Here is a 57,671-nt window from a genome sequence, read left to right on the forward strand (position 1 = left end):
TCCAGCAGTGCCTGCGGTGTGCCCGATTCACCGAACGTGTCCCGGACTCCCAGCCGTTCCATCGGCACCGGATAGTTTTCCCCCAGTACTTCCGCCACAGCGCTGCCCAGACCGCCGATCACGCTGTGTTCCTCGCAGGTCACAACGGCGCCCGTATCCTTTGCCGCTTGAATCACGGCCTCTTTGTCAACCGGTTTGATCGTATGGATGTTAAGCACTCTGGCGCTAAAACCGGCAGCAATCAGTTCCTCCGCCGCACTTCTGGCCGCCGGCACCATAACCCCGGTAGCTATCAGAGTCACATCCCTGCCGTCCGCCAATTGGACGGCTTTACCATGGTGAAACACATAATCGTCGCCAAAAACATCCGCCACTGCCATCCGCCCAAGCCGGAGGTAGACCGGACCGTCATAACCGGCGGCAAATTCTACCGCTTTTCTGGCTTCCGCCGCGTCAGCCGGCACAATTACAGTCATATTGGGAATGGAACGCATCAGCGAAATATCTTCAATCGACTGGTGCGACGCGCCGTCTTCGCCAACGGTCAAACCTGCATGGGTGGCAGCAATCTTGACATTCAGCCGGGGATAACAAATGGAATTACGGACCTGCTCAAAAGCCCGGCCGGCGGCAAACATGGCAAACGTAGACACAAAGGGAATTTTGCCGGTTGTCGACAGCCCGGCGGCAATGCCCATCAAATTTTGTTCCGCAATGCCGACGTTAATAAACCGGTCCGGAAACGCCTTGCCAAATACATTGGTCTTGGTCGATTTCGACAAGTCCGCATCCAGCACGACTATATTTTTATTTTTTTCGCCCAAATCTTTGAGCGCTGCCCCGTACGCCTCACGGGTTGCAAGCGGTTTTCCCATAAACCGACACCTCCGGAATTATTTTTTCAGTTAATCTTCCAGGTCTGCCAGGAACAGTTCGCATTCTTCCCGGCTCGGTGCTTTGCCGTGCCATTCGGCCACATTCTCCATTTTGCCCACCCCTTTACCTTTTACGGTATGGGCTACAATCATCGTCGGTTTCCCTTGCACCGTTTTGGCCGTCTGAACGGCGTCATAAATTGCGTTGTAATCATGGCCGTCGATTTCCAGCACATGCCAATTGAAAGCCCGCCATTTTTCCGGAATCGGCAGGGGTGACATGACTTCGCTGACGGGACCGTCAATTTGCAATCCGTTAAAATCCACAAAAGCCGTTAAATTGTCCAGTTTGTAATGCGCCGCAAACATAGCCGATTCCCAAATCATACCCTCTTCCAGTTCCCCGTCGCCTAACACTGCGTATACCCGGTAATCGGCCCGGGACAACTTTCCGCCCAGCGCCATACCGCAAGCGGCGCTTAAGCCTTGTCCCAGCGAGCCGGTGGACATTTCCACCCCGGGAATGTTCTTCATTTCCGGATGCCCCTGCAGACGGCTGTTAATTTGGCGCAGGGTCAGCAATTCTTCTTTCGGGAAGAATCCCTTCTCCGCCAAGGTCGCATATAATACCGGCGCCGCATGGCCTTTTGACAGGACGAAACGGTCCCGGCCGGGGTCCCTGGCCGTCTCCGGACTGATGTTCATAACCGCAAAATACAACGTTGTCAATATATCGGCTGCCGATAAAGAGCCTCCCGGATGACCGGACTTCGCCTCCGTAACCATGGCTACAATGCTGCGGCGGACGGCCTTGGCGCGAGCCGCTAATTCCGCCGTTTGCTGCGCAGTAAGATGTTCTGCCATTTTAATAAAACCTCCTTAGTATGCGATTCTGTCAAGCGTTGTTTTGGGTAAATCCCTCGCCCAAAACCTCATGCGCGTCCGTCAGAATGACAAAAGCCCGCGTATCAATCTTGTATACCAGTTCTTTAAGCCGGGTTACTTCGCTGGTATTTACCACACAAAATACCACATCCCGCTCTTCATCGGTATAGGCTCCCCTGCCATGCAAAAAAGTCACCCCCCGGCCCATTTGTTCAATCACAGCCTCCGCCACCTGCTGAGGCCGGCAAGTCATTATGAAGAACGCTTTGGCCGAACTGGGGCCTTCCTGCACCAAATCGATAATTTGGGTGGTAACGAATAATGAGATCAGGGCATATAATGACAATTCAGCGCTTTTAAACGCAATGCCGGCAAAGGTAATCACAAAAAAGTCGACCGCCAGCAAGGCCTGTCCCACGCTTACGCCAAACAGCTTATTCATTATGGCGGCTGCCAGATCGGTTCCGGCCGTTGTGCCTTTAAACCGGAATACGAGTCCCATCCCGATACCGGACAGTACACCGCCATAAAGAGAACTGAGCAATAAATCCCGGGTTAGTACCGGTGTGAAGGGCGCCGTAAAATCAATGGCCACCGACAGTATCGCCGCACCAAACAACGTGTTGACGCCAAACCGGGTTCCTAATACTCTAACGCTGAGAAAAAACAAAGGAATATTCAGAGCCAGCATCGTCATCCCGACGGGCAGGTTCAAAAGGTAATGCAGTACCGTGGCCAGCCCGCTCACACCGCCGGCCGCCACTTTATTGGGAATCAAAAACATATTCAGGCTGACTGCCGTAATTACGGCCCCCAACGTAATACCCACATATTCCCGCAGCCAGGTACCCATGCGCTCACCTCAAAATTTAGCGGCGAATTAATTCCAGCGCCAGTTCAGCATTCTTAAAGGCCTTGTCCCGTAAGGCATGAATCCGTTCTTCCTGCATTCTGTCCTGCTCCCGCCGCTGCGGCCATAATTGCCGCATTTTCTCCAGCAATCCCTCTACCATCACGTCTTGCAGCGTTCCGATATGGGTTTGACCCAACGACTCCAAAAAGCGTTCTATCTTGGGATCATAGGAAATACCGATCAGCGGTGTATGCATCACTGCCGCAAACACTAAAGCATGCAGCCGGATAGCAATTAATAAGTCCAAATTTCCTACCAGCGACAAAAGCTCGTTCGTTGTGCATTCTTCCTGCAGAATCGTAGCCGGCTCTTTCATCCGGCCGGCAATTTTCCGGGCCGCTTCCATATCTTCCGGCCATTGCATGGGTAAAAATAAAATCCGGGCGCCAAACTCCGCCGCGATGGCATCGGCGCTCTGGGCAAGTACCTGTTTATAATGAGGCCAGTCTTTCCACTCCCGGACGGAAATACCAATGAGCGGCGTTGCCCCTTCCAGAGCGTAGCGCCGCAAAATCGTTCTGCCAACTTGCTTATCCACGGGATGCAGGGCCAGCACCGGGTCCGCCGTAACATAAACGGGCGGTTTGGTTACGCCCAGACGCTTTAATTCTTCTTTCGACCCTTCATCCCGCACCGTAATAATATCTACCATATTTCCAATATAACGCATAGCCCCCCTGGCCAGGGAGCCCCGTACCGGACCGATTCCCTGGGCATACAGCATCACCGGTTTACCCATTTTTTTGGCCAGCATCATAATACTCAGATAATAATAGAGACTGCGGTCACTTGTCACATCCTGCAACAAGCTGCCGCCACCGCTGATTAACAGCCGGCTTTTAGCCAATACCCGGACAATTTCCGGATAATTCAGCCGGTAAACAGCATCTACGCCGTGTCGCCGGCGGGTATCCTCCGGATTACCGGAAAGAACGGTCAGCTTAATATTCGGTTCCAAATCGGTCAGCGCCTCAACCATCGCCGCCAGCATGGCCTCATCACCGGCATTGGCAAAACCGTAATATCCGGAAATCACAATATCACTCATCAACTGCAGGTCTCCTTCCCCATTTCAACCACACATACCGGAGAAGCTGCACGCCGGCCACTGCCAGTATCCCAAGAACGGCTCCCGTCACAAGCCCGTCCACCCCGCGGACAAAGGACATCCAGACCGGAGTCCGCAAATGGGCAAAGGTTTCCACCAGGGACCCCAGGCCAATCACGGCGCCGACGACCAGGGCGAAATGAACCAGACGGGGCCAGGAACGCCGGTAAGCCAGTACGGCCAGCAAGAAGGCCGGATGACCAATCATAAATTCTTTTTCCCGCGGCCGGGCATACAGGACATTCTCCAGGAAGGTCCGCATTTTTATCTCAATCGCCGGTACCGGCACACCGGCCGTATGGCCCGAACGTCCAATATAGACCCAGGCCACGAAAGCCAGAACACCGAATAAAACCACTGTCTTAATCCGGATCGGCAAGTCGAGAATCCGCCGGATCTGGCGCCAAACACCGCTGATCCCCGGCATTGCCCCTTCCTTATCAAATAAATCGAAGCGGATCAGATAAGCCAGCGCTGCCAGCAGAAGCGGCATAATAAACGTAAGTTTTACACCCCGGTAAATATTAATTTCCAGCAAAAAGCGGACATCGGCCAGGATGGCCGCCACATATAAACCGCCGGTCATGGCGATGGCAAACGCCGCCGTCAGGCCGCGCAGACCGCCCAGGAGCGTAGCAACCAGAGAACTCCCGCTGTTTGGCGGCGAAGCCCGCCATGCATCCATTTGCCAGATTATGGCGAGAACCGGAAACTCAATGGCACAAGCCAATGCCACGGCCTGACGGATCAAATTGCCGCCGCCCTTTAAGACCGGAATACTTAACACAGCCGCAATAACAAGCAACAGGCAATACTGGTAGCGCACCGCAAACGGGCGCAGCAGACTTAAAAGCAAAACTCCCGCCGCCGTAGCTCCGAAAATCAGAACAACCCACAGCCACCGGCTCGGATAAAAAGGCGGAAATGTACCGGCCCGGCCCGTTTCAAACCCGGCTTCCAGCAACGCCTTTTTAACGCCTGCCACATATTCAAGATTCGTCTCAATCAGGCTCTTGCCCAATTCGGCCTTGTCATATGTTCGCAGCAAGTCGATCCGGATATTCCGTTCCCTGTCGCTTAACACCCAGCGGTGAATGGCGTCAGACACCTTTAGTTTGGGCTGCTCCGCCTTGGGAATCACGTAAACCCGGGCGGCCCGGTAATTGAGCAGGGAGGCCAGATCCAGCAAACCGTCCTGTTTCAAAAACTGCAGTTGCAGCGGATGTTCGATCATTGCCAGCGTAAGGTTTTGTTCTTTCATTCGTTCCGCCGTCATTTTTAATAAATCAGGGTACCCCAGCACTTCGTCCCCGACAAACATGATCCCGGACACATTATTAAATTTCGCCAGCCGGTGAAACAGGGCCCGGATGTCGTCCGGCTGCACTTTGGTGTAATTGGTGGGACGCGGCATAACAAGAAAACCCTGGCCGGCCGCTTCCCGCATTTCATCGGAAGGTAATCCCAGATTCCACTTGAGTACTTTTTCATAATTGGCTTTCGCCACAATGACACGGCTGCTGCCGTCGGTAATTACGGAAACCCTTTCCGGACTAAGACGGCGGGTCAGGTCGCTTTGAACCTCATCCAAAACGGTCCTATCCGGGCCGGTTATGTAGACATCTTCCGGCTGCAGACGATTGGTCTCGACCATGGTGCGCCATAATGGATCCGACAGGGAGCCTGTCCGGTACCTTTGCAAAATCTGAGCCCCGGAAACAGCCGATACTTTGCCGCTCTCGGTCAGTTTTTTCAGGGTTGTCTCATAAACAGCCAGCGTCGTAATCCCGGCCTCTCTAAACTTCACCATTAAATCCCGTACCGGAACGCCCTCGGTCTGAGCCAGACCCACAATATCTTCATAATCCATGACCAGTTCCACCTGGTTGTTCTGCGCCTCCAGCGTGTGGCGCTGCCAGTCCACGCCCAGAGCTGCCAATAAACCGACGACGATCAAAAGGACCAACAGTTTGTTATATTTAAAATTCGCCAATATTCTCTCCACCTTACCCTAAAATGCAATGTCAACTGGTTCTGCTATATTTTTCCTGTTTTGCCGCCAAATTATACTTTCGCTTAAATAGTATGGTTTTAAGCAAATATAGTTGCTCCACAGTAAATTTATGTTATTCTGGCAAGTTTAGCCATTATCCTGCCGCTGCCGGAAAATTTTAGAGGATACAAAAAAACAAACCCTGGCAGGAGGGTTTATAGCCTTTGCCGCTACCGGGACAAATTATCCGCAAAAATCGTAATCTTTCCCTGGTCCATAACAACGTCCCGCACACTTACACCAAAGGGCAGCTTTTTTAAATCCACAAGCGATATGTTCGTCAACAGCCCGCCGCCAATATTGCCGACTAAAACATTGTTCAGTAAAAACCGGTCCGTAACAAACTCAAGTTTTTGGCCTTTGGCGGCAATTTTTCCTTCCAGCGTGATGGCCACACTGGCTATCCCCACCAGTGAATAGGTGGTGCTGACTTTTACCTTGCCATCGGCAACCGTTACGACCGCATTGCGGATTCCTTTGACGTTCTGATTCAAATAACGGGCCAGTTCATCCGCTGTTACGGTCGCTTTCAAGTCCGCATTTTGTACGGACACAAACTGTACCTTCCGCTGCATCAGCAGCGTATTCATGTCCAATTGCGCTTTCTGCAGTACCGCTTCCAACTCGCTGAAAGTCATTTTATCCACTTTGGCCTGGTTGGCTTTCACAACGATCTTGTCAAAACGGCCGGCCAGCATAGCTGCAGCCGGTACTGTTTTGACGTCCACCGCTACTTGTTCACTGCCGACGGCCTGAGTCATGCCGTGCGCCACCATTTTAGCAACAACACTCGGCAGGATTAGTTGACTGACAACCGCAAGGACTGCCAAAAATCCGGCCACAATTAAAATCGGCCGCTTCCACATTCCGATACGCCTCCCCCGGACTTGCTAATCCATTTTATAGATATGTCCGGCCCCTTTACTTTATGCCGCTTTTCAAATAGGCTTCAATAAACGGATCGATTTCACCGTCCATGACGGCCTGAACATTGCCGACTTCCACATTGGTGCGATGGTCCTTTACCATGCTGTAGGGATTAAACACATAAGAACGGATTTGGCTGCCCCATTCAATGGCGTGGTATTCGCCGCCCAGTTCATTCTTCTTGGCCGCCTGCTTTTCCTGTTCCAGTTCAAACAGCTTAGCCCGCAGCATTTGCAGGCAGCGTTCCCGGTTCTGAATCTGAGAGCGCTCATTCTGGCATTGTGCGACAAGCCCCGTCGGCAGATGAGTCATCCGCACGGCGGAGTCGGTTTTATTAATATGCTGGCCGCCGGCGCCGCCGGCCCGGAATGTATCCACCTTCAAATCGTCCGGATTAATGTTAATTTCTACGGTATCATCAATTTCCGGCATAACATCAAGGGCTGCAAAAGAAGTATGACGCCTGGCGTTGGCATCGAAGGGCGAAATCCGGACCAAACGGTGGACACCCTTTTCCGACTTCAGGTAACCGTAGGCATTACGGCCGGAAACGGCAAGGGTTGCACTTTTGATGCCGGCTTCGTCACCGGGCAGCAAGTCCAGCGTTTCGACCTTATAATTGTTCTTCTCCGCCCACCGGACATACATACGCAGCAGCATCTGGGCCCAGTCCTGGGCTTCCGTGCCGCCGGCGCCGGCATGCAGGGTCAAAATTGCGTTATTGCCGTCATATTCACCGGACAGCATCAGTGACAACTGCATGTGCTCAAGATCCTTCGCTAATTGCTGCAGCAGTTCCTCAACTTCGGGCAACACGCTTTCATCCTTTTCATCCATCCCCAGTTGCCACAGCGTGGCAGCATCGTTATAAATCCGCCGCAGGCTGTCATATTGCGCCACACTGTCTTTCAGCCGGGTCAGTTCCTGCATAATCTTCTGGGCCTCTTCCGGCTGATCCCAAAAGCCGGGAGCGCCGATTTTATTCTCCAGCAGCGCGATTTGCTCCCCTCTGCCGGCAATGTCAAAGAGAAGCCCTCATTTCATTGACCTTAATTCCTAAATTCTCGATTTCAACCCGTAAATCTTCCAACAATTCTACCAACTCCTACACTAATATGGTGGCACAGGGCCTTTTTTTATTTTAGGCCGCAGCATTTCTTATATTTCTTGCCCGAACCACACGGACAAGGATCATTCCGGCCGACTTGTTCCTTATTGACAATCGGCTGCCGCGGAGCAGCGTCTTCTTCGCCATGGGTGGCTTGGGCCTGCTGCAAATGATCTTCCGGGCGCGTCTGGGTAACCAGATTCACCCGGTAAATATATTTCACAATATCTTCCTGAATGTGCTCAATCATCTGCTGGAACATGTCATAGGCTTCAATTTTGTACTCAATCAAAGGATTCTTCTGACCATAGGCCCTGAGCCCAATCCCTTCCCGCAGCATATCCATGGCGTCAAGATGATCCATCCATTTACTGTCTACCACCTTGAGCATAACCACTTTTTCCAATTCCCGCATACTCTCCGCACCGAATAAAGCTTCCCGGGCATCATAAGCCTCAACGGCCACTTTACTCAGTTCTTCCCGCAATTCGGTCCGGCTGAGTTTAGCCAGTTCATCCTTTTTCAGTACCTTTTCCGGGGCAAAAAAGCCCTCACAATATTCAATCAAGCCGTCATAATCCCACTCTTCCGGATAGACCTTCTCGTTGGCATACAACTCCATACCCTGATCGGTCAGTTTTTCCGCCATGTTGAAAATGTTTTCCCGCATGTTTTCATCCATAAGAATTTTACGGCGCTGCTCATAAATAACTTCCCGCTGCTGGTTCATAACGTCATCATATTCCAGCACATGTTTCCGGATGTCAAAATTGCGGGCTTCCACCTTCTTCTGGGCCTGTTCGATGGATCGGCTTACCAGTTTGTGTTCAATCGGCTCATCTTCCTCCATGCCCAGTTTATCCATGACCGTCGCAATGTTATCGGAACCAAAAAGGCGCATTAAATCGTCTTCCAGGGACAAATAAAAGCGCGACGACCCGCGGTCGCCCTGACGGCCGCAGCGGCCGCGCAACTGATTGTCGATCCGGCGGCTTTCATGCCGCTCGGTGCCGATAATATGAAGTCCGCCCAGTTCGGCGACATCCTCTCCGAGCACAATATCCGTACCCCGTCCGGCCATATTGGTAGCAATGGTAACGGCTCCCTTCTGACCGGCCTGGGCGATAATCTGCGCTTCTAATTCATGATACTTGGCATTCAAAACATTATGGGGAACGCCGCGCTTTTTTAAGAGAGCGCTCAGGTCTTCCGACTGAGCGATGGAAGTCGTCCCCACCAGCATGGGCTGGCCTTGGGCATGGCGTTCGGCAATTTCATTGACGGCCGCCCTGTATTTAGCCCGCTTGGTCTTATAAATGACGTCCGGATAGTCCTCGCGGATTACCGGCTTGTTCGTAGGCATGACGATGACATCAAGGCCGTAAATTTTGCGGAATTCCTGTTCTTCCGTTTTGGCCGTGCCGGTCATGCCGGCCAGCTTTTTATACATGCGGAAATAGTTCTGGAACGTGATCGAAGCCAGGGTCTGGCTTTCGCGTTCGATTTTCACGCCTTCCTTCGCTTCAATGGCCTGATGCAAGCCGTCGGAATAACGGCGGCCGAACATAAGCCGGCCCGTGAATTCGTCAACAATAATCACTTCGCCGTCTTTTACCACGTAATCCTTATCGCGGTGCATTAAAGCGTGAGCGCGCAAGGCCTGGTTAAAGTGATGCGACATTTCTATATTTTCGCTTTCATACAGGTTTTTTACGTTCAGCATCTTTTCGGCTTTAGCAATGCCGCTTTCCGTCGGTGCTACGGTATTTGCCTTTTCGTCAATCGTATAATCTTCTTCCGCCACGAGCCGTGGCACGACTTTAGCCAATACATAGTAAAGGTCGGTCGATTTTTCGCCGGGACCGGAAATAATGAGCGGCGTCCTGGCTTCATCAACCAGAATGCTGTCCACTTCGTCCACGATGGCGTAATTCAGCGGCCGCTGGACCATCTGTTCAGGATAAACAACCATGTTGTCCCGTAAATAATCAAAGCCGAATTCATTGTTAGTGCCGTATGTAATGTCCGCACCGTAGGCCGCTTTCCGTTCGGCAAAATCCAGTCCGTGTACAATCAGGCCGATGGACAAACCCAAAAACCGGTATAACTTGCCCATCCATTCGCTGTCCCGGTGGGCCAGGTAATCATTCACGGTAACAACATGGACCCCTTTGCCGGTCAACGCGTTTAAATATACCGGCAGGGTAGCTACCAGCGTCTTGCCTTCACCGGTACGCATTTCGGCAATATTGCCGGCATGCAGGGTAATGCCTCCCAGGAGCTGCACGTCAAAATGCCGCATGCCCAAAACCCGGCGGGAGGCTTCCCGGACCACGGCAAACGTTTCCGGCATGATTTCCTCCAGTGTCTGGCCCTGTTCAAGGCGAGACTTAAATTCGCCGGTTTTGCCTACCAGGGACGCATCACTCATTTTTTGTATATCCGGTTCCAGAGCGTTGATTTGTTCAACGTACTTCATAATCCGTTTAATTTCCCGTTCGTTATCATCGCCCACTAACTTCTTTAAAAAAGTAAACAACAGGCATCATCTCCTTGCAAAGTACCCGGAAGACCCTTCCGGTGTTATGCACCGGTTCCATGGTTAGAATGATTTGCAATATGGAACCTATTATAAAATTTTACCAAAATGTCGGGTATAAGTCAAAATTCTTTAATAGCGCCTCTATAGTATTTGCCGCTGCCCGTCCAATCATAATGCAATTGCCGCAAAAAGAATTGCAAGATCAGACTAAAGCAGTCATATATTGGGAATAATAGTGAAAACTTGGTGAGGAGGACAAAGAATGTCGTTAAATACTATAGATATTATCGGGCAACTTGCCGATTTAAAAGATACGGATTACAAAAATACGCTGGCAATCAGCGTTTTAATCGAACTATTGGTGGAAAAGGGATTTTTCACCCGCCAGGATTTCGCTCTCAAAGCGCGGGAACTCGAACAATCTACGCTGTCAGAAATATTGCTTGCCCGCCGGATGACGCGGTAAATAAGGGCACATGGCTCAGGGCGCAGGGTCCTTGGAAGCACCTAAGAAAAACCGTTTGCGTGATTTCACGCTCAGGGCGCGGAGCGCAATGCCCGTCTCGGTTGAAAGACCATCCTCAATATAGATGCTTTTTAAGCAGGCTTAGACAGTAAAAACCGGGGGAACCTCCCCCGGTTTTTAATCTATTCGTATAATGTTTTTTGAGCCCTGCGCCTTGCGCTTTGCGCCAAAACGCGCCGGCATTTTTTAGAATTCCGGCTCCATCAGGCCGTAGTTACCGTCCTTGCGGCGGTACAATACATTGACTTCCTCGGACTCGGCATTGATGAAAACATAGAAGTCATGATTGATCAGGTTCATTTGCATGATTGCCTCTTCCACATTTATCGGCTTAACGGCAAAGCGTTTGGTTTTTACTACCTTGAAATTGTCGCTGTCGGTCTCGGCCGTTTGATTGGGAAGCAGTTCGCCCTTGAATGTGCCGGCGCGCAATTTGCGAGCTAGTTTCGTCTTATATTTATCAATCTGTTTTTCCAGCTTTTCAATGACCAGGTCGATCGAAGTATACATGTCGGCCGTCTCTTCCTCGCCGCGAAGCAGCATGCCGTTGACCGGCACCGTCACTTCCACGATATGACGTCCTTTTTCCACATTGAGGATTACAGTAATCTCGCCCAGGTTGCTGAAATATTTGGTGATCTTGCCAACCCGTTTTTCAACATAGTCTTTAAGAGCTGGTGTGATTTCGATGTTTTTTCCGCGTACAGTAATACCCATTTACCCCATCCCCTTTCCAGAGTCTTATATAGTATTATTCCCCATTCAACAAAAAATTCCTTCAATTCAGAAAGACCGCGAATGCGGGTACTGGATGTTAGATGTTGGGTATTGGGTGTTGGGTTGGCCCAGAGACGGGGTGCGAAAATTTCGCCATAAAAAACGAAAAACCCGGTTCTACAACCGGGTATTGGTTAACAAGGTTTATGCTTTTACAACGTTGGCTGCTTGCGGTCCGCGAGCGCCTTCCACAATATCAAATTCCACTTGCTGACCTTCAGCTAAACTTTTGAAACCCTGTTCCTGAATAGCAGAGAAATGAACGAAAACATCACCGCCGTCTTCTCTTTCAATAAAGCCATAACCTTTCTCCGCGCTAAACCATTTTACTTTACCTATCATTCTGAGATTCCTCCTACGATTGTACTGCCGGCCATCCAAATGACCACAAATCAAACTATAGCACATCTGGATATATGTGTCAACGTCATAATATTTTGGATAAGAACAGCTTGGTACGCTCTTCCTGTGGATTGGCAAAAATGTCGTCGGGCTGACCCTCTTCCACAATCCGGCCTTCATCCATAAAAATCACCCGGTCGCCCACTTCCCGGGCAAAACCCATCTCATGGGTGACAACCACCATGGTCATGCCTTCATTGGCCAGTGCCTTCATAACATCCAGCACTTCTTTGATCATTTCCGGGTCCAAAGCCGATGTAGGTTCGTCAAACAGCATGACCTTAGGCCGCATGGCCAGTGCTCTGGCAATAGCTACCCGCTGCTGCTGCCCGCCGGACAATTGCTCGGGGTACGCCCGGGCCTTATCCGACAAACCGACTTTATTCAAAAGATCAAGGGCAATCCTTTCCGTTTCAGCTTTCGACTGTTTACGCACCTTACGCGGCGCCAGCATAATATTCTGCAGCACCGTCATATGGGGAAACAGATTAAACCGCTGAAATACCATGCCGACTTCTTCGCGCACCTTATTAATATTAGCCTGGCTGGTCAGGGGAATGCCATCAACGATAATCTCACCATCCGTAGGCTCTTCAAGATAATTAATGCAGCGCAAAAGAGTGCTTTTGCCCGAGCCGCTCGGCCCGATCACAACCACTACTTCCTGCTCCTTAATATGCGCATCAATGCCTTTTAAAACATGCAGATTGCCAAATTTCTTATGTATATTCTTAATGCTTATCATCGATTTTGTACCTCCGCTCCAGATAATCCACCAAGCGGGAAATGGTCAGCGTCATGACCAAATAAATAAACGCCACGGTCAGCCATATTTCAAACGAAGCGTATGTGCGGGCGATAATGAGCTGCCCGCGGCGGGTCAACTCTTCGAATCCGATTACGGATACCAGGGAAGAATCTTTCAACATGGCAATAAATTCATTGCCCAAAGGAGGGATAATCCGCTTGAACGCCTGTGGCAGAATTACATACTGCATCGTCTGGCCCCAAGTCATACCCAGCGAACGGCCGGCTTCCATTTGCCCATTGTCGATAGACTGAATTCCGGCCCGGAAGATTTCGGCGATATAGGCGCCACTGTTAATGCTGCAGGCCGTAATCGCGGCAATAAACGGATCAATCTGCCGCCCAACCACCATCGGCAGCGCAAAATAAATAATAAAAATCTGGACCAACAGCGGCGTCCCTCTGATAAAATCCACATAAACAGAAGCTGCCACCCTGACCATCCAGATTTTCGATAACCGTGCCATGCCGGCAAACATGCCGATCAGAAGTCCGAACCCTACACTGAGCACGGTAATCTTCACGGTCACTCCCGCTCCCATTAAGAGCAGTGGAATGGATTGTAGAACCAAATTAAAATCAAAATTCATAATTCCCCTCACCCTTGGCAAATAATAAACGGCTGCATGATAATGCACAATACGATTATAGTAGCCTGTCCCCTACGTGTCAACACATTTTTCGGCAATGTCTACGGTAAGAAAAACCGCATAGCGCGGGCAGTACCTACTTTAAATATAATAAGAAAGACCCAAAGGGTCTTTAAATGGAAGGAAAGTATTTTACTTTTCGGTATTCTAAGCAAAACGAGCGTTTGGAGGAGATAGCCCGAAAAGTTATACTTTCTGATCCCACAAAAAAAGCATACCGGCGGTATGCTTTTTTGTGTTTTTCCAATTATTTCTGCTCCGGTTTTTTGCCGAACCATTTCATGTAAATCTTGTCATATTCGCCGTTTTTCTTTAATTCAGCCAGCGCCTTGTTGATTTGGTCGTTCAAAGCCGTATTCTTTTTGGCAGTGGCAATACCGTATTCCTCGGCATTCAGCACGTCACCCACCAATTTGGCGTCTTTGTCGCCGCCCTTGGCCAAATAATACTGGTTTACGGGCAAATCATTGACAACGGCGTCGGCGCCGCCGGCCTTCAATTCCATATAAGCATCGGAGGCACTGTTAAATTCCCGCACTTTGGCATCTTTAATCTTCTTGGCCTCATCGGCGCCGGTCGTGCCGATTTGGACGGCAATCCGCTTGCCTTCCAGGTCTTTAAAGCTGTGAATTGCCGCATTGTCTTTCTTTACGACAATAGACAACCCGGCCTTATAATAAGGTTGAGAAAAATTCACCTTCTGCGCCCGTTCACTGGTAATCGTCATAGCCGATGCAATTGCGTCGATCTGGCCGGCGTTCAAAGCCGGAATCAATCCGTCAAAACCCATGCTGACGACTTCTACCTGGTAACCTAGCTGCTTGCCGACGGCTTTCATAAGATCCACATCAAAACCAGCATATTCATTGGTCTTTCCATCCTGGAATTCAAACGGCGGGAAGGTCGTTTCCGCCCCCATTTTAAGCACCTTGGCTTTCGCAGCCGGTTGCTGTCCGCCACAGCCGGTTAAAGCGGCGGTAACGCCTAAAACAAGCACTACCACAAAAACAATCCATTTTTTTGACACGTTAAAGCCCCCTAGTGATATTATGTACAAGAGATATTATACATCTCTCTGTATACCTATGCAAGTACATGTCTGTTTTATTCCACGATACGGGGACGGCATTAGGAATTGGGAATTGGATTTTGGGGCCGGAGGTTGGAGGTACCTGCAGCAAAAGAGGTACGGCTGGGCCGCACCTCTTTTGCATTAAAATATTTTATCTTATTGATTATTCTTTCGGCGGTTTGACGCCGAACCATTTCACGTAGATTTTTTCATATTCGCCGTTTTTCTTTAACGTATCCAGGGCCTTATTAACATCTTCTACCAGCTGGGTATTTTTCTGGGAAATAGCAATCCCGTAATCTTCCGCCGTCAACGGTTCGCCAACCTGTTTCGCGTCTTTACCGCCGGCTTCTTTAATAAAGTAATCATTAACCGGTTTATCGTTAATAGCGGCGTCGACACCACCGTTCTTCAACTCCAGGAACGCTTCCGGCATTGTGTTAAACTCGCGGATTTTAGCGTCTTTAACTTTTTTGGCTTCATCAGCACCGGTTGTGCCGATCTGCACGGCAATCCGCTTGCCTTCCAGGTCTTTAAAACTATGAATGGTGTTATTATCGCTTTTTACCACAATCGTCAAACCCGATTTATAATAGGGTTTGGAAAAGTTAACCTTTTTTGCTCTGTCCGGCGTAATTGTCATCGCCGAAACCGCCATATCAATGTTGCCGGCTTCCAGAGCCGGAATCAGACCGTCAAAGTTCATGCTCTGCACCTGAACTTCAGCGCCCATTTGCTTACCGATAGCTTGAATTAAATCCATGTCAAAGCCCACATATTGTTTACTCTTCTCATCCTGAAACTCAAATGGAGCATAAGCGGTATCAGAACCCACTTTCAGCACTTTCGCTTTCGCCGGAGCCGCCGGTTGCCCGCCACAGCCCGCCAGGGCGAGGGAAACGGCAAAGAAACTCAAGACCAGCAACACGATCATTTTCTTAGACACAGTATGTACCCCCCTATTTTTGAACCAAATTTATGTTTATAATTCTACCTATGTTTTGCATAAATAGTCAAGCACTTTTTTAACACTTTACCAAATAAAAGAATTAACGGATTCTACTTAATATTGCTCCCGCCATTTGTTTCAAATGCCTAATTTACTGAGAAGAAGGTGATTTTGCAAAAAACGGAAAAATCAAAGGATTGTTAAAAATAAAAAAGCCCGGAATCAAATTCCGGGCGTTGTTCGACGTATAAATATAAATTTATTTTCTAGCGTTAAAACAGTCACGGCAATAAATAGGACGATCATTGCGCGGTTTGAATGGAACCTGAGTAGTCACGCCACACTGTGCACAAACAGCTTCGTGCATTTCCCGTGGCGCACGGCCTTCGCCGCCATCCCGTTCGCGCCTTCTGGCTCCACGGCAATCACGGCAGCGGGCAGGCTCATTTTCAAAGCCTTTCTCTGCATAAAATTCTTGTTCTCCCGCAGTAAAAATGAAGTCCCCCCCGCAATCTTTGCACTTAAGAGTTTTGTCCTGAAAAGCCATTAAAGAAATCCCCTCACCTTATGATATTAAGGACCATTGCTTAGCCGACCTGGTCTTTGCCCCCACACTCGCCTGCGGGAGGTTTCGCTACTAGAAAGCTAATCCCCTCACTACCGCCCCTCTCGGATTCAGGGCAATACTAGACGCCGGCTGTTATCCCGGCCACTACCATTGCGCCTCATATCTCCATCCGGCAGGTCTTACCTCTAAGCCGCACCATGCTCAAAGCCGCTTTGGACTCCTTACGTGGATCGTTTCGCCTGCGACTGGCATCGATTTTCAACCACAGACCTAAGCAAAAGGTTCTTAAATAAATTATAGAATCGACGGCAAAAAAATGCAAGAAAATTTCGTCTCATTTAAGCTGGAATCCATATCCGCTCGCAAAAAAGGATTTATCCCTCCGGTCAACGAAAAAATAATTGTCGATTTTTATATTAATTTATACTTAAGGAGTAACCCATGACTGCCGAAATGCATTTACAGCGCGGCATCGAATTGGCCCACAAAAAAGCGTATCAGGAAGCGGTCGATTCCCTGCGCCTCGCCATCGGGCTGAAGCCGGACGATGCGGAAGCGTATAACAGCCTCGGTGAAGTATTAAACGATATGCGCCGTCCTGCCGACGCAGAACCGTATCTGCGCCGTGCCATTGAACTGGACCCGGATTATGCGGCGGCTCATAACAACCTGGGTATGGCGTTAACGAAATTAACCCGGCCCGATGAGGCTGCGGCCTGTTTTCACCGGGTTACTGAGCTGCTTCCCGACGAGCCGGTTGCTTATTACAATTTAGGAGTCGTCTTAAAAGAGGCCCGGCGTCTGGCCGAAGCGGAAGGCTGCCTGCACCGGGCCCTGAAACTCAACCCGGACTATCCGGCGGCCGAATTCGCCCTGGGGACATTATATCTGCTGCTAGGCCAATTTGATAAAGGCTGGAAAACTTATGAATCCCGGCATAAACTGCTCGGGTTTAACCCGGATATCCATCTTTGGCAGGGAGAAGACCTCAGAGGGCGTAAAATTCTCCTGTTTCAGGAACAAGGCTTCGGCGACACCCTGCAGTTCTTCCGTTTTGCGCCAAGGATCGCCGCCCTGGCCGACTCAACGACCCTGTGGGTGCAAAAACCTTTATACCGTTTATTGGCGGCTTCGGAGCACAATGTCAAAATTCACGCCGGCGATGATATAAAGGAAGAATTTGACTTCGTCGCCACCTTGCTTAGCCTGCCGCGCATCTTCAACATTTCGACGGCGGCCATTCCCGGAACCGTTCCTTATTTACAACCGGACCGCGAAATTGCCGCCCGTTGGCAGAAAACATTGCAGAAAACCGCGGACAATAAACGGGTCAGGGCCGGAGTCGTCTGGGCTGGAAATCCCCATCACAACAACGATCATAACCGGTCGATTCCTTTTCAGTTATTCCAACAATTACTTTCCATCAATACCATAAGCTGGATCAGCCTGCAAACAGGCCCACAGGCCGGCGATCTGGCGTCCTGTTCCGGCCAGGTAACGGATTGCGGCTGTACTCTTAGCGATTTTGCCGAGACGGCCGGACTTATCGCAAATCTTGACCTGGTCATCACCGTGGATACCTCCGTCGCCCATCTGGCCGGGGCGCTGGGCAAAAAGACCTGGCTGCTCCTGCCGTTTATGCCCGACTGGCGCTGGCAACTGGACCGGGAGGACTGCCCCTGGTATCCAACCATGCGTCTGTTCCGGCAAAGCCGGCCCGGCAACTGGCAGGAAGTCTTGGACAGGGTGAAACAGGCATTAAATGATTTGTAACAGGGAGCATAAAAAATGGATGCAAACACCTATTTAAACCGTGGCCTTGAAATGGCCGGTCAGGGCAATCTGCCGCAGGCGATCAGCGCCTTCCGGCAAGCGATCCGCCTGCGGCCGGATTATCCGGAGGCGTATAATAATTTAGGCGCCTTACTGGCAAGAACAAACCATCTTCAAGAAGCTGTTGCCTGTTTGAAACGGGCTGTAGAACTAAAGCCGGATTATCCGGAAGCCTTCAATAATCTCGGTTCTTTATTTACCATGTCTGCCCGTTTCGAGGAAGCGGAGAATTGCCTGCAGCAAGCCATAAATCTAAAACCCGACTATGCCGAGGCCTGTCACAATCTGGCTCTGGTGTTAAAAAACACGGCTCCGGACAGTGAAAAAGCCGAAACCTTATTGCAGCAAGCCATAAAATTAAAACCCGATTACTATGAAGCCTATAACAGCCTCGGCGCTCTTTTAAAAGAAAAAAACTGTTTGAACGAGGCGGCAAACTACCTGCATCAAGCCATAGTAATCAAGCCGGATTCTCCGGAAGCCTGCTTCCATCTCGGCATGGTTCTAAAAGAACAAAACCGGCTAGATGAAGCCGCAGTGCATCTCGTTCAAGCGCTGCAGTTAAAACCGGATTTTGCCGAGGCCCATTGCGGCCTGGGGCTGGTATACAAGGAACTAAACCGCCTCGGCGAAGCGGAAACCCATCTTGGCCGCGCCCTCGAACTGTGCCCGGACTTCAAGGAAGCCGCTTTTGTCCTGGGAGTTTTATACTTGCTGCAAGGGCAATATACTAAAGGCTGGGAAAAATATGAACTGCGCCGCCAGATATTGCAAACTCCCGAACCGCCGGTCACTCCCTGGCAGGGCCAGGACCTGACGGGCCGCAGCATCCTGCTGTTCCATGAACGGGGTTTCGGCGATACCATTCACTTCGTGCGCTATGTAAAAAAAATAGCAGCCCTGGCGGCCGCAACAACGCTGCTGGTTCCTAAATCCTTAGCAAGCTTATTCTCCTTTTCTTTCGCTAACATTACGGTCCTGTCCGGTAAAAGCCTGCCGCGCAGCTACGATTTTGCCTGCCCTCTGCCAAGCTTGCCGTATCATTTCCATACTACGTTGGCGACGATCCCCCAAACTATCCCCTACCTGAAAGCCAATCCGGCGATTACGGCCAAATGGCAGGCCCTGTTACAGCAGCATGGCTGCAATACCGCCTATAAAGCCGGCGTGGTCTGGGCCGGCAGCCCGCAGCATAAAAACGACCGGAACCGATCCATTCCTTTTCGTCTGTTTAAGCCGCTTTTTACCGTCGACACCGTACGCTGGATCAGCCTACAGGCCGGCCCCCGCGCCAACGACCTGACAGTTTCCGATAAGGTACTCGATTTCAGCCCGGCTCTCACGGACTTTGCCAAAACAGCCGGGCTCATTGAAAATCTCGACCTGGTAATCACCGTGGATACCGCAGTAGCCCACCTGGCCGGCGCGCTGGGAAAAGAGACCTGGCTGCTGCTGCCCCTTGACCCGGACTGGCGCTGGCACCTGGCCCGCGAAGACAGTCCCTGGTACCCGTCGCTGCGCCTGTTCCGGCAGCGAGAACCGGACGGCTGGCAGGAAGTCTTAACCAAAATAAAACTGGCTTTAGAGGCTAAATTAAATAACAATCACTATGTACCAATAAGGCAAGGGTAGCTCAAGCTCCCTTGCCTTATTGGTTATCCCGCCAACGCTTATATTGCTCCACAATAGTTTGCGCGCGGTTTAGCCAAGTATGCTCTTTCACTACTTTGTCATGTCCTTCCCGCGCCAGGGTTGTCTGAAGCTCAGGAGTTTCAAGCAGCAGGGAAACCTTCTCAGCTAACTCGTCTGCATTCGTATAGGAAAATAATAATAAATGTTTTCCCTCTTCAAAGCAATCTTCATAAAAACCGGCCCGCTGGACCACCACCGGCGTATAATTCAGCATGGAAGTTAAGGACCTTTCATGTCCGCCATAAGTGTAGCTTACGCCGACGTCGACACAAACTTTCGCCTGCCGGGTTAATTGAATTAGTTCCAAAACCGGTTGTTCCGGATAAATATCAAGGTGTTCGGCATACTTTGCCCTTTTCCAACCATGACTGCAAACCGTTACCTTTACATTCTGCTGGATCAGCCTTATCATGGCGGTTTCCCGCCGACAGGCCCGGATAAACCGGTCAGCGATACCAAACAACGGCAACAGCTGCTTTAAAAGTTCAAAACTATAGATCTGGTTTGAACGCAATACAGATTCGGCTGCCGCAGTGATGGATAGTCCCGCCTCACTTAGTACCTGATCAATGATAGCATCCAAAAGATTGCGGGCATCCTCGGAAGGTATGGCCTTGATTTCAGCGTATACATCGTTAACGCTGTAGTAGGTGCCGGGCATAAAAACCTGAATTTTCCTCTCAGCCGGTTTTAGGATCCGCACTGGGTCCGGCGAAACAATCGCTCCTTGAGGCAAAAAGTATAGATTTTTAATTTCCGGTACAAAGGTATTGATAAATTCGATTCCGCCCTTGTCTACAGCGCCAAGCAGCATACTTTGCAGGCCGCAGTGCAGACGTTCCCAATGATGTACCGGATGATCCACGAGAACGGAAACGAAGGGGACTTTCATAATATTAAAAAATAACTCCTGCTGAATCATTAAGGCAGCCCCAACCAGGTTAAAACTAAAAACAAAGTCAACTTCACGGCTGAACTTTTTTACAAGATTACGGATCCCTTCCGCATCCTCCGCAAGGTCGACGATTGAGGCCTCGATCCCCAGTTCACCAAGGGCATCAGCAATTTGATCAATGAAAGCCCTTAATACGCCATACTGTGATTGACCTTTTAGTAAAATAACCCGCAACTGACTCTCTCCCTTTTTCCTCTAGGGCGCTCTATCTATTTCATAATATATTAGCGGCAAATTTTCCAATAAGTCTTCCGAGGAAGATTTTTCAAAGGATTTCCCAGCTTACGGGGGTACCGCGCCGCACATCTTTGCGAGCCTGACGCCCGATGATTAACTCCAGATATTTCGGCGGCAATCCCAGCCCCGGCCGGATCGCCCTAACATTCTGGTCCGTAAAAAGTTCGCCGGCCCGGATATCCTCCACTACATACAAAGAACGCCGGTGACGCAAGGATGCCCGTTCCGCCTCCGTTGGGCCATAACTGACTTCTCCCAGCGCCTGATAAGCCCTTTCGCATTCCGTAACCAGCGCCTTCATTTCGTCCGGTTCCAGCGAAAAGGCGGCATCCACCCCGCCGTCGGCCCGGGAGAGAGTAAAGTGCTTTTCGATCACGGCAGACCCCAGGGCGATACCGGCGATGGCCGCGCCAATTCCCATAGTATGGTCGGATAAGCCCACCGGACAGGCAAACAAGTCTCGCATATGCGGAATAGTCAGCAAATTGGTATTGGCCGGTGTCGCCGGATAGGTGCTCGTACATTTGAGCAGGACGAGGTCCCGGCATCCCGCCTGCCGGGCAGTCCGGACAGTTTCATCAATTTCGGCGACCGTCGCCATGCCCGTAGAGATAATCATCGGCTTGCCGGTCGCAGCAATCTTGCGGATCAGCGGCAAGTCCGTCATTTCAAAGGAAGCGATTTTATAACACGGCACCGCCAGGGATTCCAAAAAGTCAACGGCACTTTCGTCAAAGGGTGTACTAAAACCAAGGATGCCATGCTCCCGGCAACGGTCAAAAATCGGCTTATGCCATTCCCAGGGCGTATAGGCCTGCTGATACAATTTATACAGCGAATTTCCCCGCCAAAGCGAATTGGGATCATCAATAAAAAATTCCCCTTCATCGAGATCAATCGTCATGGTGTCCGCCGTATAGGTCTGCAGCTTTAACGCCTGAACCCCGGCCGCAGCGGCGGCATCCACAATAGCCAGCGCCCGTTCCAAGGAATGGTTGTGGTTGCCGGACATCTCGGCAATGATAAACGGGCGATGCTTTGCTCCAACTGTTAAAGAACCAATTTTAATGTCTTCCACGTAAAAACCTCTCTTCTACGGCTCATTTTCCAAGACCTGCTGCAAAAATTCCGGCGTCAATCCGGTTAAGGACTGAATCCGCCAGCGGGCCTCAAAACGCTCTTCCAGCACCAGATCTTTATACTGTCCCTGCAAGATACGGACGGTTTTAAACCCCAGCGGCTTAATGCCGACAAAATCTTTGCGCGGATTGTCCGCCACATAAATCACCTGGCCGGGGTCAACCTGTTCCCGCTCACAAATTTTCCAGAAGCAGTACGGCGACGGTTTGGCATTTTTTATCCCATAGCGGTGGGTAATATAACAATGCCTGACCCGTTCTTTCAGCCCTAGCGCAATAATTTTATTATGCTGAACCAATTTATTGCCGTCCGTCACGATATACAAAGGAAATGGCGCCAGCCACCGCAGACAGTCCTCCGCCGCCGGGAATAAACAAATCTCCGGCTGATGCCGCCGGTATACCGACAGACACTGGCGGACATTCTTGCGGGAATATACGCCGAATTCTTGCAGTACATCATCAAAAATGCTGCCCCGGCCGCCGGCAAGCCGCATAACCAGCCGCTGATAGCATGGTTCCGCCGGCAGATTCCAGCTCCGCTGCAGGAATTGGGCAACCGCGCGAAAGCCGCTTCGGACATAGGTCAGTTCATCATATAAGGTGTCATCCAAATCAAATACGACAACGGCCATCATCCGTCCCCATCCAGAATCAGATCGGCCGGATAGCGGACCTGCCGGAGAATGTGGTCTGTCTTTATAAACGGGTATGAACTAATCTCTACGCCAGTAGCCTCCAGTAAGAACCAGAAGAAACTATCCAGTCCGGCGGCTAGCGATAAGGTAGATGCGCCGCCGAACCGGGAATTGCACTCAATAATATGAATATCCTGCCGTTCATCCACGATCAACTGCAAAACAACATGTCCGTAGAGCTGCAGCTTGCTAATATATCCGGCACAAAGCCGTTCCAGGCGTTCATCCTGCACCAGCGTCGTCACCTGGGACTCGCCATTAACCGTCCAGTCCCGGGAACGGCATACCACGCCTTTGACTCTGCCGGCCCGGTCTATGTAGGCATCCACGCTGTATTCCCGTCCTTCAATATAGGGCTGAAAAATGGGACTTGCCAGTTTAGCCGCGTGTTTTTCGGCCTCCAGCCGTGAAAGCTTTAGGCCGATATTTTGTGAGCCTGCTCCATAGCGGTCTTTTACTACCAAGAGCGGCGCACGAATATCCTCCAAATCTTCCGAGGCGGCAACTGCGGGAATCCCTAGCTCTTTGCAGACTTGAGAAAATAGCAGTTTATCCAGACATTGATGAATCGATTTTTCCCCGGCAACCATAACTTCAATGCCTTGCTCGCGCAGCCACTGTTTACGCTGGCTCCAAAACAAAAGTTCCCCGTCACGGGTTGGGATCACACACTTCACTTGGCGGGAAATGAGTTCTGCTAACAGCGCTTTATTGGTTATACTGTCAATGGGCGGCAAACGCCAAAAAACATCGGTAAAATACCTGGCAATACATTGTTCCTTGCTATCGGCCCCGATTAAAGCCCCATGATTACCCAACTTGTTCATAGCTGCTTTGACCGCTTGTACCAGAGGGACTTTACGGGAAATGCTGGTCACCAGGACATTGGCTCCCGTATCAGTCTTAAGCTTGTCCTGCCTATCCGCATCATATTCCGGCAAATGCCCATGGACTAGCGAATCCACATAAGTGCCGTTATGATAAATATGCCGTTTCATCCGGCCTTCCAGCCGGAACCCCGCCTCTTCCAAAATGGATACATGGAACGGCCGGAGATCAAACGTTTCCCCGGTTAGGCGGTTAAATTGCAAATCCTGGTAAGCAACCTCTTTTAACAAATGCAAATACGCCAGAAAGTCTTCCCGGTAGACTCTCCGGTTCTTCACCCGTTCGGGATTCAACAAAAACGATACTTCTCCCCGCTTGTCCTCCCAGTTGATATGCACAATACCGCCATAACCGATGCAGGTATTGTCCTTTAAGAAGCTGAACAGAACCTGCGGCGGCCATTCCTCCGCCAAAGACGGCCAGACGACTTTGGCGAAATACTGCCGCTGCGCCTCTTCCGTAAGCGGTTCCTTTTGCCGCAGCACGGCAATCTGGGCATTGCGCCAGTCCTTGATCAGCATGATATCTTCATCCCGGATGGGAAGAAGTTGGTAGTTCTGGTATGTATAATGATTTTGTTTTAGGCATTTATAAGTGCGCATCATATTTTTTCCTTCAGTAGAATTCTTTAATGCTGGAATAGAAAGACTAGTCTGCTTTCTAAACTTAATGTTATAAAAGCATTAAATTTATCTGTGCATTCTCTTTTTATACAATTCCAACATTGCACTTTCGTATGCAGCGATTGTTTTGTCATACCCAAAAACATTATTAGCCAGTTTTGCCGCAGTTTCTGTTTTCCTGGCACCCTGTTGGTCTACAGACAGAGTTTGATGTATCAATTTGGCAATGCTGCTGATATCACCTGGGAGAAACGTGCCAGTACAATATTCACCTAAAGCCTTTTCAATATCTTTAGTGCCTTCCACAGAAGAAAATATTGCAGGGACGAGTAACGTAACCGCTTCGATCGGCGCCAACCCAAGTCCTTCACTATATGAAGGAAAAACAAATAAATCAGATCCAGCCACAATCTCGTAAGGATCCTCTACCCACCCCGTAAATATTACCTTGTTTTCAAGATTTAAATATTTAATAGTATCATCAAGTTCTTTTTGATAGTTAGCATCTCGGCTCTCACCGATGAGCAAAGCTACATAGGAACCTTCTAATTGAGCCATTGCCTTAACTACATCAATTTGGCCTTTACGTTGCGTTATTTCTCCTAAATGGGTAAGTATTTGGGATCCCGCCGGGACGTTATACCTTGCAGTCACCATTTTTCTAAGTCTCTGCTTATAAGGTACGTACTGCGCCGGATTAACGTATAATCCCGGATAAATAACCCCGGATGCTTTAACTCCCTTGTCAGTGCCAAACTTCATATATTCCTTGGAATCATAAAATACCTGTTCACACTGGTTAAAGGCCCATGCGTCTGAAATATCCATCCATCCTGGACGATTTGGCCCCCAGCTATGGAAAGTCGCAATAACAGGAATGTCTAATCCTAGTTCGCGTTTAGCCATATATGCCGCCAGTGCAGGAACACCGGCATGTACATGGATCACATCGTAATGGTTGCGTTCTACTAAATCAGCAAGTTTACGCATTTCAGGCCAGAAAATATCGTTTTGCCGATTAAAAAAGTTTATTTGATACTGTTCTATATCACGATCAGTTAATTCCGCCTTCAAGCGATCCCAATCCTCAAGTTCTCCGGAATGTCCGGTAGAAACTACCTGCACCTCATGTCCCTTATCTTTTAAACTACGGGATAACCGGGTTAGGAATGAGCCTGCCCCGCCCCTTAAAAATGTTGTCATTTCCAAGATTCTCATTGTACCCACTCCGTTTTATAGGCTAATCAAAAACTTAGCTTTCCAGACACATTAGGAAAATTCGCCGTGTTTCTTCCGCCGTCCTTTTCCAGGAAAATGCCGATGCGCGTTTTAATCCTTCTCTTATATATTGCTGTTGAATTTGAGGCGATATAATCATTTGCTCCATAGCAAAGGCAATAGACTCTATATCCAGAGGATCGCAATATATTGCGGCATTCCCTGCGACCTCCGGCAAAGATGATGTTTGCGATGTAACTACCGGGGCACCTAAAGCCATTGCCTCTAAAACGGGTAAACCGAAACCTTCGTAGATAGATGCGTACACAAAAGCTTGTGCATTTTTATAAAGTACACCCAAGTCCTCATCCGGTACAAAGCCTGTCATAATAATGTCTTCATGATATTGATTTGTTGTTATTTCTTTCAAAAGTTCCTGATACTTCCAGCCAAGTCCACCTACCAACACCATATGCAATTTTTCTTTATGCCGCTGACGTAAAATCTCATAAGCTTTCAAGACGCGCCTCAAATTCTTTCTTGGTTCTATCGTACAGACAGATAGTATATAGGGCCCCTTAATACCGTATTGATCCAAGACACTCTGATTAATCGAATTTTTTAGTGCATGGTTAACGATCAACGGAGCTAAATGAACTACACTAATCTTCGATTCATCAATGTCAAAAAAATCAATGATATCGCCCTTTGTCGCATAGGAATCGGCGATAATATGGTCACAATACTGCGCCGATACCCTAATTCCTTTGTTAAAAAAATCGTAAGTCGCAGTGCTGTTTCCACATAGCTCAGGAAATTTCAATGGAATCAGGTCATGTATTACCTGCACACCTTTAAATAAACGTTTTGACGGTAAAGGATAATAAGGAGAAAACAATAAATCCAATTTTGCAGCTTCACCTTTAAAAGCTAGTAATTTATTCGCCAGATCGGAGTCACTTGCCGGCAAGTCTAAATACAATCGTTTCGTTTCAGGCACTTCCAGGCTTTGAAATTCTCCAATAAAAAGATAGTCCTCATTCTGAAATGAATTTAATTCTTTTGCCACGTTATATGCATATCTTGGGATGCCGCTATAATTCCGTCCGGTTAGTACCCGTAAGTCTAGACCTATCTTCTTCATGCCTTTTTCTCCTGCCCTTCCAAATCCGCCCAATACCAGTTAGCAATCGCCTTAAGCAATTCTAAGGATTTAAGATATAACTCAGGGTGAGGAATCTTCATTAGCTCCCAATAACAATTAAACGCGTATACTGTCCCACACGTAAGCTCTCTAGCAAATTCTATAATATTCTCAAAGCCCATACCGAATCGATCATTCAAAAGTACAACGTATTGGTCAATAGCCTTCTCTCTTAAATACTGTATTTCTTGACTACATTTATAGGCTTCATATCGTCTTCCGTGAACATATGGAATAACCTCGTAATTTTCAACGCATATTTCCCGGATCATTTCTTTATCACATTCGTGAGTTAAAATATAAACAAAAATATGGGGATTCACCTTTTTTAACTGTTCTATCATTTTTTTAAAAGTACTCATATCTGCTGAACGAACAATGAGCACTTTACGGACAGACTTAAAAACATCCATCTGTACTGTATCTGTTGAGCGGATTTGTTCATAAATCTCGTTAAACAGATCATCCAAATGTGATATAATCATAACTCCTCCATATTAAAAAATAATCCCGTACATATTTCTAACCGTTGTCACACCTGTTGCTATCACGTAAAGTGTTTTTTCATTGCTGATCCAAATAAATTACCATAAAAAAATATATGGCATCCATAAATCCCGCTGCTTGTAATCCGACTGATCTATATATCCATAAGAGTTCAATTGTTGTTTTATTTCCGTCGCATAAAGAGAAGCAATAATAATAAACGGTTTTTCCTTAAAACCAGCAAGAGCTGTAGGTGAGTATACTCTTAAACCCATTATATCTGTTTGCCATTTTCCTGGATCATTATCAATAAATCCTTCCACCTGTGTATCTTTTTTCCTTAAAAGTTCTAACGTTTCTCTTCCCCCACTGCCCGCACCCCAAATAAAAATAGATCGAGTTCCAACTATTTCTTTTATATTGGGAGATACTAACGCGATCGCTTTTTTATTTGGCCTTTTCTGTTTTTCACTTTTTAATAGTCCACGCTTTTGGACAGTATCTGCTAAATTTTCTGCTATTACTTGCCAATCAAAGTTCTTTTCCACAAGGCGTCTGGCAGTATTTACTAGGGAATCAATCTCGTCCGTTCTACTGTTTCTAACCAGACGAATTGCATTATCAAACTGATTAATATCAGTTATAATCGCGCTTTTTCCATCTTCTAAATCCAGACCTCTGGCACCAACAGGAGTAGAGACAACCGGAAGTCCTGCAGCAAAATATTCTAACATCTTTAGATTCGTACCAGAACCATAGGTCATCGGGTTAATTGCTAAATCAGCCTTCTCCAATAAGGCGCTTTTCATTTCATCATCAACAGTACCTATCAATTTCACATTTGCGGGAACACAATCCGGTTTAAAATCCCGGCATACACTCCCCACAATAAGGAAATTAACTTCTGATAAATGATGTGCATGTTCAATTATTAAATTTACCGCATCAGTGTTGGGTCCATGCTGGCTTCCCAGAAATAAACAATTAAATTCTTCTTTATTCGATTTTTTTTGTACACGCTCTTTCCAAGAAATAAACTTAACTTTGTGAGTGTCAACTCCATTGGGGACAATCGTTATCTTCGAAGATTCCGTACCGTATAAATTTTCCATAAGTTTTCCGTCATCGTGGCTACAAGCCATTATTAAACTGCTATCCATGCAACATAATTGTTCAATCTTTACGGTTTCTAGAGCTAGCTTCCGTCCACCGTCTGTATCCGGGAGCATTTTAGGCTTTAGACTCCCTTCAACATCTTGAGCCTCATACCATAGCATCTTATTACTAACCTCTCTGATGGCTGAATAAAGATACGGGTGAGAAGTAACAACAGCATCGGCACTTCCGGCAGACTTACCTAGCGCTTCAATATAGGCGGGAGATAACTTGTAGAATTGTGGCAATCCAACATCAGCCGTGGAAACTCCAATTTCTCTTGTCAGTGCATCCTCCGCTTCTTGATGTTCCGTTGATTTAGGAATTCGAATCTCACGCAATCCAGGAACAATCTCTAAAACGCATTCCTTTTGACCGGCGTGCGCCAAAGTGACTAAGTCAATATCAAACCATAATGCCAGATTCTTAAATAATTCAAACACCCTGAGCTGTCCCCCACTGTAAGGAGGATATATTTGGAAAGGGACAGCTACCGTTATTTTCGAAACCGGGTTCGAAGTCGTCATAAATGCTTACCCCATTTCATTTTCAATAAATTTTTCGGTCAGTTCTTTCATTATTAAGCTGATGCACTAGCCTGATACCAAAGACCTATATATTGGCATATTTTTCAAAAAAAACACTAAAACCGCCTACAGCCAACTCATTTAATTTTTCCTTTTCACATATGCGAATAAGATTATTATAAATTTCTGGCGTTAACTCCGATTGTCTTTTCCCCAAATGGATGTATCTTGATAAAATCATACTTTCCCTAATTTCACGGATCCAAAATCCACTGTTTAGAAAAATTCTATAATAGTCTGACCGGGTAAGTCGATTAATAATATCGCTATCATAAATTTGGAAACATGCCGCTTCAGCCTCTTTTTCTCCAATTTTCGGCAACAGATAGTTATGCATTTCATTACGAGCCATCCACAAATGCCCCCACGGGGGAATCAGGCCGGCTTTATCTTCATTCCAAAAAAAATAATGATGCCCTATTATAGATGTCCAAACCGGACTAAACTCGGTATAAAATCTACCAAATGGTTTCAATACACGTCTTATTTCGCTCAATACTAAACTTAAATCAGCAATATGCTCAAACGTTGCTATAGAAACTACTGCGTCAAAGAAATTGTCTGGATAATTTAGATTTATAGCATCGCCATTGGCAATTTCCCAATTATCCCTTTTACTCGGCTTAATTCCCCACCATGACTCTAAACCAGGGTCAACGCCTACAATATGATGTGGAGAATACCGACCGGCAATCTCCTTTACCAGCTTTCCATTTCCGCAGCCAATTTCCAAAACAATCTTTCCATAAAAATCTAAATGTTTATTAGCGTTTATCATAAATGGTTCAAGGTATGTATCCATTATGTCAACTCCTATACAATATCTTTTTTTGCTTGGATGTACTCTGAACCATAAACTTTTTCGCCCGCTTCTATCTTAAATTCTGAGCTGTAATTTTATTTATCAATACTATCCATATAAAAAATAGGCGCACTTTCAAGAATTTCCAATTTTAATACAGAAATAAGTAATTGCTCATGCAGTCTTGTTGCTTAAAATCTCGTTCATGCTCATAACCATCCATTCTTATTTGTTTCTGGATCTCTTCCGCGTACATGGATGCAATAATCACATATGGCTTGCTCTTATTTACACATTCAGACAATACAGATGGCGGAAAAATTTGTATTCCCTTGACTATTTCTCCCCATTTGGCCGGATTATTATCAATAAAACCGCTTACTTTGCAACCACTTTCCTTTAAGTAGTTAAGTACATTACATCCTCCCGCACTAGCTCCCCATATCAGAATAGGTCTGTCATTTACCAACTTATTTAGCACATTATTTATTCCATTCTGCAAACCTGTAGCTAACTGGGCTGCCTCAATGTCACCGTCAATTAAATTATACAATATTATGTCATTTTTCCCTGAGACCGTATGATTAGCCGGTAAATTTTCCTTAATAATATTGCTGTACCAATTAAGGTTTAAGTATGCAACAGTCTGTACAATACCATCATATATTGCAGATTTCTGGATAGGGTCTAGGTCTGAATCTTTAACGACATTTAACACATTCCTGAGTAATTCAGTATAAGGCCTTTTATTAAAACGGTTTTGATTTGGTGCATTCAGATAAGTCTGGTATTCTTTCATCGGTCTTGCCCGGTCCCGATAATAGAATAAAGGTTCTTTTACCTTTGCAAATCCCCCCCAAAATGCTAATTCAGTTAAAAGAACTACATCACTACCATAAGTATCGGTAAGCAAGCTAGTTTTCTTTAATTTTTCGGTACGCATAAGACCGCAGGCCTCACTCCAAAACCTACAACCCACTACAGTAAATATCCGTTCTGATAGAGATTGACCAACCGTATTCATATTCTCATGCAATTTCAGCTTCCATCCATTGCCATCTATATACATCACATCGGAAGAGCATAGTACAGCTTCAGGATGGTCCTGCAGGCTGAGTAAACATTTCTGTAGATACTGGGGATCTAATGCATCATCATGTGAATGCCACATAAAATATTCGCCTTGCGCAAGTTGGAAAACACGGTTAAAGTTTTTTACCGCCCCAATATTTTCTTTATTTTGAAATACTTTTATCCGATTATCTTTGGCGGCATATTTTCGACATATTTCTAAAGTTTCATCAGTAGACTGATTATCGGAGATGATAATCTCAAGATTGGTATGCTTTTGTTCTAATAACGCGTCTAGAGCCATTCCAATGTGTTGTGCACCATTGTAAACAGGGATGCCAACACTAATCAGCGGGCAGTCATTGAATTTCTTACTCACGAAACTCCTCCTCAAATTGCAGCGTAAAAAACTGTTGTCCCCAAGGTAACTGACAAAATTGTTTACAGGTTCTCCCTTCCTGTGTAAAAACTACGGTATCAGGGTCTATATCTTGTTGGTATATTGTTGTATTAATTCCCACAGATACTCGGTCTCCAATGTTACAATCCCCAATAATCGAAGAGTGCGGCAACAGTGATACACCTTTGCCAATACGCGGATACTTTCCAGCTTGCGCCCCTATCGTACATCCATGGGTAACAATCAGAAAGTCGGCATATTCCGCCTTACCTAAAACAGTGCCAATCACATGAAACAGTAGAAATATATCAGGTATACGTGTATCATACATGCAATTAAGGCTATGCAAACATTTATTCAATGCAAATACTTTGCTCGCCGTATGATCATCTGCATTTTTTTGCCAAATTGAGTTCGCGAGAAACAACAAAAACATGGCATATTGATCGGTATGCAAATGATTTAGAAAAGGTTGTCCTTCTTTACTAAACAACTTTATATACTTAAAACAATATTCGGTGCGCTCCAAAGCAAAAGAAAAAGCCCGCCGAAATTTAACCTTATCAATTTTCTGATTATCCGGAAAAAAACATTTTAATTGTCTTAACACATAAGCTTCCAGTTCACTGGGTGATAATGATAGGTTCATGCTTCCTCACTAACTCTTTACATTAATTTTTGAGACATCAAATTCAATAAGCTCAACAACAAAGCCAGCCTCCTGAAGGATACACTCAATTTCATGGCGATAATTTGGATTCATGATAATTGCAGCTGTGATTCCTTTGTTTTGTAACTCTTTCCAACTTATTATCGGATGACCAGTGCCGGGAACATATAAGTTCTGTTTATGAGGATTTACGTCAATAAAACAGTCAATTAAAGAACATCCGGGATCAACTAAATTAGCCAAAGTCACTCCTTTAGCGCCTGCTCCCCATATAGCAATCTTGTGTTTACTCCGGAGGTTTTCCAGTTTCTGTGAAAAGCACTTGACAATTTGGGCTTCGGTTGCAGAGAATGACTTTACTAGCTCTGTGTAACCTTGTGGCTTATCTACGTTCCATATCTGTTTTTGATTTAAATGTGCTTCAGCCCAAAGGTACTGACCGTTGAAGGTATGACGAATTTCATCCACGGCAAAGCCTGCAGTCTGTAAAGCATGTTGCAGAGAAGCCGTTGAAAAATAAGAGCAATGCTCATAGAAAAAATCCCAAACCACTTTATTTTCTAAGATCCATTCCACGCAAGGAGTCTCTAAAAATACCCTTGCATACTGAGAGTTTAACAACGCTTCACGCATCGAAATTAGCATTTCTAATGGATTTGGCACATGCTCTATAACATGTCGACTAATCACTACATCAGCCCGAATATTTTTAAACTTTGGACCATAATACTCTTTAATAAAGCTTAATCTACTGTTATTTATAATAGCATTAGTTTTATAACTAGGATCAAATCCCACACCGATGTTTTTTTTATCTTTTTTTATCAATTTGTTTATAAAAGTTCCGTCTCCGCATCCAACTTCTACTATATTGCAATTTCGAACATTTTTCTTTTCTATTAAATAATCGACTAAACTATCAACATATGTATTAAAATATGAAGAATGAAACTGAGAATTGTCATAACTATCTCCATACTCTAATTTAGATGAATCAAAACAGTCATTAAATATAAATGTACAATCCTCACAATAACGTAATTTTAATTTGCCACAATTGATGCCACGCGCAGCTTCTCGCTGAGAAATTAAAATATGCTGATGAATTGGTACTTTCTCCCGTTCGAGAAAAATCATCGTCGACCTAGAGTTACATATGGGACATTTCATTATTCTTATATCCCCCTAGTAATGACTTCCGTTTCCACCACTCTATAGTTTCTTGCAATCCGGCATCTAACATGTATTGAGGCTCCCACCCTAGTTCATAAGATATTCTCGTGATATCTCCTAAGATCGCAATGGGCTCTGTAAAATCTAAAGGAATTGCTCCAAACTGAACATTTTCTGGCAGTGCAAGTTTATATGCAATATTCGACACAATCTCTTGTATACTAACCGGTTTACCAGAAGCAATATTTATTGGACCCAATACCTGTGAGGCCAATAGTGTCACAAATGCATTGGCCACATCTTTTACGTATAAAAAGTCACGGATCTGTTTACCATGCGAACATTGGGCCTGTTTTCCGCACAATAATGCATTAATAACAGATGGAACAAGGCGTTGAGGATACTCCCCCGGTCCATAGACGAAAAATATCCGTCCCCATGCAAAACTAAACTGCATATCTTCTGCCATATATGTAACTATCTTTTGCAGACTATCTTTACATGTTCCATATAACGTATTAGGATTAAGCGGCGTACTCTTCTCAGAGCATAAACTATAATGCCAGTCGTATTCCGCGCAGCTCCCGCCGAAAACGGCCCGTATTCCGCCATGCCCTACAAAATTCTTTACTAATTCAATACTTGCTTGTACCCATGTAGTGTTTTCAATTGAATTCCAGTACAGTTGTGGCTGCGTATACCATGCTAAATGCAGTAAATGAGTTGGCGCAACCTCCGCTAACAACCGTCGTTGTACCTCAAAGTCTAGTAGATTCGCACGATGCCAGATAACTGCGCTACTATTTTCAGTAATCATGTTATGATTATATACCGCATGTACTTCATATCCTAAAGATAGTAAATAAGGAATTGTTTGTTTACCAATAAATCCGGTTGCCCCTGTTAAAAGCACTCTTTTCATACGCATATATCTCCATAGGACCGGTCTTTTTCTGCAATAATCAGCGGAGAAAATGGCCATTTTATGTTAATAATTGGGTCATCCCATCGAATACCGCTAGCATAATCAGCAGCATAAGAATTAGTCATTTGATAAAAGACTTCAGTATTGTCTTGCAACGTTAAAAAGCCATGTGCAAATCCTTCTGGAATATATAGCATATTATGTTTGTCTGCGGTCAGTTTTATTGAAAACCATTTAAAATGTGTCTGGGATTCCGGCCGCAAATCTACAATCGCATCGAAGATTGCCCCGCGAATACAATGGACAAGTTTGGCCTCTGTAAAAGGTTCCTGCTGATAATGCATACCGCGTAATGTGCCACGTTTGGCATTATACGATATATTACACTGCACTAATTTAGGGTTCAAATCTCGTTTTGCAAATTCCGTTGAACACCATGTACGTGCAAAAAAACCCCTCTCATCACAGATAGGCTCCAATTCAATAATATATGCGCCCTTTAATTCAGTCTCTGTAAAGATCATTTATATAATCTCCACCTTAGGGATAGGAATAATAAACCGCCCGTCCCATTCACGAATATAACCAACTTGTTCCATAATTTCTTTTTTCAAATTCCATGGCAAAATTAAGACATAGTCGGGCTTTTCTTCTTTTATTTTTTGAGGGGAAAAAATAGGAATATGCGTCCCCGGCAAGAATTTTCCTTGTTTGTGTGGATTACGGTCAACCGTATAATCGATGAAATCTGTCCGAATACCGCAATAATTTAAAAGGGTATTTCCCTTTGCCGGGGCTCCGTATCCTGCAATTGTTTTTCCCTGTTTTTTTATAGCAATTAAGGTTTCCAATAAGGAAAATTTAAGTTCTCTAATTTTGTCAGCAAAAAATTGATACATCTCAATGTTGTTAATCCCAAATTCAATTTCTTTTATCCTCATATTTTCAACTTGCTTTGTTACTTTATATCCCAAATAATTGGCGTGACAAGCATATATCCTCAAAGACCCTCCATGAGTTGAAAATTCTTCAACATCAAAGATTTTCAATCCATGGGCATTAAAAATTTTCTCCACTATACTAAAGGACAGGTAAGAAAAATGCTCATGATAAATCGTGTCAAACTGACGTTCCTTCATGAGGCGCAATAAATGAGGAAATTCCATTGTTATAATACCATCATCATTTAACAGAATACACATTCCCGCGACAAAATCATTTATATTGGGCACATGGGCTAAGACATTGTTTCCAAGCAAAAGGTCCGCTTTTTGGCCATCGGCCTTTAAAGCCTTAGCCAATCTTTCACCAAAAAAATCAACAATTGTAGGTATTCCCTTTTTTATCGCCATCTTTGCAACATTCTCAGCAGGCTCAATACCCAAGATAGGAAATCCTTTTTCTTTAAAATATTGAAGGAGATACCCATCGTTACTCGCAATTTCCACAATAAGCTTATTCTTAGAGAAATCAAAGCGTTGTTGCATATCATTCGTATATTTTTTTACGTGCTCCAGCCAACTATCAGAAAATGAACTAAAATATGCATAATCGTTAAAAATGGCACCTGGGCTCTCAAATTCTTCCAGCTGAACTAAGAAGCAATTAGAACACACATAGGTATGTAATGGATAAAATACTTCTTTTGAATTAAGTTGCTCAATTGATAAATAAGAATTCGATAGTGGTGCCATTCCAAGGTCTATTAACGTTTCTGTTAAGGCCGACCCGCAAAATCGGCACTTTTTATCGGACATTTTGCATCTCCTTAGATAAACTCTCATATTTTTCAATCTGTGATAGCGTTATTATTCTCGGATCTTCGCCATGATAAAACCGCCTATACCAGTCAACCGTCATCCGTATCGTATCTTGCATAGATAAAATAGATCTCCACCCCAACCGCTGATAGGCTTTCGCCGAATCCAGTCTTAAATAAAGAGCTTCATGGAGAATTTCTTGATTTTCAACCGCCCATTTTATATCCCGGCCCCATAAATTACAGAAAGTAGCAACCAACTTCTCGACAGTCCAGGCGTGTTGATTCTCTGGTCCAAAATTCCATCCTTCCGCATACTCAGAACCATCATTCCATAGTTTTTCAGCTAACAACAAATATCCAAAAAGTGGTTCCAACACATGCTGCCAAGGGCGAATCGACTTCGGACTGCGTAGTATAATGGTCTTATTATTCTTTATTGCACGAACGCAATCAGGAATAATTCGGTCGGCGGCCCAGTCACCACCACCAATCACATTTCCTGCTCTAACACTTCCAATTTGGGCTGAATATTCTTCAGAAAAATATGAGCGGCGAAAACTGGATGTTATAAGTTCTGCACATCCTTTACTGCAGCTATACGGGTCGAAACCTCCCATTGGTTCAGTTTCTCTATATCCCCAAACCCATTCCCGATTTTCATAACATTTGTCACTCGTAACATTAACAACCACTTTAATGCTTTTACTGCGGCGTGTCGCCTCTAATACATTTGCTGTTCCCATAACATTAGTCATCAAAGTTTCTACCGGAAATTTGTAAGAATGGCGAACGAGCGTCTGAGCTGCAAGATGAAATACTAATTCCGGCTTATACTTACCAAACACGTCACTCAAATTCTGCAAATCCAGAATGTTGCCATCAATAGAAATTATTTGATCAGCAATCTGTGCAGTACTAAATAGCGAGGGATTTGATGGCGGCTGTAAAGCGTAGCCAATTACTTCTGCACCCAGCGATTGGAGCCAAAGGCTTAACCAGCTTCCTTTAAATCCGGTATGACCGGTAATGAGAACCCGTTTTCCCTGCCAGAATGAATTCAATTTCACCAAACCTTCCATGGAGCTTTGCCAGAACTCCAAAGCTCTTCCAGCTTAACTTTATCCCGTAATGTATCCATTGGCTGCCAGAATCCAGTATGTTGGTACGCAGAAAGTTGATTATTTTGTGCCAATTTTTCTAAAGGACCTTGTTCCCATATAGTCGAATCGCCTTCGATTAATTCAAAAACTTTCGATTCCAACACAAAAAAGCCACCATTAATCCAAGCACAATCTCCCTGAGGTTTTTCTTTAAAAGCAGTAATGCGGTTTCCGTATAAATCTAAAGCACCAAAACGTCCTGGAGGTTGTACAGCAGTTAATGTTGCCCAAGTATGTTGACTACGGTGAAATTGAATGAGTTCACCAATGTTTACATTGCAGACCCCATCTCCATAGGTAAAACAAAAAGTCTCCGTACCTATAAATTTTTCTATACGTTTTAGACGTCCTCCTGTCATAGTATGCTCACCTGTGTCAATCAGGGTAACTTTCCAGGGATCGGCATGACGTTCATGTACTTCCATAGAATTATTTGCCACATCGAAAGTAACATCAGATGTATGCAAGAAATAATTAGCGAAATACTCCTTAATTAAATATCCTTTGTACCCACAGCAAATAATAAAATCATTTATTCCAAAAAACGAATAGATTTTCATTATATGCCAAAGAATAGGATTTCCTCCTATTTCGACCATCGGTTTTGGTTTTATATAGGTTTCTTCAGAAATGCGTGTGCCTAAACCGCCAGCGAGAATTACCGCCTTCAACTTTATCCCCTCTTCCGATAGTACGATTTATCATCATCTTACAGCTTAAACTTGCAATAACGCATCCATTAAACATCATTTTACTCAATAATCCAACGTGGATTAAAATTCAATTCTAGCTTTTATTCTCCATACCTTTTCTGTTGTATTTCCGCATTGATATAATGCCACTCCGGATTTTTCTCCATTACATCTAATATATCGACAAAATTAAACTCCGACTTAACTGGATATAATTGTTCAATAATCCTCTTTATTAATTCAAAATCCTCCGGTGTATCCACTGTCCATCGATGATGGCTTAAATCTTCGATAAAATTCAGATACTTGATCCTGTACCGTTCAGGATGCCTTTTATAAATAAAAGTTGTAACATGTTCCCGGTCCGGTTGCTCCGCAGCTTCCCGAAAGCACTCCTCCAATACCTTGAACGGGCAAATTTCGATATCCAACCCTCGGGGGCACTTTTCCAACCGCAAATAATCACATTTATGGAGATGCTGCAAAAACCATCTTATACCTTCATCGCAAACCGCCGGATCAATCAACGGACAGTCCGACGTAATCCGTACTACAATGTCTGCCTGGAATTTGACGGCGGTTCCATAATACCTGGCTAGCACATCTTCTTCCGAACCACGAAAATAAGCAACGGAAAGCTGCTCACATAAATCAACAACGGGCTGATCCGTATCGTTGGTTGTCGTGGCAATGACAATTTCATCGGCATTTTTGATACGCCGGAGCCGCTCAATCTGATATTCCAGTAATGGTTTGCCCAAAACTTCCTTCAGAATCTTACCCGGCAACCGGGTAGATGTCATCCGGGCCTGTACAATTATGACCGTTTTCAAACTTAGCACTCCTTTCCCGTACAGTTTTACAACTTGGAGTACCCCTCCGAGTTCACTGTAAAATTTCTGTTAACGTGCTAATCACATAGTCTTGCTGTTCCGCCGTCATAGCTGCATATAAGGGAATGCTGACGGCTGAATTATAATAGGCTTCGGCCACCGGAAAATCGCCGTACTTAAACCCGAACTGCCGGTAATAAGGCTGGGTATGGACCGGAATATAATGGACGTTTACTCCAATTCCGGAGGCCCGCAGTTCCTCAAAAACTTGCCGGCGGCTTTTCCGCTGATAGACAGGAGCCAGTTGGACCACATATAAATGATACGCCGACAGGCTGTCCGGATGCTGCCAGGGTAAAATCAGGGGCAGATTTTTTAATTCCCGGTCATATTTTGCCGCAATCGCCCGCCGCTTGGCCACAAACTCATCGATTCGCTCCATTTGGCTAATTCCTAGCGCCGCCTGCAGGTCGGTAAGGCGATAATTAAAACCCAGTTCAATTTGCTGATAATACCAGGGACCTTGATTTTCCGACATCAGCTCCGCCTGGCGGGTAATTCCATGGCTGCGAAGTCGTATAAGCCTTTCATAGAGGTCCTGGCGGTTAGTTAAAACCATGCCGCCTTCGGCGGTGGTAATAATTTTCACCGGATGAAAACTAAATACCGTCATATCGGCAAACCGGCAGGAACCGACCTTTTGGCCCTGATAGGTTCCACCGATTGCATGCGAAGCGTCTTCCAGCAGGAGAAACCCGTATTCAGCCGCCAAGCGCTGAATCGGCTCCATTTCACAGGACTGGCCGGCAAAATGAACCGGTACAACCACTTTCGGCAGCCGGTTCTCCCGCTTTGCCCGCTTCAGTTTTTCCGCCAGACGCGTCACGCTTATATTGTATGTTCGGTTATCAATATCGGCAAAATCGACGGCAGCGCCGCAGTACCGCCCGCAGTTTGCCGAAGCAACAAACGTATTGGGGGATGTCCACAGCCACTCGCCCCTCTTTAAGCCTGCCGCCATACAGGCGATATGCAGGGCCGAAGTTGCGCTATTCACTGCCACCGCATACCGGGCACCGCAATATTGGGCAACGGTTTGTTCGAATTTTTCAATCGCCGGCCCTTGGGTAATCCAGTCCGATGCTAACACGGCCATAACGGCCTGGATATCTGCCTCGTTAATATCCTGATGACCATATGGTATTGGCTTCATTCAATCAGCCCCCGCAATTCTTCCACCGTCAAAAAGTGAGGATTGGTGCCGGAATTATACTCAAAGCCCGGTTCGACCGGCTGACCTTTCTCCCCTAAGCGGTTGACATCATAATTGACCGGCGCAAAAAAAGTAATAGATGGACGGATTACGTAATGATCCTCAAATTCGAGGGTCAAATGCGAATCATCCGCCGGGCACATCACTTCATGCAGTTTTTCGCCGGGACGGATGCCGATAATCTTGGTCGGCAACTCGGGGGCAACCGCTTTGGCCAAATCAACGATCCGGCTGGAAGGAATCTTGGGCACAAAAATTTCTCCGCCCTGCATCCGGCTAAAGGACTTTAACACAAAATCCACACCTTGCGGCAATGAAATCCAAAACCGGGTCATTCGCTCGTCCGTTATCGGTATTTCCCGGGCGCCCTCCGCCACCAGCTTTTTAAAAAAAGGAATAACCGATCCCCGGGAACCCATGACATTGCCATAACGCACCACGGAAAACCGGGTCCGGTGTCCCCCGGCCATATTATTGGCGGCAACGAATAGTTTGTCCGAAACCAATTTCGTCGCTCCATACAAGTTAATCGGGTTGGCCGCTTTATCCGTCGACAACGCGATGACCTGCCTCACGTTGTTTTCCAGGGCGGCCTTGATTACATTCTCCGCCCCGCGAATGTTGGTTTTGATGCATTCCATCGGGTTGTACTCCGCCGCCGGCACCTGCTTCAGTGCGGCTGTGTGAATGATATAATCCACCCCGCGCATTGCCTGTGACAATCGCGGCTCATCCCGGACATCACCCAGAAAAAAGCGCATGCAGGAGTCGGTAAATATCTGCTGCATTTCATACTGTTTCAGTTCATCCCGGGAAAAAACAATCAATCTGGCCGGCCGGTACTGCCGCAAAATCGTTTTGATACATTCCCGGCCAAAGGAACCTGTCCCTCCCGTAATTAAAACCGCCATTCCAGAAAACATATCAGCACCTCATCTGCAACTTTCATTTTATTGCCAAGAGTCATCTATCATATTTTTTCGTTCTGAATGTAGGCAATGGACTGTTCAATGAATTCTTTAATCCGTTGTGCAGCTTCCCTAACTTTTTCATAATAAAGACGATAGTCGGCAATGGCCGCCGGCACATCGTTATCTTCAGCATATAGTGCCTCATACCGCCGCCGCAGAATCTGATGCAGAAAATGCTGCTCAATCAGTTTGACTGCCGGACAGATATAGGGCTCCTGTTCCAACCGGCGGAAAATTTCATCAATGTTGAGCGCATATTGGTTTACTTTCGCGAAGTCTTTCTCCTGATAAGCTTGCTGCAGCTTCTTTAAGCGGTTGAGGGCGGACTTCGTATCCGCGACAACCTGATTGGCGTCCGCCAGACGTTGCTTAAGAATGGCAAGAACCTGCTTAATGGGCAGCTTATAAAAATCTTGTCGAGACTGAGAAATCACCGGCCGAACGTCAACTTCTCGCTGGCAGTGGCTATCCAATACTTCCCGCAGGGTCATGACCTGCATTCCTTCAATCAGGGCGCCGCCTTCCGTAGCATTAATATAAAGGCGATCGTTCTTTACCTGCACCCATTTTTCAAAAAATAAACGGTACTGATTAAACAAACGACTGGTTAGTACTTGTTCGCCTTGATTGGCCTTGACATACAAAAAACCGGCATTATCTCCGTCCTTATAGATTTTATTTCCGGCTTCGCCATAATTTGTCCCGGCTGCATGGGTACTGCCATCAGAAGCAAAAGCCAAATCCTGACCGACAAAAACAATCGGATTGGCTCCCATTTTGTAAGCTGCTGTCATAGCGCTGTGCGCCGCCGTCCCGCCCGTTTCCAGGTCTCCTTTATCTTCCACAACGCCATCGGGCCAGCTTAGAATAAAGGACTGGTTCGCGGCCACAAAAATGGGGCCGCGAAAAGCTTGCAGAATAGCCGGATAGGACTGAATATCGGTGAGTAGCACGGCGTCCTGGCCGCTGTATTCTTTGAAATGCTCATAGTTATAAACCATAGGATCAATACTGACAATGAAATCAGGGACAATCCCCTGTTGCTGCAGCGCTTTGACGGCTGTTCCTACGGCGATTAGCACAGCCTTTCCTTTTGCTTCCCGCAGCAGCACAATATTCTGATTGAGGGCCGGGCCGGCGGCGACTACAATCGCCGGGACGCCGGCGAATTTTTCAAATAAGGCGTTAACCCCCGGCTGCGTACAAAAATGATAAAAATTCTGTATTGTACTGGAAACCATATCGGGTCCAATTTTAGCTAAGGTCTGCATTTCCATAACGGCTCCATCGACAACCCGCTTGATCCCCTGCGTGGCCTGCAAATAAAAATCCTTATATACTTCCTGATGACCGGGTAATCCCGTCAGTACAATATTATGAAAACGGATCGGATCATAAAAATTGAAAAAGTTATTTTCCATCTCAATGACCGAATCGCCAACCTGAAGATTAACCCGCTGGGAAGAAAGGATACCGCGTAAATCGCGCTCCCGCATTGCCTGTTCAAACACGGTTTGATCTGGCTCAATCACAAACAGGGGAATTCGCTCATCCAATTGCACCAGCAGCGCTTCAATTAAATATCCAAGCGACAGACCATAAACGACAACCGCAACGCCGGCCTGGGCCTCCAGTTTACCTGCCACCCGCTGCGCTTCCCGGACCGGGTCCATAGAGCTGTGCAGAAAAACCTCTTGACCGTTTTGGGCAGTCACCCGCATGGTAGGCAATCCACTGCGGCTGGACAACAACTCAACTGTGACGCCGGTTTCTCCCTGCCGGGAGCTAACAATACCGTCAGGATAGCGTTGCCGGTAAATCTGCCAATTCTCTTCTTCCCACCAGTTTGGCTTTATATCCATAAATTCTAGCCCTTTCTTTCCTAATCACTTTTGCGCCAGCAAAAAGCTTACAAACAAGAGGTCTGTCTCCGTATCAATATCGATTGACCGTTTTTTGGGCATTTTATAGGCCAATGTCTCCGCCGTCAAAAAGCTCTTTTTCTTCAATAACCAACTCGTATGGGCAACGTAAACCGCTCCATTTAAGGCATACACGGACGGCAGGTCCTGCCGCCGGCTTGCGATCGTATCCATTGGCAGAACCGGCTGCAAAAAACCCTGTTTATCCGTATAAAACATCCAGTAAGGACTCTTATCCGGTTCGGTTACCGTTACGCAGGCGTTCGCCCGATGCCCGACGCATAATTCTATACAGCCGTCAATGTCTTCCGGGCTGCGCAGCGGCGATGTGGGCTGCAATAAAACCACATAATCATATCCCGGCAAGCTGGTAAGAGCATGCAGCACCGGTTCAATGCCCGGCGTATCGTCCCTGGCCAGTTCAGGCGGCCGCTTGAATGGCACTTCACAGCCCCATTTCCGTGCTGCTGTCATAATTTCGTCATCATCGGACGAAAGGATGAGCCGGTCAATATATTTAGATTTTTGAGCCGCTTCAATTGTCCAGACGATTAATGGCTTGCCGCCCACGGCGGCAATATTTTTTCGCGGAATTTCCTTGGACCCTCCGCGCGCCGGGATGATTGCCAAAACACTCTTATTCTCAATCATCCGAACACCTCGCCAAACTCGCCGTTAGCCCGTTCATAATCATTCATCTGCCCGATATCCATCCAGTATTCCCGGATCGGAAATGCCGTTGTCTCCCCATTATTATCAATGATTTTTTTAAACAGATTGGGCATATCGAAAAATTCTCCCGGCGGAATGAATCTAAGCACCTTTGGGTCCAGAACATAAATGCCGGCGTTGACAAAAAAACGTTTTACCGGCTTTTCATCAATGCCGGTAAGGCGGTCCTGCTCGATCTTTACGACTCCATAGGGCACCTGAAAGTTGTATTCGCGCACGCACATGGTCGCTTGGGCCTGGTGTATGCTATGGAAGTCAATCAACTGTTGAAAATTCACCTTGGTTAGCAAATCGCCATTCATGACCAAAAGCGGCTGTTCCGTCGCTTCCGGCAGCAGGCTCAAGGCTCCCGCCGTCCCCAGCCGTTTATCTTCGTGAATATAATCGATAAGTACTCCCCAGCGTGACCCATCACCGAAATAGTCTCGAATCATATCGGCTCGATAATTAACCGACAAATAGAATCTTCGAAAGCCGTATTCCATGAAATTCTCAAGAATCGTCTCTAATACGGGCTTGCCTCCTACCTTTAACAAGGGTTTGGGACACTCATCCGTCAGTGGCCGAAGCCGGCTGCCCAACCCGCCGGCCATGAGTACGACCAGGTTTTCCTTTTCCTCCATGTTGATCAAATTCTGTAATGTTTCAACTTGAATAATCCGCCCGTCGTCATCAATCACCGGAATATGGTTCAACCGCTTTAATTTCATAATCGCCAGCACAATGTCCCGCCGTTCAAACGATCTGGCCACGGTAGGGTGCGGATTCATAATCCGTTCGACCGGCTCATCCAGCTGGATTTCTTTCAATATACCCCGGCGAATATCGCCGTCCGTCACGGTTCCCAATAAATGATTCTCCGTATCCACAACCAGAGCGATCTGCATGGCTCCTGAGTCAATGATCTGCAACGTTTCCCGAATAGTTGTCACTGGCGTTACCGCGATCCGTTTCCAGTCAATCATTTTACTGCACCTCCCTGGCCGGCATTCCCGCAACTTTGACGTTGGCAGAAACATTCTTTACAACAACGGCTCCGGCTGCGATTAGACTGTTATGGCCAATATCTATTCCCTGAATAATAATTGCCCCCGTACCAATGTGAACCGCATCACCGACCCGGACTCCTCCCGACAGGGTAACTCCCGGCGCCACATGCACATGGGCGCCAATCCGGCAATCATGGTCAACAATGGCGCCGGTATTGAGGATTGTATTGGCGCCGATCCGGCAACCCGGCTGGACAACCGCTCCGGCCATGACCTGCACTCCCTCTTCCAGTGCAATATCGGCCGCCAATACTGCCGAAGGATGAATCACATTGAGAAAGCTATACCCTTTCCTCTTAAAATCAGTAAAAATTTGCCTCCGCAGAGTTGGCAGGCCCACGGAACCCAGGCCGTTAACCAGCCGGACTTCCTCCGGCTGATAATTGGCAATCACTTGGTCTGTACCAAGCATCGGCAAGCCGGCAATCAGAGTCCCTTTTTTGGCTGGGTCGGCGTCAGTCACTCCGATTATTTCAACTGACCGTAACCGCAGCATATCAATCAGAACGCGCGCATGGCCGCCGGCGCCAAGAATAATAACCGGTTTGTTCATACGCCAATCATCTCATCTTCTACATAATCCCGGTCTGCTGCCTTACCCAGCCATTCCCAGTAGTATAACGGTGAAATTCCTGTGCCCGGGCGTTTAGCCGTAAGATTCGCAACGTCAAACAATTCGCCTTTTTTAATCGGCCGGGCGGCTACCAGACTTTTTCTGGCCACCGTTTTATTTTTCGCTTCCGATGGAGCCGGTATTTTAGCTCCTTGACCGATGGCCAGTTCGACCTGACGGATAGCCTGAACCATTTCTTTCAGCTCACCGGGTTCCAGTGACGCTTTATGATCCGGCCCCGGCAAATTGCGGTCCAGGGTAAAATGTTTTTCTATAATAGACGCTCCTCTGGCTACGGCGCCAATTGCCGCGGCAATACCCGGAGTATGGTCGGAGAACCCTACGGATAAATGAAAAGCCGCTTTTAGCGTATCCATCCCTTGTAAATTCACTTCGTCAAACGGAGCCGGATATTCGGTCGTACAATGCAGCAAACTCACCTTTTGCCTAACAATATTCTGCCCCTCTGCCGAACAATATGCTTGAGCAAAGGCTTCCTGTCCCGGAAGATTATCAACGCCCAGATAACCAAAAGCCAATATTCCCAAAGCCTGTTCGGTCTCCCCCAGTGTGCTCATGCCCGTTGACATGATTACCGGCTTACCGGTGCGGGCAATCGCCAGCAGGAACGGCGCATTGGTTATCTCGCCCGAGGGAATCTTGATATACGGTAAATCCAAGGTATCGGCTAACAGGTTCAGGCTGTCCGTATCAAAGGGGGTCGATAAAAATTGAATTTGCCGCCGCCGGCAATGGTCCAGCAATACTTCATGCGACCGTTCATCCAGTTCCAGTTTTTTTATCATCGTATACTGAGATTCCTCCGCACCGGAAGTCCGCTTTTGGTAGGCAGCCTTCTCAGCCCCCCGGCTGACTATCTTATCCGCCCGGAAAGTCTGAAACTTTACCGCATCGGCGCCGCAATCCGCCGCAACGTCAATAAGACGCTTCGCCATTTCGATGGAGCCGTTATGATTCACTCCCGCTTCTGCTATGATATAAGCTTGCTTAGTCTTCATAAGATCTCCTTTATAAGCATAAATGCTTCGGCTGCTTTGAAACCAGCACTTACCCCGCGCAACTTCGCCAGAGCCGCAATCGCCTCGGCGCTGCGCGGAAAAGGAAATTCTCCCATCTCGCCGGCATAGAATCCTAGAACCTTTAATTTAGCGGCGATAAAATCTTCAATATTAATATATACATTCGGCCTAAAGCCATTGTAATCAGGATTTACGCCAAAGTCCGTTTCCGAAAGAGTTTCATAAGCCAATATCCTTTTTACGTAGGGGTAGCGGAACCATTTCGTGCAGGATACAACAGCGTCAAAAAGAAGCCGGTGGTCCGTATGAACGTCGCCGCGAGAAGGCAGATAAATAACTTCCGGCTGCGCCACCTGAAATATATCGCTAATGCCTTGAACAAGGTCGCCGAACGGAATCGTATCCAGCCGGGTTGTAGGAAACTTTAACTCTAACGTTCTATGGAAACCGTAAAACTTAGCCACAGACTGAATTTGTTCCTGTCTTTGATTGATTTGCACTTGGGAAAATCCCAACTCAGTCTTCATCTCCGTGGCAATCAGCCAGGTTACTTCATCCCCGTCATGAATGTGGCGCAAGAGCGTTCCTCCGCAGCCAAGGGTTTCGTCATCCGGATGGGGAGCAACCACGATAATTTTTTTATACATCAGTACGTTATATCCTTTACCAGTAATTTTTCGTCAATAGAAATTGCCGCCAATATACCGGCAATCTTTTCTGCCGCATGTCCATCCCCGTACGGGTTTATGCACCGGCCTACCTGGTCACGGTAGGATTGGTCAAATAAGGCCTTGTTTACAGCCTGGCAAATCGCCTCAATATCATGAGGAACAAATTGAACATTCCCGGCGTGCAATCTTCCCTTCTGGCGGTTTCCCACATTAACAACCGGTAATTTCAGCAAAGGAGCTTCCAAAATTCCGGCGCTCGAATTTCCTAAGAGACAGCCGGCCATTCGCATAAGATTGACAAATTCCAGCCGGGGTATATTGGGCGCTGCATAAACAAACGGGAGTTCCTTATATTCCTCAATCGCTTTAATTAACTGTTGCCCGCCGGCATCGGAATTCGGATAGCTGATGATGGTCTTAATGCCGAGTTTTTTAATCGCTTCTAAACTCTGTTTCATCTGATAATACGCCGCTTGCGTCTCCGTAGAAATGACATGCTGAATCAAAAGAATCAGCGGTTCATCCTGCCCAATTTCAAACTGCAGCCGTTCCGATAATTCCGTCCGGGATAAACAGGGCACCTTTAACAGCCTGTCCAAGCCCGGATTACCGGTATTAAATAAGCGGAATTCCTGTTCGCCCAGCTTTAATATCCGTTCGTAACTTTCCTGATTGGTCACAAAGTGAACGTGAGCCAGCTTCGTAACGGCATGCCGGACTTGATCATCTACATTGCCCACAACCCGGTCTCCTCCGGCAATGTGGGCGACCGGGATATTCATATAGGCGCCGGTCAATGCTGTGGATATAGATTCTTCCCGGTCTCCCAGCACCAACAGAAAATCAGGCTGCAGCCGGGTAACCGTCTGGATCATGCCTTGCAATTGGATAGCCAGTCCCTTAATCCGGGCGGAAAGACGATCGCTGTTGATAAGACTTTCAATCTCATCAGCAATTTTAAAACCGTCCTTTTTTATCTCCTGCACGGTATAACCATAATTTTGCGACAGGTGGGCCCCGGTAACGATCAATTCCAAATCCAGCTGGGAATGGTTCTGAATCGCCGCAAAGACGGACGACATGATATCATATTCCGAACGAATACCGGTAACCCCCAGGATCTTGCGTTTTTTCAATATCCCCCCCCCTTTCGGCCTAACATTACATAGAAAAATACTTCAGTTTAATAAAATGAAAACCGGAGTTCCCGGCAAATTGCCTGTCCTGCTCCCGGTCGCCGAAAAACACAATCTCGTCGGGATTTACGGTTTGCAACAACGGCAGCTTACTTAAAATTAACGTAGCCGGTTTTTGGAATTCCGGACCATATTTCCCGGAAATAAGAACGTTTTCACTTTTAACCCACCGCTTCAAGCGAAGTGCTTCCACCTTCTTCTGTTGTAAAGCAAAGGAGCCGTCGGTAACAATAAATATTTCATAATATCCATGTATATATTCCAGTAAACTCTTCATTCGCGACGGCAAGACTAAATTGGGCCGGAAGTTTCTGTAAATCAGAAGGCACTGCGCTATAGACCCCGGCCTATCCTCTGCTTTAACCGAATGTCGGGACAAAATTTCCTCAAAAATGCGGTTATACGAACTGCCCTTTTCCAGCCACCGCCGGATCATGGACTGGTAAACTTCGCTTTCCCCGGTCCGGCAGACCCTTGCCAGCAGTTGGGCTATCGGTTTATATACCTGCGCAATGAATTCAAACTCATCATATAAAGTCCCGTCCACATCCAGGCCAACCGCTTTAATTGTATCCCAGTCAACTTGAGGGAATAAAGACTTCAGCATAATATCTTCTCATCTCCAAACCATATTGTACCGGCTTGGGGATAATCGCTTCCCCTTGAATAAAATGATGAATCATCAGTTTTACCCAATTCTCTGAAGCCGCAAAACCCAACGCCATGCCGCCGGCAATACGCGGGTTGATTTCAATAAACCGGACGCTGCCATCGGCGCAAACAAAACATTGAAAATTGACAGGCCCCAGGAAAGGGATTTCCCGGCATATTTTCCGAATCCACATTATAATTTCTTTATTATATACGGTCTGCCCGCCGGTTGACTTTCCTTCCTTTACGGCAATTCGCCGGCGGGGAATAATATAAACCGGCGCTGCATCCCGGTCACAGAAAACGTCAACCGTGTACTCTTCACCTTCAATCAGTTCCTGAGAAATCATACCGTCCATATCAATTGGGTTATCCGTAATCTTTATGCCTTGGGAACCCCGGCCATGCCGAGGCTTGACCAGCGGATACTTTTGTTCCAAACCCGTAGCCGGAGTCGGCACGCCAATCTCCCGGAAAAAATTATAGGCAAGCCACTTGTCTTGAAACCGCCGGACCGTATCCGGTTCCGATAACATTACATAAATACCCAGCTCACGAAAGCGTTCTTTTTGTTGCGCCCACGCCAACAGAGTCTCGTCAAGGGAAGGAATCACCACATTGATATGAGCGGCAAGCAATGCTTTCGTAATCTTTTCCCACAGCTGGGGATCATGAACTGCCGGCATAACAAGGAAATCATCCGCCAAAAAACGGCCGGCACAATTTTCATCTATGTCCGAAGCGACGGCTAAACAGCCGGCGCTTTGAACGGCTTTAATCAAATAAGCTGCCGTCATACTGCCAGAGGCTTCTGTTAAAATTTTATACATCTAAGTAACCGCCTTTAATAATTTAAAGTAATTAGTATAGAAAATCAATTACATTTTCTTTAAAACTAAATGGTATCTTGATGTAAACTGGCCAGTCAGAATATTTTCTTTTCTAATAAGAAAGCTCTCTTTAACAGCAAATACTCCATGAATTAGTTCATTAATCTTCGTAAAATTAAAATAGGATTGAATCGTTCCGCACTCGTGCGGTGCCTTAACCAGTTCTTCTCCGGCATATTCTCGAAAGTGGCTCGAATCATCACCTGAAATAATATCACAATAAAACAGTCCGCCTTCCTTTAAAACCCGGGCAATCTCCTTTACAGCTTCTTTTGCAGTAGAAAAAGTCATGCTGTCTAAGACTCCATGACTAATTGCAAAATCAAAAGTTTCTTCCGTCCAAGGAAGATTCCGAATGTCCCCCTGTATGATTCTTTTTTCACTATCAACTAATCCGCTCTTAGCAGCCCACTCCCGGGCTTTGCGAATCGCATTCTCTGACAAATCTATACCAAAAGCCTCTATTCCCATATCTGCCGCATATATAATATGCCTTCCGATTCCACAGCCCACATCTAACATTTTAGGGTTCTCAATGTTACAAACATCCTTAAAGTTATTCAAATCAACCCGCTTTCGTATATATTTTGATACAAAACGGATTATCTCTTCGTGTGGATAAAAAACAAAATTATCCTTGTTTATATAGGACATATCCCATTCATACTTATAGTCGTTCATCTTTTACTCCTTCTTTAGTATTCTATAAAAAAACACTACTTGGAATATTGATAATTCTCTTCTCCAAATCTTCCGCAACACTGACATCCATACGCGGGCAGGACTCAAACATCGGCAGTTTGTACATCAGTGTCCAGGCCGGCCGGGTTGCAATGCCACAATCATTAGCAGCTTCCAGGATGACGTCCCGGTACATTTTGTTTTCTTTATCCAGCACCATGGTATTCAACCAGTAATTGCTCCGGGCAAACTCGGGTTCTCTAAAAACTCGAACCCCCTGAATACCGGTAAATTCATGGAAATAACGTTCAGCTAACATTCTTTTCTTCGCTAAAAAGTCCGGCAACTGCTCCATCTGAGCGCAGCCTAACGCCGCATTAATATTGGGCAGGCGATAATTATAGCCGATTTGGTCATGATAAAAAGCCCACCTATGCGGCACTTTCGCTGTGGTTGTAATGTGTTTCGCCAGCTTGCCGAGGTCCTCGTTATTGGTGATAATAGCGCCGCCGCCGCCGGTCGTTATGGTTTTATTCCCATTGAAACTCAAGGTGGAAAGTCCGCCCCAATTTCCCGTATGGCAGCCTTTATAGAAAGACCCCAGTGACTCGGCGGCATCTTCGACCAAATCCAGTTTAAATCGGACGCATACCTCAGCCAGAGGATCCAAATCCACCGGATGGCCAAACGTATGCATCGGGACGACCGCCCGGATCCGGCGTTTGGTTTTCCGGTTAAAACAGCCTTCTGACCGTACTTCAGCGATTTCCCGCAGATAATCATTTAGTTTGTGCGGGTCGAGCCCCAGCGTTCGCTCCTCACTATCGATAAAATGCGGAACTGCGCCGCAGTATGTTATCGCATTGGTCGTAGCAATAAAAGTAAGCGCCGGTACTAAGACCTCATCGTCGCGCTCTGTACCCACCAGCTTAAGCGCGATGTGCAGCGCCGCCGTCCCGTTAACCACGGCGACAGCCCGTTTCGCACCGGTATATTCGGCTAACTTTTTTTCAAATAAATCAACATATTTACCAACGGAAGAAACCCATCCGGTATCCAGACAATCCTTTACATATTTCCATTCGTTACCGGCAAAACAGGGTTCGTGGAGGCCAACCGATTTATATCCTGCTGGCAGGCATCGCTTTAATCCGTCGATAATTGCCGCAACTGCAAAACTATTGTCTGTCATAGTATTAAATACGGTTCAAAATAAACAATAAAGTTCATAACCGTATCTATTCCTCCTATCTAAAAAATTCAATGATTGTTTCAATGATCTTGTTCAAATCTTCGCTATCCATCGAATAATACAATGGCAATCGCACCAACCGTTCACTTTCCCGCGTCGTATAGCGGTCATTGCCGGAAAAGCGGGATACATTGACAGCGCCGGGCGCTGAGTGTAACGGAATGTAATGAAAAACACTCATCACCCCCTTCTCGCTTAACGCCTTAATAAATGACGTTCTTTCTTCTAAATTCTTTACTTTTATATAAAACATGTGGGCATTGTGCCCGCACTCTGCGGGAATTACCGGCGTCTCCACCCGCTTATCCTGTACTAAAACAGATAGTCTTTTTTGGTATTCATTCCAGCTATTCATCCGGTCTTGATAAATGGCGTCTATCGCCTCTAACTGAGCATATAAATAGGCGGCGTTCAGTTCGCTGGGAAGATAGGAAGAGCCAATATCAACCCAAGTATATTTGTCGACTTGGCCCCGAAAAAACTTTGTACGGTTTGTACCCTTTTCCCGGATAATTTCCGCCCGTTCAATCAATCTATCATCATTTACGGCTAAGGCGCCGCCTTCACCGCAGCTTATATTCTTCGTTTCATGAAAACTAAAACAGCCTAAATGGCCGATTGTCCCTAAATTTTCCCCTTTATACTTACTAAAAAAACCTTGCGCAGCGTCTTCAACAACCAATAGGTTATATTGAGCAGCGATCTTCATAATCCGGTCCATATCACAGGCAACCCCGGCATAATGCACCGGTACAATCACCTTGGTTTTGGGGGTTATAGCCTGTTCAATCAACGTTTCATCAATATTCATCGTATCCGGCCGGATATCAACAAAAACAATTTTTGCCCCACGCAATACAAAGGCATTGGCAGTAGAAACAAAGGTATACGACGGCATGATCACTTCATCGCCTGGTTGTATATCACATAATATCGCCGCCATTTCAAGCGCATGGGTGCAGGAGGTGGTAAGCAACAGCTTGGAGCATGGCAAATTTTCCTGCATCCATAAATGACACTTTTGGGTAAACGGTCCATCCCCGGATAATTTCCGATTTTCTAATACTTGCGCCAAGTAACTTAACTCAGTTCCGTATAACGGCGGCCGGTTAAAATTAATCATTTTTCTGCTCCCAACTCTTCATTTAATACACCATAAGAAATTTTATGATAAACATCTAAAGGGTTTCTAAAATGGAACCCGAGTGAAGAATATAAATTAAGGATTGCCATATTCGCTGCCGATATCGAACTGCTAATCTCATCATGGCCATCAAGAAATAATTGCTGGCAAGCCATACTCCAGAAATACTTAGCCAAACCTTTACCCCGAACTTCTGACTTTAATGCATGTAATACAATTTTATTTTTACAACAGCCGAAAAAGCCGGCTAACTCGTCATTTAAAAACAAACCCCAAACATTACCGGATTCATAGAGTGAGTTTAGCCAATTATCATACCGCAAATCCGCCAGTTCCCGGTCAATGTTAAAATCCCGGTGGAATCGTCCATGTGAAAAGGCGCCGTGAGCAATTTTCATAAGTTCTTGCCTGTTCACTTCCCGCGTAATAAAAATATGATCATGACTTAACTTGACAAGTTGATCCTGCGAACAATGGGGTTCTATTAACGTGTCGCAATAATAAAATCCATAATTATGAAGTAATTTTTTGCAAGACAGTGGATCTACCTTTATGGTAAAATGCCCTGTTGTCAAACAAGCTTCCCGTAAAGCCCTCTCAGATAAGGCAGTAATCTCAAACGTATTGATTCCAAACACCGTTGCATCCCATGGAGTAGCGATAAAATTCTCATGCATGGTTTTTCTCCCCTGACTATTGGCAAACTAAATAAAGATTAAAAACGATTATTGGAATAAATCAGAACTGTATATAGTAGTCAATATTTTCTCCATTACGCCGTCGGTATCAGAAATTGCCGCAGCCCGAGCCTTCGCCGCCTGCTTTTCTGTCTCCCTGAATTCCGGCTTTTGCCGCCATTTAGCAATAAATTTTTCAATATCAGTGAAGCTATGAATATGATATCGTTGCCCGGCAGTGTAAGATACGTCCCCAAACGGAAAGGTAAAAACGGGTAAGCCTCGGCTTAATGCTTCCGCTGCAGAAGAGCCGCCTCCCAAGCGCGGTGGATTTAAATAGGCATCACAACAATCATATACTGACGCCAGGTCTTTTCTATACATTAAATAATTCGTTTGCTGCTGAAACGTAATAAACTGAACATTAAATCGGGGAAAATTGTCAAATTTCCCAATAAAGCTTATAAATGTTTCCGGATTGCGGGCTAAAAATTCATGGATTTGCTGTGCATAGTCCATAGTGATCTCACTATCCAATCGATTGCCGACAACAACCACTGCAAAATTGTCCTCCGGTATTCCCAGTTCTTGTCTGGTACACAATGAAACCGGCGGCTCAAATTGGTAAGTATACTCCGTCTCAATAATTTGTTTTCTGTCGATGCCACATTTTTTTAAGAAGTCTTTATCTTGTTCCCCCAATTCCCGGGGCAGAAGATGAAAGGTTCCTTCCGTCACGGGCAATTCAAAGCTATTGGCCAAAGTGGCCACGGGAACCATACTGCTGCATAAGTCGGCCGTGATATTAGGAGCCCCGATGCTAAAAATAAATTCCGGTTTATTACTCGCTATAAATTCAAGAATCTTAGCCATCTCCTGCTCATTCGGCATTATATCCCGGCATTGATACAATGGAAATTGGGTAGTTATTTCGTTAAACTTTTCAACAAGAGTTGCTATCGACGGGTCGAAAACCGGCAGTAATGCAGCACGCGGCAATTCAGCCGTATTAATAATATAAACCTCTTTTCCCAGTTTCTTTAATGCACGATACCGGTCAATTACTGTTCGCGTAGGCCCATGACCGATATTTAAAAGTTGATTGGCCATTAGAACAATCAGATTCCGATTTCTCTCTGTTGCCGGAATCCATTGTTTATTATCTGCCAGCCGCCTTTTAAAACCCTGAAATATATGCTTATAAAACATATATAACTCAAGTTTAACTGTAGCCGACAACAATGCCGGTTTAACAAATGTCTTATGAATCAATTGCCAGTAAATGAAATATTTCTGCTGCAGTGTTCGTTCCGGACTAAGCGCCAACGTTATTAATTGGTGCAAATACTTTTCTTGTTCAGTAATTTCTAAAAGGCAAGATGAATGGTATATAGATAACTGTGGTTCATCTGTTTCTAATACCTCTTCTAAAAAATCAACACACTTTTTTTGTTGTTCACAATCTAAGCCTTTATATATTGCTTTGATTTTCTTAAAATTACTATGAGACAACGCAACGATCTTCCCAATGGACAGTTCGTTGTTAGTATAAAGACTGCATATCTCTTGCATTTCCCGGATAATGGCCTGCAAAATTGCAATCCCCCTTCTTTAGGCAAATCAGTGAATTAAAATTCATGCTTACAAAAGTATTTTTCCATATTTACTAAGACCTCTTGCATCATCCCGGCAGTGTCAAACAGTTTCCTGCCAAGACATTTCGCCTGCTTTTTTTGATCCAGATAAAAATCTGGATCATGAATGCATTTTTTCAGGAAGATTATGATATCGTCGGTAGTATCAAAAGACTGTTTCAACCATAGCTGGTAATAAACGTCGCCATAGGCTTGCGTAATAACAGGCAGCCCATCCAGCATGGCTTCCGCACCGGATGTGGCCCCGCCTTGCCGTTTTGGATTTAGGTATGCGTTACAAAGAGGGTAAATCGATTGAATATCGCCGCGATACCCTAGACAAACGGATTTTTGCCGCAATATTCTATGTTGCTCAGCCATTCTGTCATAATTTTGATATCCGCCAATAAATAAAAGATATACTTCCGGAATCTCCTGTACGATTTGCTCAAGCTGAGCAATAAAATCCGGGGTTACCTCCAAATCCAAACGGTTTCCGACCACACATAGAATAAATGCATCTTGCGGCAGCTTCAAATCGCGTCTCGATAGGCGTTTCTTTTCCTTCTTCATAAAAGTATAATGTATGGAGAAAACCCGTTCCTCCGGTATCCCAAAAGCCTGAAAAATTTGCCGGTCGCTGGGCAAAAATTTTCTTGGAACAGCCCAACAGTCCTTAGGATACATCGGCAGAACTCCACCACACGGGATGGCAACAACTGTTGTAAAATAACTGCATATGTCTGCGGTTAATGTGGCATCGCCAACAGAAATAACAAGCTCCGGATTAAACTCATTTACTAAATCAATAATCTTCTGGATATCTTGTAAATTAGGCATATTCAATTTTGATTGATAAAAAGGATACCTTTCATTTTCAAAATCTATAGTGTTATTATTGCTATATTCCTTTATAAAATCGGCATTAAACCAATCATAAAAAGCTAATGCAGTTTGCTTTATATAATCAGCGGAATTAATAATAAAAACCTCTTTACCGATTTTTTTTAGATTACGGCTATAGTCAAATGCATTTCGTGTAGGTGCATGTCCAATTTTCAATAGCTGGCTGGTAATTAAAACAATCCGGTTTTTATTCCGAAAATGTATCGGTTTAGGACTACTTGGCAAATGAACCTGGGCAGCAATCCCATCCACATAAGATTGATAATAGCGTCTAAAAATGATTATCTCATCAATATTAAACGTTAATTTATCACTAAACAATAGATTTTTTATATTCCAAAAAATGGAGGCTTTTTGCTGACAGTCTAACTGTTGAATAATTTCATTTTCCATCATCCGGAGAATATATTTTTTCTCCCGCGTAATTTCATAGGCTAAAGACAACAGCGAGATCTGGCATTGTGGCGAAACGCAGGAAAGTAATTTATGAATATACTCTATCGCCCTATTTTTAGAGGATGGCTCCAATAGCGCATAAGCTTTAACAGCCCGGTTTAATAATTCACGTATTACAGATAAATTTTTTATATGATAGGCAAACGGAATCAGGCTAATTGCCGCAATATCCCCCGGCAAGGCATATTCTAAAGACATTAGACAGCCTTGACATGGTGATGGAAAGTAGGAAAATAACTTTTGTGTAAATTCCAATGCATTTTTTTTAAGGGATGATTCCAATAACAGATAGGATTCCATAGCATAATTTAATAAATCATACAGTACCACCGGATTTTTTATATTATAGTAAAAAAATGGCACGAGAATTAATGCCGAAATTCCTACGGGTAGACTATATTTATCATTAACATGACAGACTAGGGCTTGAAAAAAATTATTTTCAATGATATCATCCAGATTTTCTGACGGACGGACATACGACACGGATTCTGCCACTCCTAGTTGGTAAGGACAGATGAATAGAATATAATTCACCAGCAGGGATATAACATGTTTCCAGTCATCGAAAACAATCTGAATCGCTTTAAGCCCAGGGGTATGTTCCAGACCGGTAAAATCATTCAAACCAAGAATCTTCTCCCGATCATTTATTACCAAGGTTTCTCCGGCTTCAACCGCCGCCTCAACATACAATATATAATTGCCGATATTCTCGTTCTGACTATGATACCACGCAAATAAAAACGGTTTATTATTGCATAACAGCGAAATGGATTCACAATCTTCATATTGTTGCTGAATGCTCTTTACAGCGGCATCTAGCGTATCAAAGTAAATCTGGTTTAGGTCCTTTTCTTCGAATAAATGGATTGTGTAGCCTTCTTGCTCAAGTTTGTCCAGGAACGCCGAAAAACGATTACGGTCCTTAATTCCGCCAACGAGTGCCAGCAAGATTTTAGGCATCAATATCATCCTTTTATTTATTAATTCTACAAATTATAGATTTCTGCTTTATAATGTACTAAATTTTCTTTTTTGGTAAACCAGGCTACCGTATCGAGCAGTCCTTTTTTCAAACCATCCTTGCCGCCATACAACGGTTCCCAGGTTAGAAGCTTTCTTGCTTTCGTATTATCGGCCCACAAACGCTCCACTTCACTTTTGACCGGACGCAGTCTTATCTCGTCGGTTACAATCTCAATGTCTGCTCCCATGACTTCCGCAATCAGTTTCACCGTTTCACCGATGGATATTTCGTAGTTGCTGCCAATATTAATTACTTCACCTATCGCGGTCTCGGACTCCGCCGCCGCGATAAATCCCCGTACTGTGTCCACTACATAATTAAAATCCCTTGTCGGATGTAAGGCCCCCAGTTTAATTTTCCGCTTGCCACTGGCAATCTGAGTAATCACAGTAGGAATCACGGCGCGTGCTGATTGGCGTGGACCATAGGTGTTAAACGGACGGATAATCGTCACCGGCGTGCCAAAAGCATAATGGAACGACATAGCCAGTTGGTCGGCACCAATTTTCGTTGCCGAA

Annotated in this window: 54 protein-coding genes (2 of these 54 cut by a window edge); 3 read left to right on the top strand and 51 right to left on the bottom strand. The window is 45.9% G+C overall.

Annotated elements, in window-relative coordinates; genetic code table 11:
• The 8 genes from LUCIF_RS03455 to secA form a co-directional block, all read right to left on the bottom strand.
• A protein-coding gene (locus LUCIF_RS03455) for a transketolase family protein (RefSeq protein ID WP_122626482.1) crosses the window boundary here: on the bottom strand, positions 1-875 show its 5' portion. 70 nt of this gene lie to the left of the window's left edge; the window shows 875 of its 945 coding nt (coding positions 1-875); its start codon is at positions 873-875; the stop codon falls past the left edge of the window.
• 30 nt (positions 876-905) lie between these two features.
• Positions 906-1,739, bottom strand: a complete 834-nt coding sequence (locus LUCIF_RS03460; protein WP_122626483.1) for a transketolase — start codon at positions 1,737-1,739, stop codon at positions 906-908.
• Positions 1,740-1,770: 31 nt separating this feature from the next.
• Positions 1,771-2,613, bottom strand: coding sequence for a YitT family protein (locus tag LUCIF_RS03465; RefSeq protein ID WP_122626484.1), 843 nt, complete (start codon positions 2,611-2,613; stop codon positions 1,771-1,773).
• 16 nt (positions 2,614-2,629) lie between these two features.
• Complete coding sequence (gene csaB / locus LUCIF_RS03470) at positions 2,630-3,721, bottom strand: polysaccharide pyruvyl transferase CsaB (protein ID WP_122626485.1); 1,092 nt, start codon at positions 3,719-3,721, stop codon at positions 2,630-2,632.
• Complete coding sequence (locus LUCIF_RS03475; protein ID WP_122626486.1) at positions 3,714-5,774, bottom strand: DUF5693 family protein; 2,061 nt, start codon at positions 5,772-5,774, stop codon at positions 3,714-3,716. Before LUCIF_RS03475 ends, csaB begins: the two co-directional genes overlap by 8 nt.
• A 230-nt stretch (positions 5,775-6,004) precedes the next feature.
• Entirely contained in the window at positions 6,005-6,700 is a 696-nt protein-coding gene (locus LUCIF_RS03480) for an LmeA family phospholipid-binding protein (protein ID WP_122626487.1), read from the bottom strand.
• Positions 6,701-6,755: 55 nt separating this feature from the next.
• Positions 6,756-7,800, bottom strand: a protein-coding gene (prfB, locus tag LUCIF_RS03485) for a peptide chain release factor 2 (protein ID WP_370744679.1) whose coding sequence is annotated in 2 segments (ribosomal slippage) — positions 6,756-7,784 and positions 7,786-7,800 — 1,044 coding nt in all. Because the reading frame shifts where the segments join, the coding sequence is not laid out codon by codon here.
• A 97-nt stretch (positions 7,801-7,897) separates the two neighbouring features.
• A complete protein-coding gene (gene secA / locus LUCIF_RS03490) occupies positions 7,898-10,408 on the bottom strand; it encodes a preprotein translocase subunit SecA (protein WP_122626488.1) in 2,511 nt (836 codons plus the stop codon).
• 265 nt (positions 10,409-10,673) lie between these two features.
• On the opposite strand from secA, the gene LUCIF_RS03500 reads away from it, so the two are divergent.
• A complete protein-coding gene (locus tag LUCIF_RS03500; RefSeq protein WP_122626490.1) occupies positions 10,674-10,877 on the top strand; it encodes a hypothetical protein in 204 nt (67 codons plus the stop codon).
• 246 nt (positions 10,878-11,123) lie between these two features.
• Here LUCIF_RS03500 and hpf read toward each other — a convergent pair whose 3' ends face one another.
• The 7 genes from hpf to LUCIF_RS03535 all read right to left on the bottom strand — a co-directional run bounded on the left by hpf (position 11,124) and on the right by LUCIF_RS03535 (position 16,141).
• Complete coding sequence (gene hpf, locus LUCIF_RS03505; RefSeq protein ID WP_122626491.1) at positions 11,124-11,654, bottom strand: ribosome hibernation-promoting factor, HPF/YfiA family; 531 nt, start codon at positions 11,652-11,654, stop codon at positions 11,124-11,126.
• Between the two features lie 204 nt (positions 11,655-11,858).
• Positions 11,859-12,056, bottom strand: coding sequence for a cold shock domain-containing protein (locus tag LUCIF_RS03510; RefSeq protein ID WP_122626492.1), 198 nt, complete (start codon positions 12,054-12,056; stop codon positions 11,859-11,861).
• An 85-nt stretch (positions 12,057-12,141) separates the two neighbouring features.
• Complete coding sequence (locus LUCIF_RS03515) at positions 12,142-12,861, bottom strand: amino acid ABC transporter ATP-binding protein (protein ID WP_122626493.1); 720 nt, start codon at positions 12,859-12,861, stop codon at positions 12,142-12,144.
• The gene (locus tag LUCIF_RS03520) at positions 12,848-13,513 is read right to left on the bottom strand and encodes an amino acid ABC transporter permease (RefSeq protein ID WP_122626494.1); all 666 of its coding nucleotides are present in this window, start codon (positions 13,511-13,513) and stop codon (positions 12,848-12,850) included. Before LUCIF_RS03520 ends, LUCIF_RS03515 begins: the two co-directional genes overlap by 14 nt.
• 307 nt (positions 13,514-13,820) lie before the next feature.
• The gene (locus tag LUCIF_RS03525) at positions 13,821-14,600 is read right to left on the bottom strand and encodes a basic amino acid ABC transporter substrate-binding protein (protein ID WP_122626495.1); all 780 of its coding nucleotides are present in this window, start codon (positions 14,598-14,600) and stop codon (positions 13,821-13,823) included.
• 208 nt (positions 14,601-14,808) lie between these two features.
• Positions 14,809-15,591 carry a basic amino acid ABC transporter substrate-binding protein gene (locus tag LUCIF_RS03530; protein WP_122626496.1) on the bottom strand — a complete coding sequence of 261 codons (783 nt, stop codon included), beginning with the start codon at positions 15,589-15,591 and terminating at the stop codon, positions 14,809-14,811.
• Positions 15,592-15,853: 262 nt separating this feature from the next.
• Entirely contained in the window at positions 15,854-16,141 is a 288-nt protein-coding gene (locus LUCIF_RS03535; RefSeq protein ID WP_122626497.1) for a zinc-ribbon domain containing protein, read from the bottom strand.
• 462 nt (positions 16,142-16,603) lie between these two features.
• On the opposite strand from LUCIF_RS03535, the gene LUCIF_RS03540 reads away from it, so the two are divergent.
• Both LUCIF_RS03540 and LUCIF_RS03545 read left to right on the top strand, forming a co-directional pair.
• A complete protein-coding gene (locus tag LUCIF_RS03540) occupies positions 16,604-17,935 on the top strand; it encodes a tetratricopeptide repeat protein (protein WP_122626498.1) in 1,332 nt (443 codons plus the stop codon).
• A 15-nt stretch (positions 17,936-17,950) separates the two neighbouring features.
• On the top strand, positions 17,951-19,627 hold the full coding sequence (locus LUCIF_RS03545; RefSeq protein WP_122626499.1) for a tetratricopeptide repeat protein: 1,677 nt from the start codon (positions 17,951-17,953) through the stop codon (positions 19,625-19,627).
• A gap of 16 nt (positions 19,628-19,643) precedes the next feature.
• Here LUCIF_RS03545 and LUCIF_RS03550 read toward each other — a convergent pair whose 3' ends face one another.
• From LUCIF_RS03550 to LUCIF_RS03725, 36 genes are all read right to left on the bottom strand, one after another.
• Positions 19,644-20,816, bottom strand: coding sequence for a glycosyltransferase (locus tag LUCIF_RS03550; protein ID WP_122626500.1), 1,173 nt, complete (start codon positions 20,814-20,816; stop codon positions 19,644-19,646).
• Between the two features lie 91 nt (positions 20,817-20,907).
• Entirely contained in the window at positions 20,908-21,957 is a 1,050-nt protein-coding gene (pseI, locus tag LUCIF_RS03555; protein WP_122626501.1) for a pseudaminic acid synthase, read from the bottom strand.
• A 15-nt stretch (positions 21,958-21,972) separates the two neighbouring features.
• Complete coding sequence (locus LUCIF_RS03560; protein WP_207856924.1) at positions 21,973-22,656, bottom strand: HAD family hydrolase; 684 nt, start codon at positions 22,654-22,656, stop codon at positions 21,973-21,975.
• Positions 22,653-24,209 (bottom strand): GNAT family N-acetyltransferase, encoded by a 1,557-nt coding sequence (locus LUCIF_RS03565; RefSeq protein WP_122626502.1) that lies wholly within the window; start codon positions 24,207-24,209, stop codon positions 22,653-22,655. The genes LUCIF_RS03560 and LUCIF_RS03565 overlap by 4 nt, the downstream gene beginning before the upstream one ends.
• 84 nt (positions 24,210-24,293) lie before the next feature.
• Complete coding sequence (locus LUCIF_RS03570; RefSeq protein WP_122626503.1) at positions 24,294-25,445, bottom strand: glycosyltransferase; 1,152 nt, start codon at positions 25,443-25,445, stop codon at positions 24,294-24,296.
• A gap of 34 nt (positions 25,446-25,479) precedes the next feature.
• A complete protein-coding gene (locus tag LUCIF_RS03575; protein WP_122626504.1) occupies positions 25,480-26,589 on the bottom strand; it encodes a glycosyltransferase family 4 protein in 1,110 nt (369 codons plus the stop codon).
• Positions 26,586-27,134, bottom strand: a complete 549-nt coding sequence (locus LUCIF_RS03580; protein ID WP_122626505.1) for a hypothetical protein — start codon at positions 27,132-27,134, stop codon at positions 26,586-26,588. The genes LUCIF_RS03575 and LUCIF_RS03580 overlap by 4 nt, the downstream gene beginning before the upstream one ends.
• A gap of 99 nt (positions 27,135-27,233) precedes the next feature.
• The gene (locus tag LUCIF_RS03585) at positions 27,234-28,733 is read right to left on the bottom strand and encodes a glycosyltransferase family 4 protein (RefSeq protein ID WP_165865871.1); all 1,500 of its coding nucleotides are present in this window, start codon (positions 28,731-28,733) and stop codon (positions 27,234-27,236) included.
• Positions 28,734-28,902: 169 nt separating this feature from the next.
• On the bottom strand, positions 28,903-29,679 hold the full coding sequence (locus LUCIF_RS03590; protein WP_122626507.1) for a class I SAM-dependent methyltransferase: 777 nt from the start codon (positions 29,677-29,679) through the stop codon (positions 28,903-28,905).
• Positions 29,680-29,830: 151 nt separating this feature from the next.
• On the bottom strand, positions 29,831-31,129 hold the full coding sequence (locus LUCIF_RS03595) for a glycosyltransferase family A protein (RefSeq protein ID WP_122626508.1): 1,299 nt from the start codon (positions 31,127-31,129) through the stop codon (positions 29,831-29,833).
• Complete coding sequence (locus LUCIF_RS03600) at positions 31,122-31,799, bottom strand: LbetaH domain-containing protein (protein WP_122626509.1); 678 nt, start codon at positions 31,797-31,799, stop codon at positions 31,122-31,124. Before LUCIF_RS03600 ends, LUCIF_RS03595 begins: the two co-directional genes overlap by 8 nt.
• A gap of 9 nt (positions 31,800-31,808) precedes the next feature.
• Complete coding sequence (locus tag LUCIF_RS03605; RefSeq protein ID WP_165865872.1) at positions 31,809-32,957, bottom strand: class I SAM-dependent methyltransferase; 1,149 nt, start codon at positions 32,955-32,957, stop codon at positions 31,809-31,811.
• Positions 32,958-32,970: 13 nt separating this feature from the next.
• A complete protein-coding gene (locus tag LUCIF_RS03610; RefSeq protein WP_122626511.1) occupies positions 32,971-33,915 on the bottom strand; it encodes an NAD-dependent epimerase/dehydratase family protein in 945 nt (314 codons plus the stop codon).
• Positions 33,912-34,442 (bottom strand): dTDP-4-dehydrorhamnose 3,5-epimerase, encoded by a 531-nt coding sequence (gene rfbC, locus LUCIF_RS03615; RefSeq protein ID WP_122626512.1) that lies wholly within the window; start codon positions 34,440-34,442, stop codon positions 33,912-33,914. The genes LUCIF_RS03610 and rfbC overlap by 4 nt, the downstream gene beginning before the upstream one ends.
• The gene (locus tag LUCIF_RS03620; RefSeq protein ID WP_122626513.1) at positions 34,443-35,675 is read right to left on the bottom strand and encodes a class I SAM-dependent methyltransferase; all 1,233 of its coding nucleotides are present in this window, start codon (positions 35,673-35,675) and stop codon (positions 34,443-34,445) included. It lies immediately after the preceding gene.
• Positions 35,665-36,759, bottom strand: a complete 1,095-nt coding sequence (rfbG, locus tag LUCIF_RS03625; protein WP_122626514.1) for a CDP-glucose 4,6-dehydratase — start codon at positions 36,757-36,759, stop codon at positions 35,665-35,667. Before rfbG ends, LUCIF_RS03620 begins: the two co-directional genes overlap by 11 nt.
• On the bottom strand, positions 36,744-37,511 hold the full coding sequence (gene rfbF, locus LUCIF_RS03630; protein ID WP_122626515.1) for a glucose-1-phosphate cytidylyltransferase: 768 nt from the start codon (positions 37,509-37,511) through the stop codon (positions 36,744-36,746). The genes rfbG and rfbF overlap by 16 nt, the downstream gene beginning before the upstream one ends.
• Before the next feature lie 122 nt (positions 37,512-37,633).
• Entirely contained in the window at positions 37,634-38,365 is a 732-nt protein-coding gene (locus tag LUCIF_RS03635) for a cytidylyltransferase domain-containing protein (RefSeq protein WP_122626516.1), read from the bottom strand.
• A 52-nt stretch (positions 38,366-38,417) separates the two neighbouring features.
• On the bottom strand, positions 38,418-39,578 hold the full coding sequence (gene pseC, locus LUCIF_RS03640; RefSeq protein ID WP_122626517.1) for a UDP-4-amino-4,6-dideoxy-N-acetyl-beta-L-altrosamine transaminase: 1,161 nt from the start codon (positions 39,576-39,578) through the stop codon (positions 38,418-38,420).
• Positions 39,575-40,561, bottom strand: a complete 987-nt coding sequence (gene pseB / locus LUCIF_RS03645; RefSeq protein WP_122626518.1) for a UDP-N-acetylglucosamine 4,6-dehydratase (inverting) — start codon at positions 40,559-40,561, stop codon at positions 39,575-39,577. The genes pseC and pseB overlap by 4 nt, the downstream gene beginning before the upstream one ends.
• A gap of 47 nt (positions 40,562-40,608) precedes the next feature.
• Entirely contained in the window at positions 40,609-42,471 is a 1,863-nt protein-coding gene (locus LUCIF_RS03650) for a motility associated factor glycosyltransferase family protein (RefSeq protein ID WP_122626519.1), read from the bottom strand.
• Positions 42,472-42,495: 24 nt separating this feature from the next.
• A complete protein-coding gene (locus LUCIF_RS03655) occupies positions 42,496-43,182 on the bottom strand; it encodes an acylneuraminate cytidylyltransferase family protein (protein ID WP_122626520.1) in 687 nt (228 codons plus the stop codon).
• Complete coding sequence (locus LUCIF_RS03660) at positions 43,179-44,228, bottom strand: nucleotidyltransferase family protein (RefSeq protein ID WP_122626521.1); 1,050 nt, start codon at positions 44,226-44,228, stop codon at positions 43,179-43,181. Before LUCIF_RS03660 ends, LUCIF_RS03655 begins: the two co-directional genes overlap by 4 nt.
• Position 44,229: 1 nt before the next feature.
• The gene (locus LUCIF_RS03665; RefSeq protein ID WP_122626522.1) at positions 44,230-44,865 is read right to left on the bottom strand and encodes an acetyltransferase; all 636 of its coding nucleotides are present in this window, start codon (positions 44,863-44,865) and stop codon (positions 44,230-44,232) included.
• Entirely contained in the window at positions 44,862-45,944 is a 1,083-nt protein-coding gene (gene neuB / locus LUCIF_RS03670) for an N-acetylneuraminate synthase (RefSeq protein WP_122626523.1), read from the bottom strand. Before neuB ends, LUCIF_RS03665 begins: the two co-directional genes overlap by 4 nt.
• Positions 45,941-46,612: a PIG-L deacetylase family protein gene (locus LUCIF_RS03675; protein WP_122626524.1), complete on the bottom strand. Its 672-nt coding sequence runs from the start codon at positions 46,610-46,612 to the stop codon at positions 45,941-45,943. Before LUCIF_RS03675 ends, neuB begins: the two co-directional genes overlap by 4 nt.
• Entirely contained in the window at positions 46,612-47,772 is a 1,161-nt protein-coding gene (gene neuC / locus LUCIF_RS03680; RefSeq protein WP_122626525.1) for a UDP-N-acetylglucosamine 2-epimerase, read from the bottom strand. The genes LUCIF_RS03675 and neuC overlap by 1 nt, the downstream gene beginning before the upstream one ends.
• 25 nt (positions 47,773-47,797) lie before the next feature.
• Entirely contained in the window at positions 47,798-48,439 is a 642-nt protein-coding gene (locus tag LUCIF_RS03685) for an HAD family hydrolase (RefSeq protein WP_122626526.1), read from the bottom strand.
• The gene (locus LUCIF_RS03690) at positions 48,411-49,313 is read right to left on the bottom strand and encodes an ATP-grasp domain-containing protein (RefSeq protein ID WP_122626527.1); all 903 of its coding nucleotides are present in this window, start codon (positions 49,311-49,313) and stop codon (positions 48,411-48,413) included. Before LUCIF_RS03690 ends, LUCIF_RS03685 begins: the two co-directional genes overlap by 29 nt.
• 48 nt (positions 49,314-49,361) lie before the next feature.
• Positions 49,362-50,054, bottom strand: a complete 693-nt coding sequence (locus LUCIF_RS03695; RefSeq protein WP_122626528.1) for a class I SAM-dependent methyltransferase — start codon at positions 50,052-50,054, stop codon at positions 49,362-49,364.
• Positions 50,055-50,076: 22 nt separating this feature from the next.
• Positions 50,077-51,246, bottom strand: coding sequence for a LegC family aminotransferase (locus tag LUCIF_RS03700; protein WP_122626529.1), 1,170 nt, complete (start codon positions 51,244-51,246; stop codon positions 50,077-50,079).
• A gap of 55 nt (positions 51,247-51,301) precedes the next feature.
• Complete coding sequence (rffA, locus tag LUCIF_RS03705) at positions 51,302-52,429, bottom strand: dTDP-4-amino-4,6-dideoxygalactose transaminase (RefSeq protein ID WP_122626530.1); 1,128 nt, start codon at positions 52,427-52,429, stop codon at positions 51,302-51,304.
• Positions 52,426-53,127: a GNAT family N-acetyltransferase gene (locus tag LUCIF_RS03710; RefSeq protein WP_122626531.1), complete on the bottom strand. Its 702-nt coding sequence runs from the start codon at positions 53,125-53,127 to the stop codon at positions 52,426-52,428. Before LUCIF_RS03710 ends, rffA begins: the two co-directional genes overlap by 4 nt.
• Before the next feature lie 48 nt (positions 53,128-53,175).
• A complete protein-coding gene (locus LUCIF_RS03715) occupies positions 53,176-54,720 on the bottom strand; it encodes a glycosyltransferase family protein (protein ID WP_122626532.1) in 1,545 nt (514 codons plus the stop codon).
• Positions 54,721-54,755: 35 nt separating this feature from the next.
• A complete protein-coding gene (locus tag LUCIF_RS03720; protein ID WP_126720568.1) occupies positions 54,756-56,750 on the bottom strand; it encodes a glycosyltransferase family protein in 1,995 nt (664 codons plus the stop codon).
• 365 nt (positions 56,751-57,115) lie between these two features.
• Positions 57,116-57,671, bottom strand: partial view of an NAD-dependent 4,6-dehydratase LegB gene (locus LUCIF_RS03725; RefSeq protein WP_279386943.1) — the 3' portion only. 458 nt of this gene lie beyond the right edge of the window; 556 of the gene's 1,014 nt are visible here — the last part of the coding sequence; the start codon falls outside the window, past its right edge — the gene reads right to left on this strand; its stop codon occupies positions 57,116-57,118.

This window comes from Allolucifera butyrica, from assembly GCF_900476375.1.
GTDB classification, from domain to species: domain Bacteria; phylum Bacillota; class Negativicutes; order Sporomusales; family UPPP01; genus Lucifera; species Lucifera butyrica.

Excerpts from the sequence above, each read along its gene's own strand:
- LUCIF_RS03460 (WP_122626483.1), bottom strand. The coding sequence starts at position 1,739 with ATGGCAGAACATCTTACTGCGCAGCAAACGGCGGAATTAGCGGCTCGC.
- LUCIF_RS03465 (WP_122626484.1), bottom strand. The coding sequence starts at position 2,613 with ATGGGTACCTGGCTGCGGGAATATGTGGGTATTACGTTGGGGGCCGTA.
- csaB (WP_122626485.1), bottom strand. The coding sequence starts at position 3,721 with ATGAGTGATATTGTGATTTCCGGATATTACGGTTTTGCCAATGCCGGT.
- LUCIF_RS03480 (WP_122626487.1), bottom strand. The coding sequence starts at position 6,700 with ATGTGGAAGCGGCCGATTTTAATTGTGGCCGGATTTTTGGCAGTCCTT.
- LUCIF_RS03500 (WP_122626490.1), top strand. The coding sequence starts at position 10,674 with ATGTCGTTAAATACTATAGATATTATCGGGCAACTTGCCGATTTAAAA.
- hpf (WP_122626491.1), bottom strand. The coding sequence starts at position 11,654 with ATGGGTATTACTGTACGCGGAAAAAACATCGAAATCACACCAGCTCTT.
- LUCIF_RS03510 (WP_122626492.1), bottom strand. The coding sequence starts at position 12,056 with ATGATAGGTAAAGTAAAATGGTTTAGCGCGGAGAAAGGTTATGGCTTT.
- LUCIF_RS03515 (WP_122626493.1), bottom strand. The coding sequence starts at position 12,861 with ATGATAAGCATTAAGAATATACATAAGAAATTTGGCAATCTGCATGTT.
- LUCIF_RS03520 (WP_122626494.1), bottom strand. The coding sequence starts at position 13,513 with ATGAATTTTGATTTTAATTTGGTTCTACAATCCATTCCACTGCTCTTA.
- LUCIF_RS03535 (WP_122626497.1), bottom strand. The coding sequence starts at position 16,141 with ATGGCTTTTCAGGACAAAACTCTTAAGTGCAAAGATTGCGGGGGGGAC.
- LUCIF_RS03540 (WP_122626498.1), top strand. The coding sequence starts at position 16,604 with ATGACTGCCGAAATGCATTTACAGCGCGGCATCGAATTGGCCCACAAA.
- LUCIF_RS03545 (WP_122626499.1), top strand. The coding sequence starts at position 17,951 with ATGGATGCAAACACCTATTTAAACCGTGGCCTTGAAATGGCCGGTCAG.
- LUCIF_RS03560 (WP_207856924.1), bottom strand. The coding sequence starts at position 22,656 with ATGATGGCCGTTGTCGTATTTGATTTGGATGACACCTTATATGATGAA.
- LUCIF_RS03565 (WP_122626502.1), bottom strand. The coding sequence starts at position 24,209 with ATGATGCGCACTTATAAATGCCTAAAACAAAATCATTATACATACCAG.
- LUCIF_RS03570 (WP_122626503.1), bottom strand. The coding sequence starts at position 25,445 with ATGAGAATCTTGGAAATGACAACATTTTTAAGGGGCGGGGCAGGCTCA.
- LUCIF_RS03575 (WP_122626504.1), bottom strand. The coding sequence starts at position 26,589 with ATGAAGAAGATAGGTCTAGACTTACGGGTACTAACCGGACGGAATTAT.
- LUCIF_RS03580 (WP_122626505.1), bottom strand. The coding sequence starts at position 27,134 with ATGATTATATCACATTTGGATGATCTGTTTAACGAGATTTATGAACAA.
- LUCIF_RS03590 (WP_122626507.1), bottom strand. The coding sequence starts at position 29,679 with ATGGATACATACCTTGAACCATTTATGATAAACGCTAATAAACATTTA.
- LUCIF_RS03600 (WP_122626509.1), bottom strand. The coding sequence starts at position 31,799 with ATGAACCTATCATTATCACCCAGTGAACTGGAAGCTTATGTGTTAAGA.
- LUCIF_RS03605 (WP_165865872.1), bottom strand. The coding sequence starts at position 32,957 with ATGATTTTTCTCGAACGGGAGAAAGTACCAATTCATCAGCATATTTTA.
- LUCIF_RS03610 (WP_122626511.1), bottom strand. The coding sequence starts at position 33,915 with ATGAAAAGAGTGCTTTTAACAGGGGCAACCGGATTTATTGGTAAACAA.
- rfbC (WP_122626512.1), bottom strand. The coding sequence starts at position 34,442 with ATGATCTTTACAGAGACTGAATTAAAGGGCGCATATATTATTGAATTG.
- LUCIF_RS03620 (WP_122626513.1), bottom strand. The coding sequence starts at position 35,675 with ATGTCCGATAAAAAGTGCCGATTTTGCGGGTCGGCCTTAACAGAAACG.
- rfbG (WP_122626514.1), bottom strand. The coding sequence starts at position 36,759 with ATGGAAGGTTTGGTGAAATTGAATTCATTCTGGCAGGGAAAACGGGTT.
- pseC (WP_122626517.1), bottom strand. The coding sequence starts at position 39,578 with ATGAAGCCAATACCATATGGTCATCAGGATATTAACGAGGCAGATATC.
- pseB (WP_122626518.1), bottom strand. The coding sequence starts at position 40,561 with ATGTTTTCTGGAATGGCGGTTTTAATTACGGGAGGGACAGGTTCCTTT.
- LUCIF_RS03650 (WP_122626519.1), bottom strand. The coding sequence starts at position 42,471 with ATGGATATAAAGCCAAACTGGTGGGAAGAAGAGAATTGGCAGATTTAC.
- LUCIF_RS03655 (WP_122626520.1), bottom strand. The coding sequence starts at position 43,182 with ATGATTGAGAATAAGAGTGTTTTGGCAATCATCCCGGCGCGCGGAGGG.
- LUCIF_RS03660 (WP_122626521.1), bottom strand. The coding sequence starts at position 44,228 with ATGATTGACTGGAAACGGATCGCGGTAACGCCAGTGACAACTATTCGG.
- LUCIF_RS03665 (WP_122626522.1), bottom strand. The coding sequence starts at position 44,865 with ATGAACAAACCGGTTATTATTCTTGGCGCCGGCGGCCATGCGCGCGTT.
- neuB (WP_122626523.1), bottom strand. The coding sequence starts at position 45,944 with ATGAAGACTAAGCAAGCTTATATCATAGCAGAAGCGGGAGTGAATCAT.
- LUCIF_RS03675 (WP_122626524.1), bottom strand. The coding sequence starts at position 46,612 with ATGTATAAAAAAATTATCGTGGTTGCTCCCCATCCGGATGACGAAACC.
- LUCIF_RS03685 (WP_122626526.1), bottom strand. The coding sequence starts at position 48,439 with ATGCTGAAGTCTTTATTCCCTCAAGTTGACTGGGATACAATTAAAGCG.
- LUCIF_RS03690 (WP_122626527.1), bottom strand. The coding sequence starts at position 49,313 with ATGTATAAAATTTTAACAGAAGCCTCTGGCAGTATGACGGCAGCTTAT.
- LUCIF_RS03695 (WP_122626528.1), bottom strand. The coding sequence starts at position 50,054 with ATGAACGACTATAAGTATGAATGGGATATGTCCTATATAAACAAGGAT.
- LUCIF_RS03700 (WP_122626529.1), bottom strand. The coding sequence starts at position 51,246 with ATGACAGACAATAGTTTTGCAGTTGCGGCAATTATCGACGGATTAAAG.
- rffA (WP_122626530.1), bottom strand. The coding sequence starts at position 52,429 with ATGATTAATTTTAACCGGCCGCCGTTATACGGAACTGAGTTAAGTTAC.
- LUCIF_RS03710 (WP_122626531.1), bottom strand. The coding sequence starts at position 53,127 with ATGCATGAGAATTTTATCGCTACTCCATGGGATGCAACGGTGTTTGGA.